Origin of the sequence: Dyadobacter alkalitolerans DSM 23607, assembly GCF_000428845.1 — a bacterium.
In the GTDB taxonomy this organism is placed as follows: domain Bacteria; phylum Bacteroidota; class Bacteroidia; order Cytophagales; family Spirosomataceae; genus Dyadobacter; species Dyadobacter alkalitolerans.
Genome location: NZ_AUAS01000009.1, coordinates 115343 through 173013, shown reverse-complemented (window position 1 = coordinate 173013; position 57671 = coordinate 115343). Strand labels below are relative to the sequence as shown.

The 57671-nt window shown below is 48.1% G+C and carries 45 protein-coding genes (2 of these 45 running past the window's edge); 17 read left to right on the top strand and 28 right to left on the bottom strand.

The genetic code is table 11. The features are described 5' to 3' along the window. From G395_RS0118750 to G395_RS32915, 3 genes are all read left to right on the top strand, one after another. Positions 1 to 368 carry the end of a tetratricopeptide repeat protein gene (locus G395_RS0118750; protein ID WP_026631466.1) on the top strand. Its footprint begins 1357 nt before the window's first position, so 368 of the gene's 1725 nt are visible here — the last part of the coding sequence; its start codon lies beyond the left edge, outside the window; its stop codon occupies positions 366 to 368. Between the two features lie 278 nt (positions 369 to 646). Beyond that, positions 647 to 826, top strand: a complete 180-nt coding sequence (locus tag G395_RS0118745) for a hypothetical protein (protein ID WP_026631465.1) — start codon at positions 647 to 649, stop codon at positions 824 to 826. Next, positions 792 to 1349, top strand: a complete 558-nt coding sequence (locus G395_RS32915) for a DUF6169 family protein (protein ID WP_026631464.1) — start codon at positions 792 to 794, stop codon at positions 1347 to 1349. The genes G395_RS0118745 and G395_RS32915 overlap by 35 nt, the downstream gene beginning before the upstream one ends. Positions 1350 to 1379: 30 nt before the next feature. On the opposite strand, the gene G395_RS0118735 is transcribed toward G395_RS32915, so the two are convergent. The 5 genes from G395_RS0118735 to nirB all read right to left on the bottom strand — a co-directional run bounded on the left by G395_RS0118735 (position 1380) and on the right by nirB (position 8617). Continuing rightward, on the bottom strand, positions 1380 to 2747 hold the full coding sequence (locus tag G395_RS0118735; protein WP_026631463.1) for a glycoside hydrolase family 140 protein: 1368 nt from the start codon (positions 2745 to 2747) through the stop codon (positions 1380 to 1382). Between the two features lie 56 nt (positions 2748 to 2803). After that, on the bottom strand, positions 2804 to 3472 hold the full coding sequence (locus G395_RS0118730; RefSeq protein WP_026631462.1) for a response regulator: 669 nt from the start codon (positions 3470 to 3472) through the stop codon (positions 2804 to 2806). A 25-nt stretch (positions 3473 to 3497) separates the two neighbouring features. Then, a complete protein-coding gene (locus tag G395_RS0118725; RefSeq protein ID WP_026631461.1) occupies positions 3498 to 4928 on the bottom strand; it encodes an ATP-binding protein in 1431 nt (476 codons plus the stop codon). Positions 4929 to 4932: 4 nt separating this feature from the next. Then, on the bottom strand, positions 4933 to 5280 hold the full coding sequence (nirD, locus tag G395_RS0118720) for a nitrite reductase small subunit NirD (protein ID WP_026631460.1): 348 nt from the start codon (positions 5278 to 5280) through the stop codon (positions 4933 to 4935). A gap of 820 nt (positions 5281 to 6100) precedes the next feature. After that, positions 6101 to 8617: a nitrite reductase large subunit NirB gene (nirB, locus tag G395_RS0118710; protein WP_026631458.1), complete on the bottom strand. Its 2517-nt coding sequence runs from the start codon at positions 8615 to 8617 to the stop codon at positions 6101 to 6103. A gap of 277 nt (positions 8618 to 8894) precedes the next feature. Between nirB and cobA the strand changes: the two genes are divergently transcribed. The 5 genes from cobA (at position 8895) to G395_RS0118685 (ending at position 17604) form a co-directional block, all read left to right on the top strand. Beyond that, the gene (cobA, locus tag G395_RS0118705; RefSeq protein WP_026631457.1) at positions 8895 to 9653 is read left to right on the top strand and encodes a uroporphyrinogen-III C-methyltransferase; all 759 of its coding nucleotides are present in this window, start codon (positions 8895 to 8897) and stop codon (positions 9651 to 9653) included. Between the two features lie 32 nt (positions 9654 to 9685). Continuing rightward, positions 9686 to 11041: an alginate export family protein gene (locus G395_RS0118700; protein WP_026631456.1), complete on the top strand. Its 1356-nt coding sequence runs from the start codon at positions 9686 to 9688 to the stop codon at positions 11039 to 11041. A 37-nt stretch (positions 11042 to 11078) separates the two neighbouring features. Next, positions 11079 to 12386 carry an MFS transporter gene (locus tag G395_RS0118695; protein WP_026631455.1) on the top strand — a complete coding sequence of 436 codons (1308 nt, stop codon included), beginning with the start codon at positions 11079 to 11081 and terminating at the stop codon, positions 12384 to 12386. Between the two features lie 215 nt (positions 12387 to 12601). Next, positions 12602 to 16123 carry a nitrate reductase gene (locus G395_RS0118690; protein ID WP_026631454.1) on the top strand — a complete coding sequence of 1174 codons (3522 nt, stop codon included), beginning with the start codon at positions 12602 to 12604 and terminating at the stop codon, positions 16121 to 16123. Positions 16124 to 16128: 5 nt separating this feature from the next. Continuing rightward, entirely contained in the window at positions 16129 to 17604 is a 1476-nt protein-coding gene (locus tag G395_RS0118685) for a rubredoxin (protein ID WP_026631453.1), read from the top strand. 36 nt (positions 17605 to 17640) lie between these two features. Here the strand turns inward: G395_RS0118685 and G395_RS29755 are convergent, their stop codons facing one another. Further along, positions 17641 to 18936, bottom strand: a complete 1296-nt coding sequence (locus G395_RS29755; RefSeq protein ID WP_051350247.1) for a voltage-gated chloride channel family protein — start codon at positions 18934 to 18936, stop codon at positions 17641 to 17643. A 59-nt stretch (positions 18937 to 18995) separates the two neighbouring features. Between G395_RS29755 and G395_RS0118675 the strand changes: the two genes are divergently transcribed. Next, positions 18996 to 19373: a nuclear transport factor 2 family protein gene (locus G395_RS0118675; RefSeq protein WP_026631452.1), complete on the top strand. Its 378-nt coding sequence runs from the start codon at positions 18996 to 18998 to the stop codon at positions 19371 to 19373. 92 nt (positions 19374 to 19465) lie between these two features. Here the strand turns inward: G395_RS0118675 and G395_RS0118670 are convergent, their stop codons facing one another. The 4 genes from G395_RS0118670 to mnmH form a co-directional block, all read right to left on the bottom strand. After that, complete coding sequence (locus G395_RS0118670) at positions 19466 to 19969, bottom strand: TlpA family protein disulfide reductase (protein WP_084439725.1); 504 nt, start codon at positions 19967 to 19969, stop codon at positions 19466 to 19468. A 23-nt stretch (positions 19970 to 19992) separates the two neighbouring features. Then, on the bottom strand, positions 19993 to 20430 hold the full coding sequence (locus G395_RS0118665) for a rhodanese-like domain-containing protein (protein WP_026631450.1): 438 nt from the start codon (positions 20428 to 20430) through the stop codon (positions 19993 to 19995). Between the two features lie 61 nt (positions 20431 to 20491). Further along, on the bottom strand, positions 20492 to 21535 hold the full coding sequence (gene selD, locus G395_RS0118660; RefSeq protein ID WP_035361732.1) for a selenide, water dikinase SelD: 1044 nt from the start codon (positions 21533 to 21535) through the stop codon (positions 20492 to 20494). Positions 21536 to 21543: 8 nt separating this feature from the next. Continuing rightward, positions 21544 to 22587: a tRNA 2-selenouridine(34) synthase MnmH gene (gene mnmH / locus G395_RS0118655; protein ID WP_026631448.1), complete on the bottom strand. Its 1044-nt coding sequence runs from the start codon at positions 22585 to 22587 to the stop codon at positions 21544 to 21546. Positions 22588 to 22642: 55 nt separating this feature from the next. Between mnmH and G395_RS0118650 the strand changes: the two genes are divergently transcribed. Continuing rightward, positions 22643 to 23443, top strand: a complete 801-nt coding sequence (locus tag G395_RS0118650) for a TspO-related membrane protein (protein ID WP_026631447.1) — start codon at positions 22643 to 22645, stop codon at positions 23441 to 23443. Here the strand turns inward: G395_RS0118650 and G395_RS0118645 are convergent. Beyond that, the gene (locus tag G395_RS0118645; protein ID WP_026631446.1) at positions 23436 to 24593 is read right to left on the bottom strand and encodes an acyltransferase family protein; all 1158 of its coding nucleotides are present in this window, start codon (positions 24591 to 24593) and stop codon (positions 23436 to 23438) included. The two genes, G395_RS0118650 and G395_RS0118645, sit on opposite strands and share 8 nt — an antisense overlap. 49 nt (positions 24594 to 24642) lie before the next feature. Then, positions 24643 to 28485: a hybrid sensor histidine kinase/response regulator gene (locus G395_RS0118640; protein WP_026631445.1), complete on the bottom strand. Its 3843-nt coding sequence runs from the start codon at positions 28483 to 28485 to the stop codon at positions 24643 to 24645. A 113-nt stretch (positions 28486 to 28598) separates the two neighbouring features. On the opposite strand from G395_RS0118640, the gene G395_RS0118635 reads away from it, so the two are divergent. Next, positions 28599 to 29171: a cysteine hydrolase family protein gene (locus tag G395_RS0118635; protein ID WP_229204222.1), complete on the top strand. Its 573-nt coding sequence runs from the start codon at positions 28599 to 28601 to the stop codon at positions 29169 to 29171. Between the two features lie 19 nt (positions 29172 to 29190). On the opposite strand, the gene fbp is transcribed toward G395_RS0118635, so the two are convergent. From fbp to G395_RS0118590, 9 genes are all read right to left on the bottom strand, one after another. Beyond that, on the bottom strand, positions 29191 to 30186 hold the full coding sequence (gene fbp, locus G395_RS0118630) for a class 1 fructose-bisphosphatase (RefSeq protein WP_026631443.1): 996 nt from the start codon (positions 30184 to 30186) through the stop codon (positions 29191 to 29193). Between the two features lie 58 nt (positions 30187 to 30244). Continuing rightward, positions 30245 to 31219, bottom strand: coding sequence for an ABC transporter permease (locus G395_RS0118625; RefSeq protein ID WP_026631442.1), 975 nt, complete (start codon positions 31217 to 31219; stop codon positions 30245 to 30247). Continuing rightward, positions 31216 to 32736: a sugar ABC transporter ATP-binding protein gene (locus G395_RS0118620; protein WP_026631441.1), complete on the bottom strand. Its 1521-nt coding sequence runs from the start codon at positions 32734 to 32736 to the stop codon at positions 31216 to 31218. Before G395_RS0118620 ends, G395_RS0118625 begins: the two co-directional genes overlap by 4 nt. Positions 32737 to 32753: 17 nt before the next feature. After that, positions 32754 to 33383, bottom strand: coding sequence for a DUF2291 domain-containing protein (locus G395_RS0118615; protein ID WP_026631440.1), 630 nt, complete (start codon positions 33381 to 33383; stop codon positions 32754 to 32756). 2 nt (positions 33384 to 33385) lie between these two features. Further along, complete coding sequence (locus tag G395_RS0118610; protein WP_026631439.1) at positions 33386 to 34333, bottom strand: D-ribose ABC transporter substrate-binding protein; 948 nt, start codon at positions 34331 to 34333, stop codon at positions 33386 to 33388. 12 nt (positions 34334 to 34345) lie between these two features. Further along, positions 34346 to 35755, bottom strand: a complete 1410-nt coding sequence (locus G395_RS0118605) for a DUF1593 domain-containing protein (RefSeq protein ID WP_026631438.1) — start codon at positions 35753 to 35755, stop codon at positions 34346 to 34348. A gap of 84 nt (positions 35756 to 35839) precedes the next feature. Then, positions 35840 to 36814 (bottom strand): transketolase family protein, encoded by a 975-nt coding sequence (locus G395_RS0118600; protein ID WP_051350246.1) that lies wholly within the window; start codon positions 36812 to 36814, stop codon positions 35840 to 35842. A 21-nt stretch (positions 36815 to 36835) separates the two neighbouring features. Continuing rightward, positions 36836 to 37669 (bottom strand): transketolase, encoded by an 834-nt coding sequence (locus G395_RS0118595; protein WP_026631436.1) that lies wholly within the window; start codon positions 37667 to 37669, stop codon positions 36836 to 36838. Between the two features lie 13 nt (positions 37670 to 37682). Then, on the bottom strand, positions 37683 to 39095 hold the full coding sequence (locus tag G395_RS0118590) for an L-fucose/L-arabinose isomerase family protein (RefSeq protein WP_026631435.1): 1413 nt from the start codon (positions 39093 to 39095) through the stop codon (positions 37683 to 37685). Positions 39096 to 39159: 64 nt separating this feature from the next. On the opposite strand from G395_RS0118590, the gene G395_RS0118585 reads away from it, so the two are divergent. Next, on the top strand, positions 39160 to 39756 hold the full coding sequence (locus G395_RS0118585; protein ID WP_026631434.1) for a hypothetical protein: 597 nt from the start codon (positions 39160 to 39162) through the stop codon (positions 39754 to 39756). Here the strand turns inward: G395_RS0118585 and G395_RS0118580 are convergent. Continuing rightward, positions 39743 to 40510, bottom strand: coding sequence for a DeoR/GlpR family DNA-binding transcription regulator (locus G395_RS0118580; RefSeq protein WP_026631433.1), 768 nt, complete (start codon positions 40508 to 40510; stop codon positions 39743 to 39745). The two genes, G395_RS0118585 and G395_RS0118580, sit on opposite strands and share 14 nt — an antisense overlap. A gap of 221 nt (positions 40511 to 40731) precedes the next feature. On the opposite strand from G395_RS0118580, the gene G395_RS0118575 reads away from it, so the two are divergent. From G395_RS0118575 to G395_RS0118565, 3 genes are read left to right on the top strand one after another with little or no spacing between them, the layout of a single operon-like run. After that, positions 40732 to 42513: a PA14 domain-containing protein gene (locus G395_RS0118575; protein WP_026631432.1), complete on the top strand. Its 1782-nt coding sequence runs from the start codon at positions 40732 to 40734 to the stop codon at positions 42511 to 42513. Further along, on the top strand, positions 42507 to 44456 hold the full coding sequence (locus G395_RS0118570; RefSeq protein ID WP_026631431.1) for a plastocyanin/azurin family copper-binding protein: 1950 nt from the start codon (positions 42507 to 42509) through the stop codon (positions 44454 to 44456). Before G395_RS0118575 ends, G395_RS0118570 begins: the two co-directional genes overlap by 7 nt. A 43-nt stretch (positions 44457 to 44499) precedes the next feature. Then, on the top strand, positions 44500 to 45252 hold the full coding sequence (locus tag G395_RS0118565) for a 3-keto-disaccharide hydrolase (RefSeq protein WP_026631430.1): 753 nt from the start codon (positions 44500 to 44502) through the stop codon (positions 45250 to 45252). Positions 45253 to 45273: 21 nt separating this feature from the next. Here the strand turns inward: G395_RS0118565 and G395_RS0118560 are convergent, their stop codons facing one another. Next, positions 45274 to 48024 carry an alpha-d-galacturonidase gene (locus tag G395_RS0118560; protein ID WP_026631429.1) on the bottom strand — a complete coding sequence of 917 codons (2751 nt, stop codon included), beginning with the start codon at positions 48022 to 48024 and terminating at the stop codon, positions 45274 to 45276. Then, positions 48021 to 49457 (bottom strand): alpha-L-fucosidase, encoded by a 1437-nt coding sequence (locus G395_RS0118555; protein WP_026631428.1) that lies wholly within the window; start codon positions 49455 to 49457, stop codon positions 48021 to 48023. Before G395_RS0118555 ends, G395_RS0118560 begins: the two co-directional genes overlap by 4 nt. A gap of 42 nt (positions 49458 to 49499) precedes the next feature. Between G395_RS0118555 and G395_RS0118550 the strand changes: the two genes are divergently transcribed. Beyond that, positions 49500 to 49817 (top strand): type II toxin-antitoxin system HigB family toxin, encoded by a 318-nt coding sequence (locus G395_RS0118550; RefSeq protein WP_229204221.1) that lies wholly within the window; start codon positions 49500 to 49502, stop codon positions 49815 to 49817. Positions 49818 to 49822: 5 nt separating this feature from the next. Further along, on the top strand, positions 49823 to 50188 hold the full coding sequence (locus tag G395_RS0118545) for a helix-turn-helix domain-containing protein (protein WP_026631426.1): 366 nt from the start codon (positions 49823 to 49825) through the stop codon (positions 50186 to 50188). A gap of 6 nt (positions 50189 to 50194) precedes the next feature. Here the strand turns inward: G395_RS0118545 and G395_RS0118540 are convergent, their stop codons facing one another. From G395_RS0118540 to G395_RS0118525, 4 genes are all read right to left on the bottom strand, one after another. Next, positions 50195 to 52222: an aceric acid hydrolase gene (locus G395_RS0118540; protein ID WP_026631425.1), complete on the bottom strand. Its 2028-nt coding sequence runs from the start codon at positions 52220 to 52222 to the stop codon at positions 50195 to 50197. A gap of 18 nt (positions 52223 to 52240) precedes the next feature. Next, positions 52241 to 54082: an exo-alpha-sialidase gene (locus G395_RS0118535; RefSeq protein ID WP_026631424.1), complete on the bottom strand. Its 1842-nt coding sequence runs from the start codon at positions 54080 to 54082 to the stop codon at positions 52241 to 52243. Beyond that, the gene (locus tag G395_RS0118530; protein WP_026631423.1) at positions 54069 to 55481 is read right to left on the bottom strand and encodes a RagB/SusD family nutrient uptake outer membrane protein; all 1413 of its coding nucleotides are present in this window, start codon (positions 55479 to 55481) and stop codon (positions 54069 to 54071) included. The genes G395_RS0118535 and G395_RS0118530 overlap by 14 nt, the downstream gene beginning before the upstream one ends. A gap of 86 nt (positions 55482 to 55567) precedes the next feature. Further along, positions 55568 to 57671, bottom strand: the 3' portion of a protein-coding gene (locus G395_RS0118525; RefSeq protein ID WP_026631422.1) for a SusC/RagA family TonB-linked outer membrane protein. 1043 nt of this gene lie beyond the right edge of the window; only the last 2104 of its 3147 coding nucleotides appear in the window; the start codon falls outside the window, past its right edge; its stop codon occupies positions 55568 to 55570.

Genomic DNA, 57671 nt, shown 5'->3' with positions numbered 1-57671 from the left:
TTGCCGGAGAAATCCTGACTGCCGCCATTGCATTTGAAAATAAAAATTATGACGAAACGATCGCCAGCCTCAACAAGGCAATCGGAATTGAAGATGGCCTCATCTACACGGAGCCCAACGATTGGCCAATTCCAGCGCGGCAGTTTTTAGGTGCTTATTTATTAAAAATGAACAAACCAGCCGTTGCCGAGAAAATTTACAGAGAAGATCTGATCTGGAATCCCGGAAACGGCTGGTCTGCCATTGGTTTATCCCAAAGCCTCGCAGCGCAAAAGAAAACGAAGGATCTGGCGAAAATCGAGAGCGGTTACAAGCGATCATTTTCCGCCGCCGAAGGACTGCCGACCGGCTCTGTGTTCCTGCGCTGATTTTCACGACGAAAGTCCAGCTGCCATGTGGTGCATATTCCGTTGAGCGCTCCCCTACCGGCTGCACCGCTGATTGCGCAATGTCCTCCGCAGCTGACCCAGTGCACCTGGCTTTCGATGTGCGGTTAAAATATTGAAAAGTGTCTGAAAGTTTCCTTTGTGCCGCTTATTCATTGAACCTCACCGTTGGGACAATGGCCTTGTTATATTTTGTTTTAAACAATTTTTTGGGTAAAATTTGTTACTAAATCATCATTACTCATCTTAAATAATATGCAATGAGACAGTCAGCTGGGAAGAAAGTGGTAGAAGTTGCTGATGGAATGCAGAAGGCGGGTAAGTCGAGCCTTTTTCAAAAAATGCTTGACGACCAACGAGCCATCTCAGACTATTTTCAGGGAAAGGTAACGATTGAAGAAATACATGCGCGAGGAATTAAATTGGTTAAACCCTTATAAGATTGTCAGACAGAGTCCGGAACGATATTCATTCGTTACCAAATGCAACATAGTTTACATTGCATACTTTACAAATTCCAAAGGATACTTCAACGCACATCCCGAATTCAACGACGATATATTAGGCTTCACATTTCAACCCACGGGTGAAAAGCGTGAAGCTTTATATTTGGGAGTCAGTGTATCCAAAATATTATCTCAAAGCCATGACAAAAGAATCATGGAAACTGTTTTAGCGATTCTAGTTGAGTTTTTTTACAAGAATCCGAACAAATCTATTGTTATCATTTGCGAGTCTGCCGACAACCTGGCTAAATGCAGAAACAGACTGTTTGATCAATGGTATCGAAAAATAAGCAGACTGTCTGGCAATCAAATCAAGAAATACAACCTGAACATTACGGAAGAAGGTTATGCTTCGCTATTAGTGCACTGCAAAAATCAATTTCATAATAACCTAAGGGACGCATTCTTTGACATTCCAAACAGGCTAGCCGAAAAAGATCCTCCTGCTAGCCACTAAAACTGATATAGTGCAGCTATTTTGGCAAACTCACGGCATTTTATAATTTTTAGAAGCATCATCTAGAACAAGAATCCAATCCTGCCCGTAACCCGAAGTCGGCGGCGTGTATTGCTTTACCGCCTTGGCGTCCACTTTTCCAATGTCTTTGGTTTTGCCGTTCCGCGGATCGAACCAGAACGCATTGAACTGACTGCCAGAGATTTTGCCGGGATTTACGGAAAATGATTTTCCTGTTGATGTATAAATGAAAATGAAGTCGGTGCCGCGCGTGGCCTGGATTCTTTCGTAGGAAGCCAAATCATTTTCAACTACAATAGATTGATCCGGAACACGATCCAGGATGGGGCGTGATTCCATGAGCTTGCGAACAAATTGCATTTCTTTCGCGCCTGGCAAGTCCATCGCCTGCTGCCAGTAAATGTGCGGGCCGTTTACTGCTTCGCGGTTCGGTGCATACATTTGCCAAATGTCGTGGCAGCCATATGTATGGCCGAAAGCGCCTGAAAAAAGATCCAGATACGCGGCTTTTCTTACGTCATAAGCATTGGAAGTGCCTAGCTCGGTGGCATTGAAACAAACGGGATGATCTTCGTAAATCGGCTCTGCGTCCAGCACGGGTTTGGAAGGCTTGCGGTCGTATGCTCTTTTTATGTTTTCATAAACGGCTGCATCCCGACAATGTCCGTTCTGGAACATATTGAAATCCAACCATTGATCATCATGAAACCATTCGCCCGATCCTTCTTTATTAGGTTGCGGATGAAAGGTCATCATCGCATTATCATTCCCTCGTACGCCCGCAACAACACCAGCCGCCATCGCCCGCCAAACGCCTACATCATCCACGTCTTTCCTAGGCGTGCGGTCGCCGCCCAGAACCCAGATGATGTTTTTGCGATTTTTATAGCGATTACCCAGCCATTTGCCATAAGCCTCAGCATTGGTTTTATTGAACACTTCCGGCCCTTTCCCCCAGGTTGATTTGAAAACTTTGTCGCCCCAGGTTGGTAAAAATGCTATGGTCAAACCCAGCTCTTCCGCTTTGTGGATGATAAAGTCAACATGCTTGAAATAGGCCTCATTGGGCTTGGTAGGATCATTATCGATCAATGGTTTATCGCCATAAGTGTTCGGCACATTCAATCCGTCGAACTCGGCCAGCGCAACCGCCTGGATGACTGTAAACCCTTGTCCGGCACGCTTTTGCAGATAATAAGTCGCATCCTCACGGTCGAGGCGGTGAAAGAGTTCCCATGCCGTATCGCCCATCCAGAAAAACGGCTTGCCGTCTTTTAATAAATAACGCTGGTTGGGGCTTACCGTAAACGACTGCGCCACAGCGCTAAAACCAGAAATAGTAAGCAAAAGGGCGTAACAAAGGCTGCGAAAGCTCATGGATAGTTGAAACATTTTACATTTATAATGATACAAATGTAAATAAAGGAAGCAAACTAATTCCCTCGCAAAGCCAGACTAATCAACTCCGCGGTGTTTTTCACATTCGCCTTCTTCATAATGCTCGCGCGCTGGTTCGCAACGGTGTTGGAACTGATGTCGAATTTTTCCGCAATGTCTTTGCTGCTCATGCCTTCGGTGAGGCATTTCAGGATCTGTTGCTCGCGGGGCGTGATCATTTTCCAGATCGACTTATCGTTGTCTGCTTCAAGCTCGACTTTGGGCTCCGGATTTCTGGCGATCTGTTTCAGTAAATTTTTGATGATCACCGACGAAGCATAGGGAGGAAAGTAGAGCTCACCTGTGGCAATGCTGCGGATCGCTTTGAGCATTTCGTCACGGCTGGTATCTTTTTGCAAATACCCCGCCGCGCCGCTGGTAGCTGCCGAGATCATGTAATCCGAATTGTTGTGCATGCTAAAAACCAGGATCCGGACATTGGAAAACGCAGGCGCGATCTGCTTAATGACTTCAATGCCTGACATTTTCGGCATGGTCAGGTCGAGCAAAATCACATCCGGGCTAACCTGTTCGATCATATCCCAAACCTCATCCCCGTCCGCCGCTTCACCCGCAATCAGCAGGTCCTCCTCGTCTTCAAGCAGGGTTATAATGCCTTGTCTTACAACTGAATGGTCGTCAACGACCAAAATCCGGATGGGCATGCAGGTGTGTTTTTGGATTAATAATTTAAAGATCCACCCGCACGATGAGCTGTGTTCCGCTGTCGACTTCGGAGACGATCTCCATTTCGCCGTTCAGCAGCTGGGTTCGGGTTCGGATATTTTCCATGCCATTTCGGGTCAGGAAAATGCCGCCTTCTGATTTCAAATTACTAATTAAAAATCCTTTTCCGTCATCCGCGATTTCCAAAATAATCCGATTCTTATTTTGTTCCAATTTAATCTTGATCTTATCCGCATTGGCATGCTTAACCGCATTATTTAACGCCTCCTGCGCGATCCGATAGAGCCCTATTTCAGTCGGACGGCCCATTTCAACACGCTTTTGCGCATCGCCATCAAACTCTATTTGGATCCCCGAGAGCTCGGCCGTTTGCTCGCAGAGCAAACGCAATGCGGCACTTAACCCAAAATCACTCAATATGGAAGGCATCAAATTGAACGAAATCTGCCGCGTGGTCTGGATAATGTCCTGGATCAATGTCACCAGCTGTTCGAAACGCGTTTGGTTTTTCTCGTCATGAAACTGGACGGATTTCAGCTTTTCGGCGTGCAGTTTCAGGCCGGTGAGCATTTGGCCGATGCCGTCGTGCAGTTCCAGCGCAAAACGCTTTCGTTCCTCCTCCTGCCCTTCGATCAAAGCGCTTGCGCGAATGCGGTCTTCGGCCAGTTGCAGCTCGTATTTTTCCTCTTCTACACGGAGCAATTCGTTCTGCGCTTCCAGGAGCTGGTGATTCGCTTCTTTCAATTTTTGGTTCGAAAGCTGCAATGCATTTTCTGACTCCGTCAGCATTCGCACGACTCGCCTGGTGGTGTTCACAACCGGCCTAAAAATCAGCAAACCTTCCGCAAACAGCACGAGAATGGTCATAATGTCCAAGATCCATTCAATGCGTTCGAGGTTTTCGAGTCTTTGAAAACTCTCTTTATCAAACTGAAAAACGATCTTATCCATTTTGGCAAGAAATAAGGGTTCCTTGTCCAGAATGAGGTTCAATGCCTCAGCTTTTGCCGGCGCGGCTACTTTTGAACCATTAACCAATGAAAAATTGGTATAAATGCTGTCAAAAACAGGCGTCAGATCCAGAAACATGGAGTCCAGCGCAGCGCTTTTCCAGGTTACCAGGCCATTTTCGACAGGCAATCTCTTATTGGCGAGATTCTCGTGACTTTCTTTCCAAATCGTTAAAAGGGAATCGAACCGAGCAGAGTCGCTGTGCTTCATCTGCCCGACATTCAAGATCGCAAGTTTGGTTAGCCGCTGGCTCAGCATCCGCTGCCTTCCGGCTACATTCACCATGCGGCTGTCATGGTTCAGGTTATTGATAGTCCTTCTGATCAAAAACAAACCGCTGATTGTCAGCATCGCCACCACGCATAATGCGACAATGTAAAACCGTGTCAGACTGCTTGCTACGCTCTTATCGAGTCTCTCCATTCGCTCATATTCCGATGTAAACGAGGTTTTCTTTCACCATCACCGGAAAGGTATTAATTTTATAGGAATCATCATTGAGGCACTGCCCGCTTTGCAACGAAAAGGTTTTTTTGTGAAAAGGGCAAGCCACTTTCGGCTCCCCCTCATGGCTTCCGATCATCCCCCGCGACACGGCCATCTGCTGGCGGTGCGGACATTGATTATCCGTTGCATACCATTCACCACGACGGGCAAAGTTAAAAATCGCGATCTGTTTCCCATCAATCAGCGCGCACCCGCCGCCATCTTCTGGAATGTCATTGACGTGGCAGGCAATGTGCCAGGTTACTTTCGTTTGTGTTGTTGTTTCCATTGGGGTTGTATGTTAGCGTTGTGATCCCCGGGCTGAAGCCCAGGTAAATTATGTGCTGCCGGTGACCCGGCTGGGCATTTCTCTTGTAATCTATCTTCCCTGGGCTGAAGCCCGGGGCTGGGGATTGACCGCCGCGATGCGGCTCACTAGCAAGATGCCAAGCCGGGTCACCGGCGATCCATACCCTCGCCAGGGATTTCAATCCCTGGAAAAGAAAGCCAGAATTAGCCAGAGCTTTGTTTCATTTTTTATTCTCTTTATTCTCTTTGGATTCCTGAGCTGAAGCCCGGGCAAAGGATTGGCCGCCGCGATGCGGCTCACTAGCCAGATGCTCAGCCGGGTCACCGGCGATCCATACCCTCGCCAGGGATTTCAATCCCTGGAAAAGAAAGTCAGAATTAGTCAGAGCTTTGTTTTATTTTTATTCTCTCTATTCTCTTTCTTTTTGGATTCCCGGGCTGAAGCCCGGGGCAAAGGATTGGCCGCCGCGATGCGGCTCACTAGCCAGATGCTCAGCCGGGTCACCGGCGATCCATACCCTCGCCAGGGATTTCAATCCCTGGAAAAGAAAGTCAGAATTAGTCAGAGCTTTATTTTATTTTTATTCTCTCTATTCTCTTTCTATTTGGATCCCCGGGCTGAAGCCCGGGGCAAGGAATTGGCCGCCGCGATGCGGCTCACTAGCCAGATGCTGAGCCGGGTCACCGGCTACCCATACCCTCGCCAGGGATTTCAATCCCTGGAAAAGAAAGCCAGAATTAGCTATTATTTTATTTTCAGCCAGCTATCTGATTTGGCCCAGCTCTCTGATCCCAGCCAGCTAAGCCCATTCTTTGGCCCGTTTCTGGTCTCTCATGGTTTCAAAAGCAATCGAAGGATCTTTCACAGGTGCATTCACAAAGTGCGAGAAGCGTTTTCTCAGCTCCGGATTTTGCACCACTTCCTTCCACTCGCATTGATACAGGTCGATGAGCTTCTGCATATCCGATTCCAGTTCCGCCGCGATGCCCAGAACATCATCCACCACCACCGCTTTGAGGTAAGACATGCCGCCTTCCATCTTGTTCAGCCAGGTTGCAGTGCGCGTGAGCGGGTCGGCGGTTTTGATGTAGAGCATTAAAAATCTGTCAATCAGCTTCAAACAAGTTTCCTTATCCACATCCGTCGCGAGCAGTTGCGCGTGCTGCGGCTTGGAGCCTCCGTTGCCGCAGACGTATAAATTCCAGCCTTTCTCAGTGGCGATGATGCCGAAATCCTTACTCTGCGCCTCCGCACATTCCCGCACACAACCCGAAACCGCCGATTTCAGCTTATGCGGCGAACGCAAACCTTTGTAACGATCCTCCACTTCAATAGCAAATGTCACCGAATCCTGCACCCCAAACCGGCACCAGGTCGATCCCACGCAGCTTTTCACCGTTCGCAACGATTTGCCATAAGCATGGCCGCTTTCAAATCCAGCTTCGATGAGCTGCTCCCAGATATCCGGCAGATCATTCAAATGCGCCCCGAACAAATCAATCCGCTGTCCGCCCGTAATTTTTGTATACAAATTATATTGCTGCGCCACCTGGCCGATAATGATCAGCTTTTCAGGCGTGATCTCTCCGCCCGGAATTCGCGGCACGACAGAGTAAGTGCCTCCTTTTTGAATGTTGGCCAAGTAACGGTCATTTGAATCCTGGATCGTAGCGCGGTCTTTTTGCAAGATATTTTCATTCCAAAGGCTGGCTAACAGAGAGGCCACAAGCGGCTTACAAACTTCACATCCATCTCCTTTTCCAAACTCATCCAGCACCGCGCCGTACGTTTTAGCCCCATTCATTTTGACCAGATCCAGCAATTCCTGCCGCGAGTAATCGAAATGCTCGCACACTACATTGCGGACGTAAATGCCATTCTGCTTCATCACGCCTGAAATGATGTCTTTTACCATCGGCACGCAGCCACCGCATCCCGTTCCGGCTTTGCAGGATTTTTTTAAAGCGTCCATCGTATGGTTGCCTTTTTCGCTCACTTCCTGGCAAATCATGCCCTTGGTAACCGCCTCGCAGGAGCAGATCAGCGCGTCGTCGGGGAAGCCCATTACGCCTGCACCTACCTCCTCGCCCCCGCGCGAGCCCAAGATCAGATCTTCGGAATCTGGTGGCAGAATGGTCTTGCTTTTACACGTTTGCAAAAGCATATTATATTGTTCGGCATCGCCGACGAGGATGCCGCCAAGCAAGGTTTTACCGTCCGGACTCACATTAATGCGCTTGTAAATGCCTTTCGCTTTGTTCTCGTAACGAATGGTTTTACAAGCCGGCTCTTCAATAAACGGGTCACCAAAACTCGCCACGTCCGTCCCGATCAGCTTCAATTTGGTAGACATATCATAGGGCAAAAACTCCTTTTCACCGCCCAAAAGCAATGTTGCCACTACTTCGGCCATTTCATAACCCGGTGCAATGAGCCCGTAAATCATATGGTGCGCCAATGCACATTCGCCTATCGCAAAAATGTTCGGATCAGAAGTTTGCAGCTGGTTGTTTACGACGATGCCGCCTCTCGGATGCGTTTCCAATCCCGCAATCTTGGCCAGCTCATCACGCGGCCGGATGCCCGCAGAAATGACCAGCATATCCACATCGAGCAGCGTGTTATCATTGAACTGCATGCCTTCTATGCAATCACCGCCCACAATTTCCTGCGTGCTTTTGGCCAAATGAATCTGTAATCCCAATGATTCAAGCTGGTTTTGCAGAATGCGCGAACCGGCGTCGTCGATCTGCCGGGGCATCAACCGCGATGCGAATTCCACCACGTGCGCTTCCTCTAGACCCAAATCCAGCAATGCTTTCGCCGCTTCCAACCCCAGCAATCCGCCGCCGAGCACCGCGCCTTTTCTTGCCTTGCGTGCATACGACTGGATAAGTTCCAGATCTTCAATGGTCCGATACACAAACACCCCGTCTTTCTCCACACCCGGAATAGAAGGAACGAATGCGCCGGAGCCTGTGGCCATGATCAGATAGTCATAGTGTACTATATGCCCATGGTGTGATCTTACCAGCTTTTCCTCTCGGTCGATGTCCACCACCGGATCGGAAAGGAAGAGCCTGATCCCGTTGTCGGCATACCAATCTGCGCTTGCCAGGGTGAGATCGTCGGCAGTTTTGCCAGCGAAATATCCACTCAAATGCACGCGGTCGTACGCCACACGCGGTTCTTCACCAAAAACAGTGAGCGTGATCTGCTGATCACTTTTTTTTCTGGCGAGCAACTTTTCACAGAATTTGTAGCCTACCATACCATTGCCTATCACAACAATATGGGTGTTTGTTATTGCATTCATAGTAAATAGTAACTATTAATTTGTGAAAACATTATTATTATGTTGTATTATTTCAATATTTGAGCTTATTTTCTTCTCATTTAACAGAACAAACATAAATCGCATTTTATGCATTTCCTAATTTTATATTCGTATTTATAGCAAAAATGAAACATATTTATTGGCAAAAGCATTGTTTTATAAAATATTGATCCTAATTTTGAACCGACAAACGATATAGTTACAAAATACTATATATAGTACATTTCTAATATTCGCTCTATTATATATATAAGAGATGGAAGCAAGACTAACACTTGTAGGCGCCGGACCGGGCAACGGAGAACTGATCACATTGAAAGGGATCAGGGCGATCAAAGAAGCCGATGTGATTCTTTACGATGAGCTGGCCAATGTGGAGATCCTCGACTTTGCTCCTGCTCATGCATTGAAAATGTATGTGGGAAAAAAAGTAGGTAGCCCTTCGTTTTCTCAGCAAGAGATCAACGGCCTGATCGTGCGCCTCGCCCGCAAACGCGGACATGTCGTGCGGTTGAAAGGAGGCGACTCATTTGTATTCGGTCGCGGGCATGAGGAAATGGAATATGCGCGGGAACATGGCGTGGCCTGTGAAGTGGTGCCCGGCGTTTCGAGCTGCATTGCGGTTCCGGCTTCGATGGAAATTCCGGTGACGCGGCGTGGCGTGAGCGAGAGTTTTTGGATAATCACCGGCACTACGCAAAATGGCGAACTATCAGAAGATCTGCGCCTTGCAGCCCAATCCAAAGCGACGGTGATCGTGCTGATGGGACTAAGCAAGGTGAATGAAATATGTGCACTATACAAACACTTCGGGCGCGGACATTTGCCGATGGCGGTGATCCAGAACGGCACGCGCCCCGACGAAAAGAGCGTGATGGGACAGGTTTGGGAAATCCCGCGCCTTGTGAAAGAAAATAACATCGGCACGCCCGCCATCATGATCCTGGGCGACGTGGTGGCCTTGCATCCGTCCTACGCGATGGAATATCTGCAAAGCATGTATTTGGTTTCCTGAAATACCGGCTTACGCAACTAACCTTTCACTCCATGAAAACAAAGTTCTACTTCCTAATGCTCTTTGCAGGTTTATGCCTGCTCGGTTCGGCTGGTGCGCACGCACAGTTCAGCCTTTCAGGCCAGTTGCGGACGCGCTCGGAACTGCTGCACGGGCAAGGCTCGCCCCTGTCCAAAACAGATAATCCCGCGTTTTTTACTTCGCAAAGAACCCGGCTGAATGCAGGTTACAAAAGTTACAGAACCCAATTTTTCGTTGCCGTTCAGGATGTGCGTGTTTGGGGTCAGGATGCTTCTACCAACAATCGCATCACCAATCCGGCGCTGAATGGGCTAATGTTGCACGAAGCCTGGGGCGAAATCAGTTTGCTGGATACGAATCAGACCAAGCTGGGGAAAGAATTTGCATTGAAGATCGGACGGCAGGAATTGCTCTATGACGACAGCCGACTGCTGGGAAATCTGGATTGGCTACAACAAGCTCGCCGCCACGATGCAGCATTAATGAAATACGGATTCAATGGATTCACTGCGCACATCGGCGTTGCGTATAATCAAAACCGTGAGCTTCGTACAGGCACATTATATGATGGTGTTCCCAGTGGTTATGCGGCTGGAACGAATGGAATCGGTACGATGTACAAATCGATGCAGTTCGCTTATTTGGGTAAAAAGCTAAAACAGGGAAATGTCTCTTTCCTTATCCTGAAAGATGATTTTCAGAAATATGCATTGGATACGGCAGGTGTGAGAACGGTCAAGAACGGCACGAACAAACGCGTAACATTCGGTCCTTACCTGCAAACAAAACTCTGCAAGGCCTGGAATCTGACGGCCAGCGCGTATTACCAGGCCGGAAAAGACAAAGATGGCAAATCGCTGAATGCTTACATGTATTCGGTGCGCGGTTCATACGCTGCGAGTTCAATCTTTTCCATCGGTCCGGGCTTCGATTACACTTCCGGAACGACGAATGGCTCACGCAAAAACAGCACATTTGATCCGCTATACGGCACGCCGCACAAGTTTTGGGGGCAAATGGATTATTTCTATGCAGCCAATGGTTTCGGCAAAGGCGGACTGGCAGATTTTTACATCAACAGTGTAATCAAAGCTTCCGAAAAGCTGTCTATCGCCGTTGATTTGCACCAATTTTCGAGCGCAGCCAACATTCGCAATGCAAAAGACGAAAAGCTTTCGGCCAATTTCGGGGAGGAACTCGACATCATTGCCACTTATAATCTTACCAAAACCATCAGCTTCCAGGGCGGTTACTGCACATTCCTGCCCACCAGCAGTTTAGCGCAGGTGAAAGTCGTAAAAGATCCGCAGAAAATGGCCAACTGGGCTTATCTGATGATCAATATCAAACCTGAATTTTTGAAATAAGCATTTCCAAAAAACAACTATCCAAACTCCTATTACTATGGAAACGACCAACAAGCCGCTTGAAAAGTTGAATATTTTCAGTTTCAAAGGCGTACAAATGCGCACTTTCCACCTCACGTGGATGGCCTTTTTCCTTTGCTTTTTCGGCTGGTTCGGCCTCGCGCCGCTGATGACCGTCGTAAAGACGGATTTAGGCTTAACAAAAGGCCAGATCGGTAACATCATCATCGCATCCGTGGCCGCAACTGTCGTAGCCCGCATTGCCATTGGAAAGTTGTGCGACACCTGGGGACCGCGCAAAACGTACGCCGCATTGATGGGCATCTGCTCTATTCCGGTCATGACAGTTGGCCTGGTGCATTCCTATGAAGGTTTTCTGCTGTTCCGGCTGGCGATCGGCGTGATTGGCGCATCGTTTGTGATCACGCAATATCATACTTCGGTTATGTTTGATAAAAAAATCGTCGGGACGGCCAATGCGGTGGCGGGCGGCTGGGGAAACCTGGGCGGCGGCATTACAAACATGGTGATGCCATTGGTTTTCGCAGGTTTTGTAAGCATGGGCTACCTGCCCGAATCGGCTTGGAGAATCGCGATGGTGATCCCGGGCGTGCTGCTGTTCGTCTTTGCTTTCGTCTATTATCGTTTTACCAAAGACACGCCTGCCGGCAACTTCGAAGATTTGGAGATAACTAATCCCAAGGCCGTTAAGACCAAAGGAACATTGAAAATGGCCATGAAAGATCCAAGAACTTGGGCGCTTTTCCTGGCTTATGGAGCTTGTTTTGGCATAGAAATCACCTTTGACAATGTAGCTGCGCTTTACTTTTTTGAAAACTTCGAAACCTCACTGGCAACCGCCGGGATCCTGGCTGGAACATTCGGCTTCATGAACATTTTTGCAAGAGCAGTCGGTGGGATTGTGGCGGATAAAGTAGGAAATAAATACGGCATGATCGGGAAAGGAAAGCTGCTGGCGCTTTTGCTGGCCTGCGAAGGAATCGGCATCGCATTGTTTGCCCAAAGCGGCAGCATTGTAGCGGCGGTGGTTACGATGCTATGTTTCGCGATGTTTTTAAAAATGGCCAATGGCGTTACTTATGCGATTGTGCCTTTTATTAATCCAAAAGCAATCGGTTCGGTGAGTGGCATCGTGGGAGCGGGCGGCAATGTGGGTGCTGTTTTAGCAGGATTTTTATTCAAATCCAGCGACATCACTTACTCGCAAGCCTTCATGTATATCGGTGTGGCAATCGCCTGCATTGCAGCCGTGGTGGCGCTCATCAATTTTGATAAAACGAGAAGCGTTGTGACAGAGGGCGCGCTTGAACCTGTCGAGGCATAAGCAAAACTTTAAGGCAAATCACAAAAGCCCTAAATCCCTAAAGGGACTTTGCATATTTCTTGTGCGCGGCATCATTACAGAAAGCCCCCTTCAGGGGGTTGGGGGCCAAATTGCGAGACGCTAAAATCCCAGCCACTGTGTATTAAGATATCAAAACAGAATTTCGCTCTTGGGTATTCTCAATCACTGTTTATTCGACTATTTGTCTTCGACCTATGAAAACATTCAAATCAACTTGCTGTTACTGCGGCGTGGGCTGCGGGGTTGTGGTTACGAAAGAGGGGAACGGGCAACTGAGCTTGGAGGGCGATAAGGAGCATCCGTCGAACAAGGGCATGCTGTGTTCTAAGGGCATGAACCTGCATTACACGGTGATGGACCAGTCGGACCGGCTGCTGTATCCACAAATGCGGCTTAACCGCTCGATGCCGATGCAGCGTGTGAGCTGGGACGATGCTTTAGAGCGGACTGCGGCGGTTTTCAAGACGTTAATTAAAAAATTCGGACCGGATTCGGTGGCGTTTTATGTGTCCGGGCAATGTCTTACGGAAGAATATTACCTGGTCAACAAGCTGATTAAGGGCTTCATAGGCTCGAATAACATTGACACCAACTCACGGCTTTGCATGAGCTCAGCCGTGGTGGGTTACAAGCTGGCACTGGGCGAGGACAGCGTGCCGGTTTGCTATGACGACATCGAGGCGGCCGATGTCATCTTTGTGACCGGCGCCAATCCAGCCTGGTGCCATCCCATTATCTGGCGCCGCGTAGAGGCGCATAAGGCGGCCAATCCTGATGTAAAAATCATCTGCGTCGATCCCCGCAAAACCGACACTTCCCGCTCCTCAGACCTGCACTTGCAGATCGCGCCGGGAACCGACATTGTACTTAACAATGCTATTGGAAGGATATTCATCGAGCAAAATTACATTGACGAGGCCTTCATAAACGAACATACGGACGGGTTTTCAGACTTCCGGGAAAAGGTCATGAAGCGCACCGTCGCCGAAGCCGCTGAACTTTGCGGAATTAATGCAGATGACATTTACACAGCTGCGGGATGGATTGGCCGGTCGAAAGGATTTTTGTCGTTCTGGACAATGGGGCTGAACCAGTCGGTGATTGGGGTAAATAAAAATCTGTCGCTCATTAACCTGCATCTGATCACTGGCAGAATTGGCAAACCCGGAAATGGTCCTTTTTCACTTACCGGTCAACCTAACGCGATGGGCGGACGCGAAACGGGCGGACTGGCCAACATTCTTCCGGGACACCGCGAAATTTTGAACGCCGAACATCGTGCCGAGATGGAGCAATTCTGGAATTCGCCGGTAAAAATCGCGAACAAGCCCGGCCTGACCGCCACAGAAATGTTCGAGGCGCTGGCGGACGATAAATTGAAGGCCATCTGGATCATTAACACGAACCCGCTGGTAAGCATGCCGGATATGAATGCTGCCGAAGCCGCGCTGAACAAGTCGCGGTTTGTGGTGGTGCAGGATGTCTCGAATCGCGCGGATACGGTGAAATTTGCGGATGTGGTGCTTCCCGCCGCTGCCTGGTTGGAAAAAGAGGGCACGATGACGAATGCAGAAAGGCGCATCACGCATTTACCCAAAGCCATCGACGCACCCGGCGAAGCCTTGCCGGATGCAGAAATCATCTGGCGTTTTGCCGCCAAAATGGGCTTCGGCGATGCATTTAATTACAAAAACACTTCGGAAGTCTACGACGAATACACAGCCTGCACCGCAGGAACGAACATTGACGTGACCGGCGTAAACTACCAGCTTATCAAAACCAACAGAAGCATTCAATGGCCACAAACAAAATCCCAAAACAACAACACTAACACACCAACAATCGGCACCAAAAGACTCTTCACCGACCACCAATTCCACACCAAAAACAAAAAAGCCCAAATCCACGCCGTCCCCGACGAAAACACCAGCGAACCCACCACGCCCAATTACCCGTTGGTTTTAACCAACGGCAGAATACGCGACCAATGGCATACTATGACCAAAACCGGCCGCGTAGCAAAACTAAATCAACACACCCCCCAACCCTTCCTGCAACTCCATCCCGAAGACGCAAAAAACCGAAACATTAAAGAAGGTCAATTAGCGGTAATTCAAAGCCGCCGAGGCGAAGTTCGGGTGAAAGTGAACATTACTGAAGACGTGCGGCCGGGACTTTGTTTTTTGCCAATGCATTGGGGCAAAATCCTGGGCAGCAACCTGGCTCGCGCGAATAACCTGACCAACAATCTGGTCGATCCAAAATCCAAAGAACCGGATTTCAAGTTTTCTGCCGTGCAGGTTTCTTTGTATAAAAAAGCTTTTGAAAAGATTATTATAATTGGCGCTGGCTCGGCAGGACTAGGTTTTATTAACTCCTATCGTGCCTTAAATCAGGAAGATGAGATCCACGTTTTTTCCAAAGAAATTTATCCATTCTACAACCGCGTGATGCTGCCCGATTACATAAGCGGTGTGCAGCATTGGGAACAGTTAGTGAAATTGCGCGAGGATCAGTTTGAGGAAAACAACATTATCGTCCACAAAGGCACTTCCATCGTTCACATTGACCGGAACAACAAAACCGTGGTCGATTCCAACGGCCACGAACACACTTACGACAAGCTGATCCTGGGCATGGGCAGCAAGGCTTTTATGCCCAAAGGCGTCCCCGACCTGCCGGGCATTTTCAATATGCGTTCGCGTCTGGATGCAGATTCATTGCTGCCATTTTTAAAACAACCTGAGCCGCACGCGGTGATCGTCGGAGGTGGGATTCTGGGCCTTGAACTTGCTGCGTCTTTTCGGGAAATGAATGTAAAAGTGAGCGTGATCCAGCGCAGCGGTCGTTTTATGGAACGCCAGCTCGATCCGCTGGCGAGCGAATTGCTGTATCAGGAATTAGCCGAGCGCGGCATTGACATTTACTTCAATGACGAGGTTGCCACATTCAGCGGGCAGGAAAAAGTGGATGGCATCCGCCTGAAATCGGGCCGCAAAATTGCTTGCGATGTGGTCGTTCTGGCGATCGGAACGGTGCCGGTGATCGCACTTGCGCAACAGGCCGGACTGGATTGCAAGCGCGGCGTGGTGGTGAATGATTATCTGCAAACTTCCGATCCGGACATTTACGCGGCGGGCGAAATCGCCGAATGGAACGGGCAAATGTGGGGCATTACGCTGGCGGCCGAGCAGCAGGCCGAGGTCATTGCCAAATACATGGCGGGCGACATTTCGCAGCCATACAAAGGCAGCACATCCATGAACATCCTGAAAATGGAAGGGCTACAGCTTTGCAGTATAGGCCTTACCGACGTCCCGAACAACGATCCGGCTTACGAACAGATCGTTTTTATAGACAAATCAAAGCGCTATTATAAGAAATGCATCGTCCACCGGGACAAGCTGGTAGGAGCCATTTTGATTGGGGATAAAAATGAGTTTTTGGAATACAGGGATCTTATATCCAATTCGATAGAACTTTCGGATAAGCGTCTGCAACTATTGCGGGCGAGCCAGAAAGTGGAGCCTTTGGAAGGAAAGCTGGTGTGCTCCTGCAACAATGTGGGCCAGGGAAATCTGGAACGCGCGATTGCGGGCGGATGCACTGATTTTCAGTCACTATGCCAGCGCACGGGCGCTGGAACGGGCTGCGGCTCATGCCGGCCGGAAGTAAGGAGTATTTTGGAAAAAGCAGCGGAAGCAACATTGGTTTAAGCTTTATGAGAGACTATTATAATGTAAAAATCAACTTGCCGGGCGGGATTGCGTCGCCGGGTTATCTCAAAGATATCCTGACGGCAGCATGGAATGCGAATGTGCGCAAAGTGCGCTTCGGTTCCCGGCAACAGTTGCTGATGTCGGTGTTTTATGAGGACATGCGTTTTTTGGAAAAAGACCTGAAAAAGAGTGGCATTTTCTACGAAATGAACACCGACCGGCAACCCAACCTTGTAAGCTCCTATTGCGGCGAAGAGGTTTTCCGGACAGGCCAGTGGCTCAATGCGAACGAGTATCATTCTGTGCTGGACACATTCGATTACGATCCTGCATTGAAGATAAATATTTCGGATTCCAACCAGAGTTTCACGCCGTTTTTTACGGGTAACCTCAACTTTATTTCCTCTCCCGAGCCACATTTTTGGTATCTGTATGTACGTAACAAACAGACGAATACGGTTTACAAATGGAACGAGCTGGTTTACACCAACGAAATCGGCAGGCTGGCGAAAGTGATTGAAGATTGCATGCTTTCGGGCGATTGCTGCGGGGAGGAAAGCTTGTATGAATCTGTGCAGAAAAAGATCCGTTATGTGTCGCAACCCGCGTCCCAGGATCTCGAATTGCCTTCATTCACGCTTCCCTACTATGAAGGTTTTAACCGTTACGAATCGCGCACCTGGCTGGGTTTGTATCGCCGGGATGAACAGTTCCCGATCGAATTCTTGCTGGATGCCTGTGCATTGTGTCTTAAAACCCGCATTGGCGAAATCTGCATTACACCCTGGAAGTCACTGGTTATCAAAGGAATCGAAGACCAGTATCGGAGCGATTGGAGCAACATTTTGGGAAAACACAATATTAATGTCCGTCACGCAGCCAATGAACTGGCTTGGCAAACCGAAGACCATAATGAAGATGGCGCAAGCCTGAAAAATGACCTGATCCATTATTTCGACAAGCACGATATGCGGACTTTCGGGCTTTGTTTTGGCATTCAGACCAAGGCGAAATCGGAAGTTTTTGGAAGTGTTTTGATCAAAAAACGGCCTTTGTTACAGATCGGGCAGTTGGCGATGTTTCATGTGTACGACATTTATTACACCGAAAACTTCAACCCCAACAGCCGGACACAGCTGCTTTTTGAAAAAGGTTTATACAAAATTCACCTAGCCGCCCAACTCGAAAAACTCTGCCGTCGTTTCAATAACCAGCGTTCACGAGAGAACTTCAAAGTAACCACACCCGAAGCAGATGAGGCAAAAATGACCCTCAAAATCGTCGAGCTCATCTACCAATGCCCCGACTGCCTGACTGTTTACGACCCGGAATACGGGGACGCAACCCAAAATATCGCCCCAGGCACCCCCTTCGAAGAACTCCCCGAAACCTACTGCTGTGCCACCTGCGACGCCAGTAAGAGCGAAATGATTGTTACTGAAATGAATAAAATTGCATTACCTGATCAAGCGGTCTGATAAGAACACGCGATATCAAGACCCTATATTCGTATCCTATTGAAGGCGCTTTTTAATCTCGGCGCGCAGGTCCGAAAAGCTTTGTCTAGAAAGCCGTTCATAGCGTAGCGGTTTCGAGCGGCCAATGCGTTGTGCAGTGTAAATGCCGCGATGTCCGGAGAAAAAATACGCGGTAATACAGGCGAGCGCAACGTAAATCCCGCACGAACTGCCAAACAGCTCAATCGCCATGATGGTGCAGGCAAGTGGCGTGTTGGCTGCACCTGCAAAGACCGCCACGAAGCCCATTCCGGCGAGTAATGCAGTTGGTAAAGGAATAAAACTGGAAAGAAAGCTTCCCAATGTCGCCCCGATAAAGAACAGCGGCGTCACCTCTCCGCCTTTGAATGCAGCGCCTAGTGTCACCGCCGTAAACAAGATTTTCAACGCAAAATCATAAGCGGGCAACTGCTCCGAAAACGACTGCAATATCACTGGAATCCCCAATCCAATGTAACGCGTGGTGTCCATTCCAAAAACAGCCAGCGCCACAAGTGAGCCACCGATCAGTGGCCGCAGTGGTGCGAAATGCACTTTCGATTTGAAAATAGATCCGATATAATGTGTTAGTGAAGAAAAGGCAACGGAGCAAATGCCAAAAATACAGCCCGCCAGCGCTGCATAAAGCACATGAACCAGGGAAATTTCCGGAACAAAAGGAATTTGATAGTGCGTATGCCCCACCTGCCAGGCCCGCGTCGTCATGTCTGCAACGACAGAGGCGATCAATGCGGGAACCAACGCATCGTAACGCAACCTGCCAATGACCAAAACCTCAATCCCAAAAATGGCTCCTGCAAGCGGTGTCCCGAAAACTGACCCGAAACCTGCGGCAATGCCCGCAATGATAACCAGCTTCCGATCGCTGGACTTTAGTTTAAAAATCCGAGTAAATTGGTCTGCAATTGAGCCGCCCATTTGCAGAGCCGTGCCTTCCCTACCCGCCGAGCCGCCAAACAAATGCGTCGCAACCGTGCCAATCAGCACGAAGGGAGCCATTTTCAACGGGATAATCGTTGCAGGCTGGTGAATGTTTTCTAGCAGCAGATTATTTCCTGCCTCCACCTCTTTACCCAGATAATGATACATACATCCGATCACGAAACCCGCAACCGGAAGCAATGCAATGATCCAGTGGTGGCCTTCCCGAAATTGCGTGGCCCAATCCAGCGAAACCAGAAACAAAGCCGAAGCCGAGCCGGCAAAAACGCCGATCAGACAAGCCAGCAAGACCCATTTAATTGAAACAAAAAGGGTGGGAAAATTTTTGAAAAGCTTTGCGTTCCCGCTCATTAAGGCCTAATTATTTTATATTTAGCGCAGCAATAACGCCACGCAGAAAAAACAAAGCTATGAAAGACCGGGAAATAATAATTACGAATTACGTAACTGCCTACAACAACTTCGATGTAGACGGAATGGTCGCCGACTTCGACGAAAACATTGTTTTTGAAAATATGGTCAACGATGAAGTGACCATGGAGCTGAACGGCATCGAAGAATTCCGGAACCAGGCCGTCCAAGCCACCGATCTTTTCGCCTCCCGCCAGCAGACCATCAACAAGTTCATCCACAACGAAGACTGGTCAGAAATCGAAATCGAATACTACGCCGTACTGGCCATGGACCTCCCAAACGGTCTGAAAAAAGGCGACGAACTCGACATGACCGGCAAGTCCATCTTTGAATTTTCGGAAAATAAGATCGTGCGGTTGACGGATATTAGTTGAGATGACAAGAGAAACGCAGCTGCAAAACAGCACACGGATCATTAGGTAATCGTGAAACCGTTTGCTTTATTGCCTTGTCGTCTTCTTAGGGATCACTTCGCTAGTTCCGCCTCAATGGCATTCTCTAACTCCTTACCATGCAGATTCACCCCTACGATCGTTCCTGCTTTGTCCAATAACACATTAAAAGGCAGCGCCTCAATTTCATAGGTTTTCGCCACAGGCGAAGTCCAGAATTTTAGGTCACTCACCTGGATCCAGGTGATTTTGTATTTTCGGACGGTTTTTTCCCAGGCGGGTTTCTTGCTGTCAAGGGAGACCCCGAAGATTTCGAAGTTTTTGGCGTTATTGCCTGACTTGTTGAATCGGTTGTAGAGCTTGCGGAGTTCGGGTTGCTCTTCGACGCAGGGCGCGCACCAGCTTGCCCAGAAGTCGACCAGGACAACTTTTCCCTTTTGTCCCGAGAGTGAAATGGTGTCTCCGGTTAAAGATGGAAGCGCGATTTCTGGCGCTTTTTTACCTACTTTAATTTCGTTTTTTTGCGCATAGACATTTGCGGTAATAAACAATGCAAAAAATACAATTAATCTCCTCAAAACCAACGTCATTTACTTAAATACTAATTAACAGGATAACCCGGATCGATCCAGTTTGTCTTGATATTTTTGGGCACATTCAATAATTTTGCTTTTGTAAAACCCTTTTCCTTGATCAGACTGAATGCAGGGCGAATGTTAGGGCATTTGTCGAAGGGGCAGCAGCCGCAGTAGAGGACTACTTCGCGATTTTTGTCTTCCTTGGAAAGCATTTTTTCCAGTTTCTTAATGTTGTCCTTTTCCTTTCCCGGGCCTACGTCCACGGAACCTTTGATAACCGCTTGCGGCCCAATGTTGATGATCAGCGGTTTCTTAGCAGCCGGATCGTTGATGAGTGCGGCCAGCTCGCTGGTCGGCATGAGTTGTGACGCTGTCCAGGGCTCGGCTTTTTCCTGCGCTCGAAGGCCTGCCGAAAGCAGGATGAGGGAAAACAGCAGCAGATATTGTTTGATTTTTTTCATTTGTATTTACAATTATTTGTTTAAAACTTGCTCTCAGAAGCATTAATTGTCAGGTTGCGACTCATCGCACTTCAATCAGCGGCCCATCGCGTTTTTCTTCCAGCCAGCCGAAAGATATCAAGTTATTACCCAAAACAGCCATGGACATCTCGAAATCAGCTGCATGTTCTTCACTTACTGCAACGAGCAAACCTCCGCTGGTCTGCGGATCGGCGAGGATATATTTTTGAAGATCGGTCAGTGGGCCGACTTTGTGGCCGTAACTCGCCAGATTTCGTTTCGTGCCTCCCGGGAAACATTGCTGTTCCAGATAGAAAGATAATGAGTCTATGACAGGCACTTTCTCAAACTCAATAACCGCCGACAAGCCGCTTCCCTCGCACATTTCGGAGAGGTGACCAAGCAATCCAAAACCTGTAACATCCGTCATGGCTTCAACGCCGTCCATTCGGGAGAAAGTTTCGCCGAGCATGTTGAGTTTTACCATGCTTTGCAATGCAATCTCGGCATCTTCGGCGGCCAGAATGCCCTTTTTCTGTGCGGTGGAAAGGATTCCTACGCCTAGCGCCTTAGTCAAATACAAGCGGCAGCCTGCCTTTGCGGTGGAGTTTTGTTTAAGATGCTCAATACTGACCAACCCGCTGACAGCCAGCCCAAAAACAGGTTCGGGGCAATCGATGCTGTGGCCGCCTGCTAATGTGATGCCAGCTTCTGCACAGATCGCACGTGAACCTTCGAGCACGCGTTGCGCTACTTCGGGCGCAAGCTTGTCAATGGGCCAGCCAAGGATCGCGATGGCGAGCACGGGGTTTCCGCCCATGGCATAAACGTCGCTGATGGCATTGGCGGAGGCGATGCGGCCAAAGTCATAGGCGTCGTCCACTATGGGCATGAAGAAGTCGGTTGTGGAAATTAATGCTGTTCCGTTTCCCAGGTCGAGCACGGCAGCATCATCACGTTTGTCGTTTCCTACCAGCAGGCGCGGATCGGCTTGTGCGATAACCGGACTATGCAGAATCTTGTCCAGAATGGCCGGGCTGATCTTACAGCCGCAGCCTGCTCCGTGAGAATATTGGGTTAATTTGACAGTGGTTGTTGTGTCCATTTGATTGCTTATGCCAATGTTCTGGCGGAAATATTTTTGATGAAAATTAAAATCTGCTTTGCAGTTTCTGAGATTTCAGTGCTGGTTATGTCCATGCTAAACACGTTTTCAGCGTTTCTTTTTCCCAGGTCTTTGTGGTATGTCTTATCGTAATAAACGAGCACGATACGAATAAATTCTTCCATATCCCCCGCATTGATGGCTGCTATGGCCTGTTTTGTTTGCACCGGCCCAAGCCTTTTGTGAATGCGGCTGGTGCAGGTTATCAGGAATTCTTTGTCCAGCAGGCCGTATTCCAATGTTAATGCGTGCACGCGTTGATCCAGATCTACATGGATGTCGATTAACATGGCGTGGCTCATTTGATTAAAAACAGGCGTAGGAATGGTAAGTCTGCCGATGTTCCTGCTCTCGTCCTCTACCCATAACCGCTTTGTCCGGTCTATGCCTTTTAACTGGAAAGCCAGATTATTTTCAAACTGCTCCTGCGTGGGCTGGATCATTTTGTTCATGGTTCCATAAGACGATCCCTGATGCTGCGCAAGATCTTCCAGATCGATTACCTGCTCACCAAGCAATGCCAGTTCTTGCAAAATCTTGGTCTTGCCCGAGCCCGTTCTCCCTCCCAAAACCACCACATTCGCCGGCTGCTGAAACTGATCGAGTGCCCACCTTCTGAAATTTTTATAACCGCCCTGAATTAAATAAACCTCGAAACCATACAGATCCAACGCCCAGGCCATGGCGCCGCTTCGCATGCCCCCGCGCCAGCAATGCACGGCAATTTTCATATCCGGAGCCACTTCCAGCGCTTGCTTAATGAAGCCCGACCACTTAGGGCCGGTCAGATCGAATCCCAACAGGATCGCCTCTTCCCTACCCACCTGCTTATATGTCGTCCCCACCACGACCCGTTCCTCATTACTAAATAACGGCAAATTAAAGGCGCCCGGAATGTGCCCGTGCGCAAATTCGGCCGGGGTCCGGACATCGGCCAGCGGAGTAGCGGCGGGTAGGAGAAAAAATTCGTTGATCGTGATTGTTCTGATCATGTTGGCACAGGCTTTGCTTGGTTCAGTTCATATTATTCAAATTACCATCTCCATCATGACAAAGACATTGCAAATAGCGAATATACTGGCACTAATCGTGACAGTGATAATGAATTATCTTTCCAATACAGGCATTTTCAATGATAACACAATGGCCACAGTTTCGGCCGAATACCAGAATTTTTTCACGCCGGCAGGTTACGCTTTTTCCATTTGGGGTGTGATCTACATTGGCCTTGCGGCTTTTGTGATCTATCAAAGCAGCGGATTGTTCAATGATAAAAAAGCTCCCGAAATCATTGATAGGATCGGTTGGCTGTTTGTCATTTCCTGCATTGCCAACTGCCTCTGGATCGTTGCCTGGCTTTATGATTACACTGGCGCTTCGGTGCTGATTATGATCGTGTTACTGATTTCATTGCTTAGCATTATGCTTCGGACCCGCATGGAACTGGATTTGATAACCATGAAAAAAATCGCTCTGGAATGGTGGCCTTTTGCACTATATCTGGGATGGATCACGGTTGCATTAATTGCAAATATGGCGGCTTATCTGACCAAAATCGGCTGGGACGGTTTTGGTATTTCTCCTGATACATGGACGATCATTATGATTTGTGTAGCCGGTTTCGTACAGCTATTCCTGACCTGGAACCGGAATTTACGGGAAGCTGCAATGGTTGGCGCATGGGGACTGGCAGCAGTTGCCGTTGCGAATTGGAATGAAAATCAAGCCATTGCTTACACAGCAGTGGCCGTAGTTGCCGTTATCCTCATCAGCAACGGCGCGCATGCCTATGTGAACAGAGGCAAACATTATCTGATGAATAAAAATGGCGCAACGGTGGCTAAATAACTTTGTTCACGCCTGGGATTTTCACAACAATGTAACCCAGAAGGAAACTCAAAACGATGCCAAGCGGAGTTACAATGAGCAATTTAACGGCCGGATCAACGCCCCAGTTGCGAAGCAGAAGCGAAATGGAGATCAAGACGAAAGGGTGCAGAATGTAAACGGCAAAAGCACAACGTGACATTTTGCTAAGAAATACGGAAGGCGTATTTAAACTTTTTCGGCCATATACAAGTACGGAGACCATAATGCAGGCACCTGTGATCTGCTCCCAAAAAGCATAAAGAGCCGCTTCACCGTGCAATCCGCCGCTGAACCATTCCAGCGGATTGTCGAAGACAATTTTAACGACATATATAAGTGGAAAACCGATAAAGATCATGCACAATGCTATGATCTTTATTGTTTTATAGCGCTCCGAATCCAGCTTGTGGAGCCAGTTGCTTTCTGCGGCAGCAATGCCGACCATGAAAACGGCAATGTATTGGGGAAAATGACCAAGCTGAAAGCCGACTGGATCCAAGGTCCATCCAACCGGAAAACCGAGTCGCACAATGAAACTGACCACACCAAGGGCAATCCCAAGACGTAAAACATTTTTCACGGCGGGCATAGGCCAGACATCAGGCTCCGACTTTGAAAAGCTCTTCCAGGCCGCATAAGCCAGACTAAAAAGCAGCAAGGCAACAACAAACCATAAAACGCCGACGCTGATCCAGGAGTCATAGCCGGAAAGAAATTGCAGGAATGTAATGTGATGCTCACCAGCGTGATAGTAAACCATATAATTCATCACCGGCGCCAGAAGAAAGGAATAAAAGAGCAGCGGGATCCCAAGCCGAATGAACCGGTCTTTTATAAAAACGGCCGCACCTTTCTTTTTAAACGATGAAGGGATGAATAGGGCCGAAAGGAAAAAGAAAAAACCCATAAAAAAGGACTGGTTCACCGCCACAAACATGGTCATTGCCATTGTTGCGCCCAACAAAGTCGTTTTTTCCGAATAATACCAACCGCCCGGAGCGCCGTAAGTAACAAACGCATGGTGCGCAACCACAAGTGCTGTGAACAGCACTTTCAGGTAATCAATGTAAACGATCTTGCCTTTCGGATGGTCGGGAATGAGGGCAGAAGAGGTAGTTTGCGGCGACATTTTTCATGGTTATGGCTAAAAGTTTAAATTAATAAAAGCTTGTGATCTTTCAGACATCCAAACTCACCGGCAGCTGATAAATCTTTTGATAGGCCTTTTTGAGCACTTCTTTGATCACATCCAGCTTCATAGGCTTAGCCATGTAATCGTCCATGCCATTATTCAGGCAGTTGTTGCGGTCTTCGTTCATGGCATTGGCAGTCAACGCAACAATGTAAGGAACCGTGCTGTGGTCTTTCCGGATAATCCTGGTGGCTTCCAAACCATCCATAACCGGCATTTGCAGGTCCATTAAGATCACCTCGTAAGGGGTTAATGCCAACTTTTCAATAGCCTGCAAGCCATTTTCCGCCATGGCTATCTCATATCCCAGCTTTTTCAGCACATAATCGATAAACTTCTGATTCACCAGATTATCCTCGACAACCAGTATTTTCAGCGGAAAATCGGATGAAAACTCGGTTTCCAACATTCGTTTTTCGGTTCCTGATTCCGAAGGAAAGCTCTTTTGATGCGCTGATTTTGCAGTCCTTCCGGTATATCCCGTAGTAATATGGAAATGAAAAGCCGATCCTTTGCCATATTCACTTTCCACACGGATGCCGCCATTCATTAACCGGACCAGCCGCTCGCAGATCACCAGCCCCAACCCGGTGCCGCCATACATGCGGTTTACCGACGAATCCACTTGTGAAAACGGTTTGAAAAGATTATTCAGATTCTCTTCCTTAATGCCAATTCCTGTGTCACGGACTGTGAAGCCCACTTCGATTTCACCATATGCCGCCGGTGCATATGGATAAACTTGCAGGAAAACTTCTCCTCTGCTCGTAAATTTGAGCGCATTATTGATCAGGTTGGTCAGGATTTGTTTTAACCTCGAACTGTCGCCGACAAGGAAATCCGGCACGCCTTGTTCAATAAGATAACGGAGCGCGATTTGCTTTTTTGAGGCTTGCAATGAAAACAGGTCCATAATCTCCTCTATCGAGTTCCGCAGCTCGAATTCGTGCGCTTCAAGGTCTATTTTACCAGATTCTATTTTTGAAAAATCCAGAATGTCATTGATCACATTCACCAACGTTTCACCGCAGGCCGCAATGGTTTTGGTATAATCCTGTTGTTCCTCAGTCAGTTCCGTCTCCGCAAGTAATTCGGTCATGCCGATGACACCATTCATTGGCGTCCTGATCTCGTGGCTCATTGTGGCCAGGAAAATGCTCTTGGCCTGATTCGCCCGTTCGGCCTCTTCGCGTGCAAGCTGCGCCTGCTCATGCTGCTCGTACAATTCTTCCGTCTGCACACGCAACTCCTCCGACTGCGATTGCAATTCCTCATTCAAAGCTTGCAAATGGTCCGACTGCGCGTGCAATTCCTCCGCCTGCTTCTGCACCGTCGCAGTGCGCTCTTCCACCAGATTTTCGAGGGTTGCTTTTTGCCTGATTATGGTGTTGACGCGGTAACGATAAAGTGCGTAGATAGTGCCTGCTACGGCAATTAATGCCAATGCCCTGAACCACCAGGTTGCCCAGAACGGCGGCGTGACGATGATAGTCAGGTTGTTCTTTGCTGAAATCCATGCCCCTGAAATGTTCTGTGCTTTGAGCTTGAACGTATAATTTCCGGGAGGCAAATTGGTGTAAATGGCTGTATTAGCGTCACCTACATAATTCCAGCCCTGATCAAATCCTTCCAGACAATAAGCGTAACTTTTTTGAGCAGAAGTGAAATCAAGCGCGGCGTAATCGAGCGAAATAAACGATTGGTCATATGCCAGAGTGATCGTTCTGGCCTCGGAAATTTCTTTTGGTAAAACAAGCGTATAACCATCCGGCTCGGCAGCTGCTTCATCCCGGTTGAACACTTTAAAATTGGTTACAATAATAGGGTAAGAAACGTTCTGGCGGGTAATCTGCCTGGGGTCAAATTGATTAAAACCATTCACCCCTCCAAAATATAATGTGCTGTCCGCATCCTTATAGGCCGACTTTTGTTTGAATTCTCTAGCTTGAAGTCCGTATTCCAAAGTGTAATTCTCGAATTGCTCAGATTTCGGGTTAAACCTGGAAAGTCCGTTTGCCGTGCTGATCCATAACATACCCATATCATCCTCAATCAGCGCTTGAGTTACATTGTTTACCAGCCCGTTCGTCGTCGTATATTTTTTTGTCGTGCCTGTCCGCGGATCGAAGCGGATGAGCCCACGTAAGGTTGCCAGCCATAAAATGCCGTTTTTGTCCTCCACCATGCAATTGATCGCGCTGTTGAATACGCGCTCGCTGTCACTAACTTTGAAACGTGTAAATGTATCGGACGCTTTATCATAGCGGTTCAGCTGCCCCTCATCCGTTCCCAGCCAAAGGTTGCCGCTGCGATCGGTCAGAAAGCAGTTGACGGTGTTGTCGGAAAGCGTTTTGGGATTGTCCGGGTCGCTCAGATAGTGCCTGAAAACTTTGGTTTCCGGGTCATAAGCGTCCAGTCCTTCGCCATATGTGCTGAGCCACATCATGTTGTCACGCGTCCTGGCTATGGCATATACATTATTGGAATACAAAGAGTTAATATTGTTTTCCTGATGTTTCAATACGGTAAAGCGTTTGGTCCCGGGCTCAAAAATATTCAGACCGCTCCCCCAGGTCCCTATCCACATTTTACCTGCCTCATCCGGCACAATCGCCAGGACATAATCACCGGAAATGCCCGAATTCTGATGTGTAAATGCACTGAACTGGTGCGTGTTACGGTTCATTAAATTCAACCCGCCGCCATCCGTGCCCACCCAGATACCCCGATTGCTATCCTCATAGAAACAGAGCACAAAGTTATTAGAAAGGCTGCTTTTGGATGAATTGTGCTGGTAATGTGCAAACCTGTTGTCACTTTTGTAAATGCTCAACCCTGCGCTGTAAACGCCCAGCCATAAATTACTCTGCCGGTCCTTATAAATGCAATCCACCGAATTTCCGCCTACACTGCTCCTGTCCACCTCATCATGCACATAAGACCTGAATGTCCAGTTTTGTGTATTCAAAATATTCAGCCCGCCGTTTTCGGTGCCGATCCAGATCTCACCCTGGTTTTCATTAATGCTGGTAATGTTGTTGTTTGAAAGCGAGGCGGGATCTAGCGGATTATTTTTAAAACGCTGGAATGTCCCCTCACCAGGCTGATAAAGATTAAGGCCCGCACCATAAGTGCCCACCCAAACCCTGGCTTTGCTATCCTGAAAAACATAACGGATATCATTGCCCGACAAGCTGTTCACATTTTTGTCCGAAAGAAACCTTTGGATCAAGCCCGACTTTCTATCCAGTAAGCTAAGTCCGTTACCGGTTCCGGCCCAAATGTTGTTTTGCGCATCACAATAAACCGTATTCACATTGTTATCCGCCAGGCTCCGGACATTCGTTGTGTCGGATTTATAGTGTTTTACAATGCTTCTGCTGACCGGATCAAACACGTCCAGACCGCCCGTGGTCGCGATCCATAGTTTATCATTTTTATCAAAAACAATCTTATTAACGTAAGCCCCGGAAATGGTTTTGGGGTCGTGATCAACGGCTGTATATTTTGCAAATACACCTTTATTCTTATCGAAAACATTCACACCGCCGCCACTGGTCGCGATCCAGATATTGCCTGATTTGTCTTCCGCCAGCGCCGTTACGAAATCATTGCTGATGCTGTTTTTATCCTGCTCATTATTTTTGTAAATTTTGAATTCATGGCCATCATAGCGATGCAATCCCCCGTTCGTGCCGATCCAGATGAAACCGGTTTTGTCCTGTAAAACACAATTGACATTATTGTTCGCGAGGCCGTTTTCGGCGGAGATGTGTCGGAAGTGTAGTGGTTTGCTTTGAGGGAAGGCGGTTAATGCAATAAATTGCATTATTAAAATATAGATGCAATAGTAAAAGTTTAACTTCATTATGCCGACGGCGTAAAACTAATTTGTGATTTTTTGTAGAAATATACATTAAAATATCACTATCTGAAAAATTTGTGGGAAGAAAAACAGAAACCTTGAAACCGCAGAAAGGCCTGTTAATCATTGACATGCAGAATGGTTCATTTACCGCTGATTCCAGACGTTACGATCCCGAAGGCGTTGTGGCGCGTATCAATGCACTTGCTGCCGCATTTCGTAAAAACGGCCTGCCGGTGATCTTTATCCAGCACGACGGCACCAAGCTGGACGAGTACATTCCCAACACACACGATTGGCAATTACTAGCCGATCTGAACGTAGAAAAGCAGGATCTGATCTTGGCAAAAGAAGCGCACGACGCCTTTTACAACACCGAACTGGAAACGAAACTGAACGAGATGAATGTCGGCGAACTGGTCATTACCGGCAGTGCAACCGATTTTTGTGTAGAATCGACGGTGCAGGTGGCCTTGTCGAAAGATTATGATATTACCGTCGTTGAAGATGGCCATACGACAGGCGACAAGCCGCATTTGTCTGCGGAGCAGATCATTACGCACTATAATTTTATATGGGGCAATATGATCCCGACAGAAGGCAGGATCGAGCTTAAAAAAAGCGAAGCAGTGATCGCTTCGCTAGTCTAATAGCTCATAATCAAGCTTTTTAAAATTTCATGACTTTGTCTACCATGCTCGGTGATCCGAGGTAAATGGGTGAACGCTGGTGAAATGACGTAGGCACGATGTCGAGTATTGGGCCGAAACCATCGATAGCTTTTCCTCCCGACTTTTCGGCGATAAATGCGAGCGGATAACATTCATATAATAGCCTGAGCTTGCCCTCGGGCGTTTTTCTGGTGGATGGATACAGGTAAACGCCGCCCCGGAGCAGGTTACGATGGAAATCCGCTACCAGTGAGCCGATGTATCTGGCTGTGCAGGATTGTGCCTTGCATTTGGTCAGATAATCCTGAACGAAAGCCGGGTAATCGTTGATATAACCATCATTCACGGAGTAAATGGTGCCATTTTCCGGTGAGCGGATGTTTTTGTGAGATAAAATAAATTCTCCCAATGAATGATCGTAAGTGAAGCCGTTCACGCCGTCGCCGGTGGAATAAACGAGCATGGTGGACGAACCATATAAAATGTATCCGGCTGCGACCTGCTTCCGGCCGCCTTGCAAAAAGTCCTCCTGCGTGGCTGGCCCATCAATGGGTGAAATGCGTCTGTAAATCGAGAAAATAGTGCCTATTGAAACATTGACATCAATGTTGGAAGAGCCGTCCAGCGGGTCCATGGCAACCACGTATTTGCCGTGATCGTTACCCGTGTGAATGATATCCTCGTCCTCTTCCGAAAGGATCGCGCACACTTCTCCCCCGTTTTTCAATGCCCTGATGAACCGGATGTTGGCGATAATGTCGAGTTTTTGCTGATTTTCTCCCTGTACATTGTCCGTTCCGTTTCCGCCGGCAATGTCCACAAGGCCCGCGCGGTTGATTTCACGGTTAATGATCTTTCCGGCCAGCGCAATATCCCGGAGCAATTGGGACAGCTCACCCGTTGCGTACGGAAAAGCAGTTTGACTTAACATGATAAACCTGTCGAGCGTTACGCCTACGGGCAACGCCAGTTCCTGGGCAGTTTTCGGACTCATAATCTGATAAATTAGTAGATGGACTAATGTTGAGAACTTATGCGGCAGGATTTAAAATTCAATCATTTTTAGAGCCTGACTTATCGATAATGACAGCGATCAGGATCACCAGGCCTTTGACAATTTGTTGCCAGAAAGGCGACACATTCAGCAATACGAGACCATTATTAAGTACACCAATGATGATGGCACCCTGAACCGTCCCCAGAATGCTGCCCCGGCCACCCGACAGCGAAGTGCCGCCAATCACCACCGCAGCAATGGAGTCCAGCTCATAGCTGATGCCCGCATTAGGCTGTGCAGAATCAAGACGAGAAGTTACCATGATGCCCCCAACAGCAGCCAGGGCCCCTGCAATGGTGTAAACGATAATTTTGACCTTATTAACCTGGATACCAGACAGTCGCGAAGCGCTTTCATTGCCGCCAATGGCATAAATGTAACGTCCGAGCCGGGTTTTATTTGTGACAAAAACCGCGATAGCCACAATGATCGCTGATATCCAGACCGGCACAGGGATGCCTAATAACCAGCCAGTTCCGAAATACAAAAATGTATCCCCCAGCCCGCTGATCGGAAACCCTTGTGTCCAGAGCATAGTAAGTCCGCGCGCGACAGTGAGCATGGCCAATGTTGCAACGAATGGCGGCACATTGAATTTGGTGATCGTCCAGCCGCTGAATGCGCCCAATGCCGAGCCGGTAAGCATCCCGGCAAGGATGGCACCCAGAATTGTGAAGCCAATGTACAGATTGCTATTGGGCAATTCGATGCCGTTTTTCAGCAAACCGGCCGTGATGGCCCCACAAAGCGCTAATACAGAACCTACTGACAAATCAATTCCAGCCGTCAGCACAATCAGCGTCATGCCCGTTGAGATACAAATATTCACCGAGATCTGCCGCATGACGTTCCAGAGGTTGGAAACGCTGAGGAACTTGTCCGACAAAATACTCAGGCCCAGACAAAGCAGAAAGAGTGCAATAAGGGACTGGAAACGCAGTAATTTGGATCGGTCTAATGCTATGTTCATGCTTGTTTTTCAAAATTGGCTTGCGGGATTGCGGCCCGCAAAATGGAATCTTCGGTGGCTTCTGCAATGGAGAAACCAGCTGTTAATGCACCTTCCGCCATCACAAGCACGCGGTCGGAAACGGCCAGGATTTCGGGCAGTTCGGAGGAAACGACTATGATGCCTAGGCCTTCTTCAGCGAGTTTGATGATTAGTTTGTAAATTTCATTTTTGGCATTGATATCGATCCCGCGCGTTGGTTCATCGAGCAGGAGCAGCTTGGGTTTTGTGGCCAGCCATTTGGCGAGGACAATCTTTTGCTGGTTACCGCCGCTCAGGTTATTTGCTTTTTGTTTTTGGGAAGATGTTTTTATTTTGAGCTCGCTGATGTATTTATCCGCCAGCGCAGCTTCTTTCGCGTCGCTTAATGTGCCCAGTTTTTCAAGGTCTGCAAGCGTGGTGAGGCTGATGTTCGTTTTTACGTCCAGACCGAGCACTAACCCGTCCTTTTTGCGATCCTCTGGCACCAGGGCGAGTCCGGCTGCGATGGCTTCCGAGGGCGACGCGCATTTCAGTTCTGTTCCTTCCATCAGGATATGGCCGCTGATGCCGCCGGCGTGCAAACCAAAAATCGTTTCCAGCAACTCTGTCCTTCCCGCACCCATCAAACCAAAAATGCCCACGATCTCGCCTTTGCAGATTTCAAATGAAATGTTCTTCAACAAATCCTCTTTCGGCCGGATGGGATGTTTCAATGTCAGGTTTCGGACTTCCAACAATGTCTCACATTTCGCCTCGCCCGTGCTTTTGCGCATGATTTCGATCTTCCGGCCCACCATTTTCGCAATGAGCTGATCCTGTGTGATGCCGGCCATAGACCCGGATTCGATGGATTTCCCGTCCCTTAACACCACATAATTATCTGCAATCCGAAACAGTTCGTCCAGCTTGTGGGAAACATAAATGATCGCTTTGCCTTCTGCGCGGAGGTTTTCAATGATATCAAAAAGCAGATCCACTTCGCTGCCTGTTATAGCGGAAGTTGGCTCATCCATAATGATTAGTTCCGCGTCTGTGAGCAGGGATTTGGCGATTTCTACGATTTGTTGTTGTCCCACTTTCAGTTTCACCACCTGCGTTTCGGGCTTTACTTTGAGTTTCAGCCTGTCGAGCAGTTCCTGCGTTTTTTTGCGCATCCGCGTTTTATCAATCGTCCCGAACTGCGTGAGCATTTCCCTTCCGAGAAAAATGTTCTCCGTAATGGTCAGATACGGGATCAGGTTGAGTTCCTGGTGGATGATAGCAATGCCTTTTTGCTGTGCGTCTTTCGGGCCTGAGAATTTTGCAGGCGCGCCTTTGAAACGGATTTCCCCTTCAAAATCATGGTAAACGCCGGAAAGGATTTTCATCAACGTAGATTTTCCGGCCCCATTCTCACCGATCAATGCGGTAACCTTGCCAGCTTCAATAGAAAGGCACACGTTTTCGAGCGCGATGACGCCGGGGAATCTCTTCGTTATGTTGTTGACTTCCAGCATAGGAAGATTGGATTGGTTTACAATTCCTTTATTGTCAAGCTGATGGGAATAATTTCAATGTTATTTAGCTTCAAATGTTCCTGATTCAGCTCGATAGCCCCGGCAAACTCGACGACATCGCCTTTCCTGACTTTGGATTTAAATGGCGGGATTACTTTTTCCCGGATAATCTTATTTATCTCCGCCGAAACATTATTGAAATCCATGGAGTTTGAGAATTCATTGATATCGATCGTCCCGGAAGCATCGCGCACGGCATTACCAAACACATATTCAGTGGCAAGCCGCATTTCAGGCTTTTCGTTTTCAGATTCCAGCCTGATAAGCACCTGGTTTTCCTGCACTTCCGTCACTTTTCCGGAGCCTTTAATAAGGAAATATTTGATGTTACCGATGCCCAAGGCATGCGCATGATCTTTGAAAGCCTTGTTCTTATCGGTCCGTAAAAGCGACAAAAGCTGGCCAGCTTCCACCGAGTTCGTCAGTGCGGGCGTCAGTTTTTTTGACCAGAATTCTTCCGCATAACTGGCAGCATTGAATGTGGCCGTTCCCGCTTTTACGTCATCCAGCTTTTTGAAATACACAGAATGATAAGCCAGGAAAGCCACAACCAGCAGGAACACACCATATCGGACCATTTTATTCATTGCTATTCCTTTTTGCCGTAGGCGGCGTAATTTTCAATGTTATCCTTCACCACCAGCTCCACAGCCACAGGCATTTTCCTTGGAAAATCGCGCTTACCTTTGAAATATTCGTCAGCAAAATTGGCGGCCGTCTGGGCCATTACCTCGGGAAACTGCATGCCCGTCGCCAGGATTTTTCCATCCTTGATAGAATTGACAACATCTTCGGCACCATCAAACCCGAAAACTTTCACCTTATCCGATTTTCCGGCAGCGACGAGGGCCTGATAAGCGCCCATAGCCATGGCATCGTTGCCACAAAAGACCGCATCAATGTCGGGATGAGCCTGTAAAATCGATTCGAGGACTTCCATCGCTTTGTTTCTGTCGAAATCGGCGCTTTGCTGGGCCACCATTTTCAAATCGGGATAATGGTCCACCACGCTGTGAAAGCCCTTGGAGCGGTTCCAGGTGTTGTTATCGCCCACCATGCCAAGAATCTCGACGTATTTTCCTTTTTTATTCAATGTTTCCACAAAATAACGGGCAATCGCCACGCATCCCGAATAGCTGTCGGATAAAATCTGAGAGGTCGCAGCCTCGTTGGAATTCACTTCCCTGTCCATGCAAAAAACAGGAACGCCCGCTGCTGTGGCATTTTTTACATTCACAATGGAGCCGTCCGCGTCTGTGGGATTGAATAAAATCGCGTCATAACCGCTCGCCATTGCATTTTCGAAATGATCCGTTTCGAGCGATGTATTGTTTTGGGAATCAAAGACCTTTGATTCGTAACCCAATTCCTTCGCTTTCGCCTGCGCCCTTTCCGCCAGAAACACAAACCACGGGTTATTCAATGTAGAAACGACGATCGCCATTTTCTTGGGCTCGTCGGCACCGTTTTTGGATTGGCAGCCCGCCAGCGCAATGATGGCGTAAAATAGAATGCTGAATGTTTTGATCAAACTCATAAACGGCTCCGGTTACTCAGGATAAACTGTTACGATCACACGCTGATAACGCGTCAGCGCCGGAACGCCTTTGTCCGTTACGGCCAGGATAATGTGGATCGTCTCCGGTTTTTCAACCTTAGGAGCCGTAAAAAATGTGTTTTTAGCTTGCCAATTGTTGATTCCCAGCGGGTCTTTCTGATTATAAGAGCCGGGCTCTGGATAGTAGATCCATTGGTAAGTAAGCTCGTTTCCATCCGGATCCTCGGAACCCTCGGCGCTTAATGTTACTTTCTCGCCGGTTTTGGCTTTGATGGCGTTTGCATGCTTCAATGTTGCTTTGGGTGGATGATTTGCTTCTTTGTAAGGTTTGATTGTCCAATCCATCCGCGCTGCAAAATCGTGCTGAAAAGCTTCCCGCCATCTCCATAATGTTGCCTTATTGCTGGTGTGAAACAAGCTGTCAACGCCCTTCACTTCGTCCATGGCATCGGTGTAGATGGGGCGGGTTTCGGGCTCATAAAAATATTTCAGCGTATGCGGCGTGTAGAGTTCATACCGGCCACCCCATCCTCCGTATTCAGGATGTTCGGGATCATTTAAACCGTTGTTAATCAGCCCTAAAAATGAGGGAGTGTCGCCTTCCATCAGGAACTTTGTGAACGGATATTCTGCGCCCAGCGGCCCGTGGTTCCGCACGTTTTCGTCGAGCCAGGGATTGTCCACAATGGTAAAATTGGCGCCTGCGAACCGGCCGTGAAACTTATCACCGCTAATGCCCGACCAGGTTGCATAATGGTAAGCGCCAGCGGCATGGTAGCCAGGACTGCCGACGTAGAACAGATCAGGAAAATTCTTCCGGATCCATGGCCCGGTATCGTCCTGGTCCGAAATGGTGTACATCCGGATTTTGGAGACAAACTTTTTAAGATCTTCAGGCGAGCGCGTCATCTTTACTTTCCAAAGCGCCTGTGCAAGACAATTGGCCCCGCCCCAAACGGGAATCCAGACCGGCCGGTCATCTTTTTTATCAACCACTTTAATGATCCACTCGGAGCCCTCAGAGTCTTTCCCTTTGCCCACCGCATTCAGGCCAAATTCGGGAAAACTGCTTTTGGTAATGCTGAGGAGATATGCTGTTTCGGGAAAACCTTTCTCGTGCAGCAACAGGTTGTTCCTGACTTTGCCATAAGCGTTTATCAACTGTTTGATTTTTTCAGGAGCGATCCGTTTTTGCTGATGTATGGAAGTCGTCGCGATCAATCCTTCCACATCCCAGTGATTGGAATAAGTAAGAAAACGCACCATGGATTGTGTGTCATCAGGTTCATTTTCAATGTCTGTCAAAATCAAAACCCTGTGCTTTTGAGCAGCGGGCTGGGCTTTGGCTAACGAAAACCCGAACATTAAGGCAGATATGGCAATGTATCTTGACAACTTCATAAAAAATTCGCGATTTAGCATATTTGAAAGAAGCGGCTTATTTCCTGACTTATCACGGAAAACTTTACCCCTACCTGATTTTATTTATTCCTCCAAAAGGGTAAGTGCAGCCTGCGTGATACCCTCTTTCGAAATCCCATAATGATTAAAGATCTCCTGCTGGGAGCCTGTAACCGTATATTCATCGGGTATACCCATAATTTTGAAAGGGTTACGGAAGTTATTCTGGAATAAAAATGAAGCGCAAGCCTCTCCTAACCCGCCATACACACTGTGCTCTTCCACAGTAATGATGGGTTTTCCCGAAGCAGCAGTTTCAGCTAACAGATTGTAATCCAAAGGCTTGATCGTGTGCATACTTACAATGGTCGCAGTAAGGTTAAATTCCTGTTCGAGGTTTTGTGCTGCGGCGCAGGCATGTTCTACGGTTTCACCCGTGGCAACGATCGTGAGGTCGCTTCCCACACGGATTATGCGGCCTTTTCCAAATTCAAATGATTTTTCGGCAGACAGTAAAGGCATTGATTTTTTGCCAAAACGGATGTAAACCGGCAGGTCGGTTTCTGCTGCGAGTTTGACGGCCTGTTCCGCTTCAAAATTGTCCGCCGGGGCCACGATCATGAGGTTATGAATGGTCCTTAACACGGCAAAATCGTGCAAACTGTGGTGCGTAGAGCCTAATGCCCCATAACTCACACCGGCACTGATGCCCACGAGCGTTACGGGATTATTGGAATAAGCAACGTCATTTTTGATCTGTTCCAAAGCGCGGGCTGTGAGAAAACAAGCTGGCGAAACTGCAAACACCTTTTTTCCAGTCGAGGCAATGCCGGCCGCGACTCCTACAAGATTTTGCTCCGCAATGCCAACCTCAATGATCTGCTCCGGGAATTTCTGGCCAAAAGGAACAAGTTTCCCCGACCCGCGCGAGTCGCTGGTTACGACGATAATGTCCTTGTCCGTCTCTGCCAGCAGCTGCAAAACACCGGAAAAAACTTCCAGGTTGGTCTGTTGCGCAACCGCAATGTTGTCAATAGTCGCATCCACCGTGCTATCCATTTTGATTATCAATCTCTTATTTTAAGCCGAAGCCAGCGTTTCTCCATACAAATCGAGTTCCTGCACGGCATCCGCGTACTGCTTGGGGTCTGGAACGCCATGGTGCCATTTGAGCTGATTTTCCATGAAACTGATGCCCTTACCCTTTACCGTATGTGCAATGATGAGGCTTGGCTTGCCCTTTACAAAAGGCAGCGCATCAAATGCCTCTGTCAATTGTTTGATATCATGCCCATCCACATGCCGCACTTCCCAGCCAAAAGCCTCAAATTTTTTATCGACCGGGTCGGTATTCAGCACATCGGCCGTCGGCCCCGAGATTTGCAATGTATTTTTATCCAAAATCGCGCACAGGTTATCGAGCTTATAGTGCGCTGCCGACAATGCTGCCTCCCAGTTCGAACCTTCGGGCAGTTCGCCGTCGCCCAAAACCGTGAAAACGCGGTAATCTTTTTTATCCAGTTTCCCGGCAATCGCAGTGCCTACGCTCAGCGAAAGTCCATGGCCCAACGCACCCGTATTTTGCTCAACGCCATGCACTTTGCGCGTGGGATGTCCGATGTAATGCGATTGATATTGGCAAAGTGTTTCCAGATCGGATTCCGGAAAAAAGCCCCGGGAAGCCAGCACAACATATAATGCTTCCACGGTATGCCCTTTGCTTTGAATGTAACGGTCGCGGTCGGGAGAAGTGAAATTGGTTGCGTCCACCTGCATCGTGTGGTTGTAAAGCACATTCAGGATATCAATACACGACAGGCTGCCGCCGGTGTGCCCGGCTTTGGCCTGGTAAATGTATTTGAGGATTTTCTTCCGGTACTCCACCGATTTCTGCGCTAACTCCTTTTCCGACATGGTTCCTTGACTACTAATTATCAAAAAGCTGCACTTCCCAGCCCATATAATTGCCTAATGCTTCTTTGAGAATGCCTGCTGTTTTGGATGCGTTCATCACCACATGGTGTTCAAAACCATTGCGGCAGATGTATTGCATTAAATTTTGCAGGTTCGGGATTTCGGCTACGGCCCGGTTACCAAATGTTTTTAATGTATCATCTGTTAGCCGGCCCTCACCAATATATGCCTTCATCACGCCGCGCGGATCGTCCGTACTGATGCGCCCGAATGTAAGTGGCATAGCAGGCGTGCGCCCCGACAATGCGCCATATGTATTTTCCTCTCCCACAGACGTTCCTAAAATCGGCGCGGTGCTGATCTCAATATCCGGCAGGAAGGATTTGGCCCAGTTTCCGCAGTGGAAAAGCACGCACTTATTATCGTCATCTGCGTAATTGTTATTCCAATCTACGAGTGCGCTCGGCGAGCCGGATGCAAGTTGCAGCGCGTACATGCTCAATGTTCCGGTTACATCCACTTCACAGCCGCTCGGGAGCATATTTTCGCTCATAATGCTCATGCTCGTACACACGTTGCAGCCATAATTTTTCTGCACCGAAGTCCAGCACTGGATGGCCGTTGCGTCCAGCGCATTTTCCTGCATAAAATCCGACAGCACCACATCGAGCTTTGCCATCTGGATCAATGCTTCATTGGGCGTCAGGCCCGTAGAAGCATAGTCCCGGATTCGCTGCAAACGCTGCTGCACGCTTGCATCCTGAGCAGTGAGCTTGTTGGCATTACCCAAAATCTCCGAGAGGTCGACCGTCACAACGGAAATACCGTTTCTTTGCAGTATTTTCTCGCTGTAACGGACGGTGTTGAATCCTCCGGGACGTGCTCCGATAGCGCCGATACGAACATTGCGCAAACCCTTGGTAACACGGCAAACGGCCGTAAAATCCAAAAGGTCTTTCACAAAAGTGGGATCCGACGGATGCACCACATGCTTGGTGGTCAGCGTATATTTGATGCCAAATTGATATAAATTATTACAAGCAGAAATCTTCCCGCACCAGGAATCCCGGCGCCGGGCCACGTCGAGCTTATCCAGGTCGTCGGGATAGCCTTGCACCAGCACCGGCACATTGAGTTCGGCCAGTTTTAATGTTTCTGCAATGCCTCTTTCGTCACCGAAATTGGGCAGAACGACGAGTACGCCGATGATTTCGTCCCGGTGTCTTCTGAACAATGCTGCACACTTTTGCGCATCCTGGAATGTCTCGACGCCCCCAAGTTTGGTATCCTCGGTATCGAGCATAATGCTGTTGATCTTCAATTTCGCCAACAGATCAATAATCTCCACACGTGCCTCCGCGACCAGCCTGTCCGGGAAAAAATCCCTGTTCCCTATGATGACCCCTATACTTCCTTTTTCGCTCATTTTGATTTTTTTGCTATTTCCTTCCACAGGTTGAAACCTGGGGCCAGGAAATTTTTTGCCCCTGATGGGGCTTTCCTTTTTTCTTTATCTCTCGATCCCCGGGTTAAAACCCGGGGCCATTTTATTGATCAGCCCGATGGGCTTTTTTATTTACAACTGGCAACCAGAGCCCATCGGGCTGAATCATATATTGGCCCCAGCTTTCAACCTGGGGATCATAGGGGCCAGGATATCTTTTGCCCCTGATGGGGCTTTTCTTTTTCATTTATCTTTTTGGCCCCGGGTTGAAACCCGTGGCAATTTTATTGATCAGCCCGATGGGCTTTTTTATTTCCAACTGGCAACCAAAGCCCATCGGGCTGAATCATATATTGGCCCCAGCTTTCAACCTGGGGATCATAGGGGCAGGATATTTTTTGCCCCTGACAGAGCTTTTCTTTTTCCTTTAACTTTTGGCCCCGGGTTGAAACCCGGGGCCATTTTATTGGTCAGCCCGATGGGCTTTCTTACCTATAACTGGCAACCAAAGCCCATCGGGCTGAATCATATATTGGCCCCAGGTTTCAACCTGGGGATAATAGGGGCCAGGAAATTTTTTGCCTCTGTTGGGGCTTTTCTTTTTCTGTATCTGGGAGCCAGAATGTTCTTTATCCAGCTATGATTAATTCAATTTCGTTGTCGTGAAAAAGCTGTTTGTGTTTTTCTTCGATTCCTGCGTCGGTGATTACATAGTCTATCAGGGACAGGGCTCCTAAACTTGCGAAAGCGCTTTTGCCTACTTTGGTGGAATCTGCTACCAGGTAAGTTGTGTCAGCCGCGTCAATCATGGCCTTTTTTACTACTAAATCACTGATACTAGGGTAAGTAAGCCCTGATTTTAGTGATAAACCGGCAGTGGCCAAAAACAACTTCTGCACATTGAGCCCTTTGAAAAAATCTGCGGCCTTCTGCCCTGTAAGCGACAATGTTGGCGGCTTGAACTCGCCTCCTGTCATGATCACTTCTATCCCCGTCTCTGCGCCGAGCAGCAATGCAATGTTCAATGCATTGGTAATCACGGTCAGATGCCGGTTGCTGCCTCTCAGCTTTTTGGCTATTTCCGTCGTTGTTGAGCCGGAATCCAGGATAATGGTGTCGCCATTAGCAATGTACTCCATGCACTTCGCCGCGATCACTTCTTTTTTATCCAGATGTTCCTGGTTAGCCAGTGAAAAGTTGCGGACCTGGTCTTCTACATTCTTCAAAAAAGCCCCGCCGTGTTCTTTGGTAACCAGCCCATCCTTTTCCAGCTTGTCCAGATCCTGCCGGATCGTCACTTCGGTCACCTTGAAAAGTTTGGCCAAGTCAATCACTTTCGCCGAGCCGTCCTCTTTAAGCAATTCCAGTATTTTGTCCCTTCTCTGATTTGCGAGCATTATGTTATAGTTTGTAGTCCTTATGGTTTTTACCTAAAAATAGAAGGAAAACAATTAAGTAATCATATCGGAACAGAAAATAAACATAAAGACTGCACAAATAGATAGGTTTTACATATCAAAAGCAAATTTGCGAAAATAAAAGAAAATAAAAAATAATAACAGAAAATAAAATACTATAATTGTAATACTATTTCATGGTAAGTGAATACAAGACCTCAATGATGCCTATCCCAATATTCGCCAAAAAGCTCCTGTCAGCGTTTTTGATTTTATACGCACCGCTCGCCTTCGCGCAATCCGACATGCAAAGCCTTCCATTCGATACAGTAAGGCTGGATAATCTGGAACAATTCGGTAGTCCGGGCAACCAAACCTGGCATATCGCGGGCAATGTGTCCGCCGACCGGAAGCAAACAGGAAACCTTGCTGAGACGAAGGGAAGGGGAATTTTGGTTTATAAACCTTTGAAACAGAATCGTCCACTCACCAGCAAAGCAAAGTTTGGTAATGCGGATATTGAGCTGGATTTCCTTTTGTCTAAGGGCGCATCTTTCCAAATTCTGCTGCATGATCGCTATGGCATTAAAATCACAAATGACTGGATGACGGAAGTCAATCCCGGAGCCAAAGCGCCTGGCCTATGGCAACATTTAACGATTCATTTCCAAGCACCGGTTTTGGATAAAAATGGAAGAGAAACGCAACTGGCAGGCTTCAAGAAGATCTTGCTGAATGGCCAGAAATTTGTTAATGAAACTGAAAAACAGCACATTAACACGCCTAAGCAAAGCTTAAATCAATCCTTAACATTCATAGGAAATGAGCTGCCCTTCGCGATCAGGAACATTCGATATAAAACCTATGACGAGGATCTGATCCGTATATCAGATACGAAATTCAAAGTCTATCAAGGCCTGCACAAAAATCCTGACACGCTGGCATCGCTGCAACACAAACGCACCGGTACGACGGACACCCTTTCACATTTGGTTGGCGACCGCAAATCACAGCTGGCAATGGAAGGCATAATGGACATTCCGCGCGACGGAGATTATCTGTTCAAAATGATCGCTGGCGGCGGCGCATGGTTTTACCTGGATGGAAAACGGATCATTGATAATAAAGGAACGCGGGATTTTGAGCGTGCTTTTTATGCCAAATATCCGCTGAAAAAGGGAAAATACCCATTCAAAATCATTTACTCCAATTCGGACGAATGCCTCGTGCTGCATTATGAAGGCCCGCAAATTCCCTGGCAATCGCTTACCACACCGGCTTCCATGCGTGTGAGCGAACGCTTTGAACCGCTGGAATATGAAGTCAGAAACAAGCCTGCGATCCAACGCGGATTTATGATGTATCGCAATGAAATCAATCCTTACACGGCCTCCGTCGGCATTCCGGCCTCGACTTCCGCAAAGGAAAAGAGCGGGAACAATTATGCGTACGATATGAAGCGTTATAATGTGCTGGCGGCGTGGCACGGACGGTTTATTGATGTTTCCAATATGTGGACGGAACGCGGTGAAAAGCAACTCGAAATCCCGCTCGGCGCCAAACTCGAACTGGCCCAAAAACCCCTCCTAGCCTCATTAATCTCTTCGGAAGCGCCCTGGCCAGATTCAGCACAAACAGCGGAAGGCGTTTTCACAAATCGCGGCTATAAGCTGACTAACAATGGATTACCAATTTATTTTTATACACTAAATGGGACCACTGTTGAAGATCTTATCCATATAGGCAATGATAATGCAGGATTAACGAGAGAAATAAAAACAGCTTCAAAACCCGGAACGACTGCCTATATCTTGCTGGCCGAAGGAAGTGTGATCGAGCAGACAAATGGCGGCGGATATGCCGTGGATGATAAAAGTTATTACATAGAAAATCTCGAAACGGGAGGCGTGAAGCCGATTCTCCGGCGCGATGATGGCCGCCAGCAAGTCATTCTGCCGGTTCAAAAAGATACACTTACGATTAAGTATGATATAATATGGTAAGGTGCGCAATCATTGCATTCTTGTTCATCTGCGCGGTGAATGCTTTTGCTCAGAATGTTTCGGAAAATGAAAGTAAATTTTACAAAATATCGACAGTGCCTGTGCCCGACAGCATTATGCTGGAAGTAGGCGGACTGGCATTCACGGATGATGACAAACTCGGAGTGGCCACAAGGCGCGGCGAGATCTGGGTGATTGACGACCCTTATCAGAAAAGAAGCCGGACACCCCGTTATTCGCTCTTCGCCAGCGGTTTGCACGAGCCGCTTTGGCTTGCCTACAAGAAGGGCGCTTTTTACACTACGCAGCGCTCCGAGCTCACCAAAATGTCGGACAGCAACGGTGATGGCCTGGCGGATCTTTATCAAACCGTTTACTCCTGGCCGATCTCGGGAAACTATCATGAATATTCGTACGGCCCGTTGATCCTGCCGAACGGCGAAATGTTGGTGACGCTTAATCTAAGTTGGGTTGGCCGCGGCGAAAGCCTTACCAAATGGCGCGGATGGATGCTCAAAATTACAGAAGATGGCAAAATGACGCCCTTTGCCACGGGTATGCGCTCGCCAGCAGCGTTCGGGCTGAATGCTTCCGGGGATATTTTCGTGGCGGAAAACCAGGGCGACTGGATCGGCTCAGGCCGCATCACGCACCTGAACGCAGGCGATTTCGCTGGGCATCCGGCAGGCCTGAAATGGGCATCGGAACCAGGTTCACCCATTGATTTGGAACGCTCCTCTTTTACCGATTCCATTGGCATTATGTACGATTATGCGCAGGGGAAACCGCATTTCAAAGTGCCGAGCATTTGGTTTCCGCACACGGTGATGGGCATTTCCACTTCCGCGATCGTGTCCATGGATTCGGAAGAAGCCGGGCCTTTCAGAGGACAGTTGCTAATTGGTGACCAAGGGCATAGCAGAATTATGCGTGCCTTTTTGGAAAAAGTGAATGGTGAATATCAGGGAGCCTGCTTTCCGTTTCGCGAGGGTTTTGCTTCTGGTATTTTGCGCATGGCCTGGGGGAGCGATCATTCCTTGTTTGTTGGCATGACAAGCCGCGGATGGGCGTCCACCGGGAAAGAGCTGTTTGGTTTACAAAGATTAATTTTTCCAAAACAATTCCCATTGGAAATCAAGGCAATGCGCATTACTACAACCGGTTTTGAACTTGAATTTACCAAACCGGTAGACAAAGCGATTGCTGGTGCCACAGAGCATTATAAAATGACCGGTTTTACTTACAGTTATGATAAAAAATACGGCAGCCCGGTTATCAATTCAGGAAGTTGCCATGTAAAAAAAGCGGAAGTTTCAGAAGATGGGACAAAGGTAAAACTGACCGTTAACGGGCTGCGTGCAGGCTATATTCATGAGTTAAAAATTGCAAACCTGGCGACACAGGAAGGCGAAAAGTTGCTGCATCCCGAGGCCTATTACACCATTAATGCATTCCCTGAAGGCACGAGCCACACGCATCATGCCGTGGCACATACACAAGCACACGCATCAGCGACCGGCTGCGGAACCGACCCCACCAAATCCATTCACGGGCAGCCCGCAGAATGGAAAACGGGAGCTGATGTGACGATCAATATGGCCACCAAGCCGGGGTTGAAGTTTGACAAAGAAATCCTGGAAGTGAAGGCAGGCAGTAAGGTAAAGCTGGTGTTCAACAACAATGATGATATGCTTCATAATCTGGTAGTTACCGCACCTGGGAAAGGCGAAGAAGTGGGTCAGCTTGCCATGGATATGGGCCTCAACGGCACCAATGCCGGCTACATCCCGGACACCAAATCCGTCCTCTTCCACACCTGCCTCATCCAACCCGAAACCTCCCAAACCATCTACTTCACCGCCCCAAAACCAGGCGACTACCCATTCATATGCAGCTTCCCCGGGCATTCGTTCGTGATGAAAGGGGTTATGAAGGTGCGATGAAATGCATTTCTCATCAAGTCTTGCCCCTTTTTGTAACACTAATATGAAACATCAACAAATTTCTGCAATCCTACTTCTAAATCTGCTGCTGACCGTGGTAGCGTATGCCCAAACCCTCCCACCCGCTTCCGCCACGGAAGACTGGTCCGCGAAACCGCCGGTTGTGGTGCCTGGGGCCGGGGATTTGCCGCCTTCGGATGCAGTTGTGTTATTTGGTGGGAAGCAGGATTTGGACCAGTGGGTGCATCTGGATGGGTTGGCGGTAAAATGGGAGGTTAATGCTGAGGGAATGACGATCGTTCCTAAGACAACAGACATTCAGACGAAGCGGAAATTTGGGAATGGGCAGGTCCATGTTGAATGGAAGACGCCAGATCCCAAAGAAGATAAAGGCATGAACCGGGGCAATAGCGGTGTGTTTCTGATGGGACTTTACGAATTACAGATCTACGAATCCTACAATTACGAAACACGGATCTATTACAACGGACAGGCCGGAAGCGTTTACAAACAGCACATTCCGCTGGCAAACGCGGCACGTAAACCGCAGGCCTGGCAAAGCTTTGACATTATTTTCACTGCGCCGGTTTTCAATGCAGACAAGACATTGAAAACACCGGCATATATGACAGTTCTGCACAACAATGTGCTGATCCTCAATCATGTGGAATTGAAAGGCCCGATGGTTTACCAGGGCTATCCCAAATACGAATACCACGAATCGAAGCTGCCATTGCGGTTGCAGGAACATGGCAGCCGCGTGAGTTTCCGGAACATTTGGATCCGGGAATTTTAAGCAGCTAACTTGTCGATAATCTTATTCAAACAGCCAGTCCAATTTGGTTGAAGCGTTCGCTTTTGCGTCGTTCTGCACTGCTTTTAGATCCTGATTAGCCTCAATAAATCCAAGTATCAGAACCCTTCCCGGGCCTAAAATAAGTGTATTTTCTCCTGCCGGAAACTGGTAACTGTGCACATTCACTTCCGGCAGGTCCGATAGCTTTACAGCATTGGCAATGCGGACCTCAGCTTCACCGCGATCATTCGCGCTGGCGTCGGTTTCCAGGTTAGGCGCTGCCAAAAACCTTTTGTCCTTATCCTGGAAATATCCTACAAGCACGTCAACCGGCTTGTCATTCGTAAACGCAATCCGCGTCTGCTTACTTTCCTGGTCCTGCGCTGAAAACTGAATTCCCTGCAATGGCTGCAAAGCTTGCGCTATTTCGGAAATTGTGGTAGCGCGATCCGAGAATACTTTCTGTCCGATTTCCCAGCTGATCCGTTTCAGACTTGTGTCTTTCAATGTGACGTCGGCGACTTGGAGCATTGCTTGTGCTGCCGCTGAGACATTTGTGCCAGCGCGTAACTTCGAAACGTTGCTCTTGAAATGTTCCAATTCCTGTTGGTAATAGGGCAGCAATTCCACCCACGTTTTATTTTTGCCATCGTCCCCGCCAACTGGCACGCGTCGCTGGGCAGTTTGCATGCTGTTAGCATACAAATATGTATTTTTAGTAAGATCGGCGAGACGTTGGAAATGTGCTACACTTTTTTCCAGGTATGGAATCGCGTTTTTAAGATCAGTAACATCATTGGAATTTTGATATCTCAAAACTAACGCTGCGGCTTTCACTTTTTCAGCAAAAAAATCGGCTAGCGCCTGATTACAATACATATCATTTTGCACGCGTGCGAACTCTTCCTTGTTTTTACTCACATGCGCCGCTGCTTTTTCAACGGCCGCAACGGCTAACTTTCCGTGCTCCGCTACTTCGTCAATGATCTGCACCGGCGTTTCCCCCACATGCTTTTCTCCACGCGATTCCTTCTGAACATATTCTGTAAGCGTTTCACCCTCAGGACCATCGGAATTATAAAGCTCTGGCCATACCCTGTATTTTTTCGGGTTTACGAGCTGACTCATGGTCATGCCCAATGTAAGCGTCTGGCGGTTCCCGTTTGTGATCCCGAACCTCCGCAGCAACTTGGGCGCGATTTCGCCTGCCTGCTCATAGGCTTCCAACACCTCTTTTCCGTGATTATTTATCCCAAAATCATCCCCTAATTGTTTGGTCCAATAGGCAATTTCTTCATTCCGGTCGCGGCGGCAATTCCATGCGTAACGCGCCCAGGCTTTGTACCAAACCCAATCGCGGTCCATTTGAAGCTGGCGCGGTGTAACATTGTCCGCTGAAAAAGGCCAGTCCCAATAGGATGCTTCGGGATACAAATGCAGTCCGTTGGCACCGTGAACGTCGTGCATCGCCTGGACACTTTTTTGAATAAAATCAGCAGAACCATACCGAAAAGGCTCTAAATTGGCCAGAATGTGCACATTATCAATGTGTGTGGAACCGAGCTCGCTCATTTCCCGGTGCATTTTCGCCCATGGCCCGCGGGGCTGGTAAGTCGTTAAAGCCTCGCCGTTGTATTTATTCATAGTGTACAAATTCTTGTAAAGCGGCAGTGCGGCTCTCATCACGAGCTGCGGGTTCGTATCATGCCCGCGGAGGACAATCGGCGGCTGTACTGCGTGCTGTGACAAACCATCCTTTACACCTGGAATGATGGTTTTTGTGAACCATTCCACATCCGTATCATCCCCGTCCATGGCCTCGCCAAGCGTGATGAGTAAGCCAACATTCGGATACTTTTCAACAAAAGCGGCGATGGATTTTCGGGTGTAATCGGCGATTAGTGGTGTAATAGGACGCTTTCTGTCCTGCGTTTTGATCCCGTGCTTGTCGGCAAATGGTTTTGAGACAATGATATTATAAAACATCTGGATCACCCAAATCCCACGCTTGTCGGCTTCCTGGGTGAGGAAACTGAAAATCTCTTCATTTTTGCGAAATGTCTCATCGTCCACCTCAACCGCGTAGGGATAGTCTTTCAGCTTGACCAATGAAGCAAAAGGATGTCCATTCCAAAGATAAAGTGAGTTCATCCGGTTCTCGACAAGCATATCCAGATACTTGATCCATAGCGCCTTATCGTAAAACCAAGGGAAATTCTCAGGCGTGTAAGGATATTCATACACCGTGCGACCAGTAAGATAAACGGGCTTTTGAATGCCGATGCAAGTCCCGCGCAACACCATTTCAGGCTGGTCAGAAATCGCCAGGTTTTCCGGAATATTGCCTTCATTTTTTATCCGCTCAGCCAGTTCCAGACAAGCATACAAAGCACCCGAGGCGTCGGAACCGGAAAGGATTACTTTGCTGCCGGACGATAAAATTTGAAAGCCTTCCTTACCCGGACTTTTCGGCGGAGTCTTAGGCAAATCTTTCATGATCATTTCCAACAATCCATCGCTGGAAATGCCAATGAAAATAGTTTTCACTTTGCCCGAAGGCGGCATTTTGGAAGATTTTGGCAACATGGTCACTGCAAAGCCATTCTGTCTGAGCGCTTCGGATAGTTTCATAGCACCAAACGCTATGCGGTTGCTGACCGGACCAGCCAGATAAATGTTGATCTTTTTACTGCCTGCATCACCGGATTTGACTTGCGCCAGCGATGCAAATGCGAGTAAAAATAACCCGAGCATTAAACTATACTTTTTCATTCCGATTCAATTTTGAAGACATAGGCTAGGTCAGAGGGAACCCTGGTTTTTGCAGGAACTGTGAGTGTCAATCCGCTGGCAGATAGTGTACTTTCGCATTTCACCAGATTTTTCAGACCCAGCAGATGTACGCTTTTCAGCTTCCCGTTAACGCTTTGTGAGGTGAGGTTTTTCAGTTTAACAGCCACATTATCACCCGGCCAGTCCAGGAAAATGGCATAAAGGGTCTTTCCTTTTTTGGTATAATAAACTTTTTGGTTTGCGGCCGTGGTTTCGCCAAAAACACTGAATGGGCGGGTGTTATAAATGGCCTCGCCAAACGACCACATCCAGCGTCCTACTTTATAAACCACTTCTTTCTGGTCGTCCGGAAATGTGCCGTCAGCTTTTGGTGAGAGGTTCAAAAGCATTTGCCCATTCTTGCTGACCACTTCAATCAATGTATGAATGATCTCTTTGGGCTGGCGGATCTCCATGCCCTCGGTGTAGCCCCAGGAGTAAGAAAGGCCCGTTCCAATGGAATAATCGCAGAGCCAGGGCTTTGCTATAATGTTTTTGGGATTTGAATTTTCATGGTCTTCCATACCAACACCGGCGGGAATATCCTCGCCCTTATACGTCACAATGACGTCCTGCTTGCGCTTTTCCGCTTCGTTGAAATAATGTGCAAGATACGTTTGCAGGTTTTTTTGAGGCACTTGTTCGAGCCAGGCGTCATGGTAAATCACGTCGGGATGATATTTGTCGATCAGCTCGTTGCATTTGTCCATCCACATCTGGTCCCATTCTTCCTTCTTCATGGTCGAGCCGTAAAGCTTGGCATATTTCGGATCCGAACCTGCCCAGCCGGGTTTCATTTTTACATTGGTGTAATTCAGTTCGTGGTGCAGGGAGGTGAAAAACTTCATCCCCCGCTGTCGGATCGCCTTTTCCAGCTCACCCACAACATCCCTTTTCGGCCCCATATCTTTTGCGTTGAAAGGCGTAAGGTCGCTGTCCCACATGGCAAATCCATCGTGATGCTCAGCAACGGGGCCGGCAAAACGCGCACCGCCTTTCACAAACAGGTCCGCCCACTCATTCGCATTGAAATGCTCGCCCTTGAACATCGGGATAAAGTCGTGATAATCGAATTTTTCCAAAGGCCCGTAAAGCGCAAGATGCCGCTTATAAGTCCCCAGTTTCGAATAATCCGGGCTGTCGTTATGCATATGCTGAATGTAATGCTCATTATTATAAGCTGGCACTGCATACACACCCCAATGACAATAGATCCCAAACTTCGCATCCCGCATCCACTCCGGTACTTCATTGTGATTTTCAAGCGACTGCCAGTTGGGTTCATAAACTTGCTGCGCCTGAACCTGCTGGCATAGCAAAACGATTAATAAGGAGCAAAAGGCAAGCTTAATATCTGAATTTAGGAATTTCATATTATGAAACAATGTTTTTATTTTCAAAACAATATTATAATTTTGAATATATTTAAATTTGGCATTTTGGTTATCGTTTCGCACAAGGCTATCAGAGAATTTTGCATCAAGAATCCGGCTTGGCAGCAGGCTCTGGAAAAGTGGTATAAAGAAACGACCGCCTGCGATTGGTCAAATTTTAGCGATATTAAAAAGACATTTAACTCGGTTGATTCAGTTGGGAATGGGCTTTTTGTATTCAATATTGCTGGTAACCATTGCCGGTTGGTAGCAAGGATATTTTTTAGAAAACGGACATTATTTATCCGGTTTATTGGCACACACAAACAATATGATCACTTAGATATCTCAACATTATAAGCGTTATGAAAAAGTTGAAAAACGAGCTGGAATATCAGCATGCTTTGCATGATCTTGATGTTCTGATGAAAAAAGGCGAAGACCATATCACTGATCAGGAAGCCGAAATAATTGAGTCGCTTGCGCTGGCTATTCAAGCATTCGAAAAAACTTATTACCCTTTCCCTATTCCCAAAACCATCCCCGAAATGGTTGAATTAAAGCGCTTTCAGCTGAAATTGACACAGGCGGCGCTGGCGGATATGCTGGGGCTGGGGAAGCCTAAGCTTTCCCAGATCCTGAATGGCAAGCGCGAGCCGGATGTTCCTTTTTTGAAGGCCGTATACCAAAAACTGGGCGTTGATCCCGGCTTTCTGCTGGATAATGCCTAACTGCGTTTACCGCGCCAGCGGCAGCCAGACCGACATATCATTGTGCCCGCGGTTGCCCCAGGCGTAATATGGGACCAGGCGGACGGGGATTGTTTTTGGCGTTTCCGTGGAAACTTCCCGGTACAGTTTTTTGGTCCAATCCGTGTTATCCACCAGCATGGCATCGCCTTGCAGGCTCATAACCGGGCTGTTTTCAATGGTTAATGGTGTTGGTTTCAAATTATTTTTTACACCGATGGCCACGTCAAAAATGGTTCTTCCTTTGGGCAAATCCACCGATTCCAGACAATAAACAACCGGCCCGCGCTTCACGGCGATCTGGTTGCGTGTTTCCTCCACCAATGGGTTCGATTCGATCAGTTTTACGGGCATAGGAAGCATTATTTCGATCTTGTCGCCTGCTTTCCAGTTGCCTTTGATTTCTGCATAAGTTCCTGAAACCAGCTTGCTGTTATGCGCTTTTCCGTTCACCCATATCTTCGCACCGCTGCACCAGCCGGGAATGCGGAAAAACATGGAGAACGGGTCTTTGGGTGCTGCTTGCAAAGTTATATTCACCTTTCCGTCCCAGGGATAATCCGTGGTCTGGGTCAGTTTTAATGCACCCGATTTGAGTTTTGTATCCAAATTATTGCCTCCATACAGATTGAAAAACACGCCTGCATCCGAGAGGCTGTAAGCATACTGGCTCACTTCTGAAACCGTACGCACGACGTTGGGCGGGCAGCAATTGGATTTTGAAATATAACTAACCCTATCTTTCGACCAGCGCTGCGCAAATGGAAGCGAATCGGAATAGCTCAATGGATTGGTATACAAAAACTTATCCCCTTTCAAATTAATGCCTGACAACACACTGTTGTATAAGGCAAGCTCTACAATGTCTGCGTATTTTGCATCGCCCGTGATTTGCAGCATCCGCCAGTTCCAGAGCACATTGCCGATGTTGGCACAGGTTTCGTTGTGGGCAGTGTAGTTGGGAAGCTGGTAATCCCGGCCGTAAGCCTGATGCACTTTTTGCACCTCATCGGGCTTATAGGAAGTTCCGTCCGGGGAGACGCCGTCGTAGAGCGAGCCACATGCTCCGGTAACGTACATTTTATGCTGGGTAACATCGTCCCACATGACGTGAAGCTGGTTGAGCAGCGCGGCGTCACCTGTTTCCGCATATACATCTGCTACGCCTGCATACAGATAATTGGCGCGCACGGCGTGACCCATGACTTTGGTTTGTTTCAAAAACGGGATCCGGTCCTGGTTATCGTCGGTGCCTTCGGTTGCCCCTTTGATGGAGATCAGATGTTTGACCAATGTCAGGTATTTTTCATCTCGTGTAGTGCGGTAAAGCTCCGATAAACCCATGTAATGTGATGGGCAAATGGCGTTTCTGGATTGCTCGGGCGTGGCTGTGTTGTAAAAACCAATTAAAAAATCGGCTGCTTTTTTAGCGACATTCAGCAACGAAGTTTTTCCGGTTGCGCGGTAATGTACACATGCGGCGGTCATCAGGTGGCCAAAATTGTATGCCTCAAAACTGAGCCTGTCAGCGAACATTTGTGCTTCGCCGCTCTTCTTTTGATCTATAATCGCTTTGGTATAAATATAGCCATCCTCACGTTGGGCTTTGGCCATAACGGCGATGGCCTTGTCCATCATTTCATCCAGCTTTTTGTCCTTTGTAGCCGCATACATGCTCGCGACGGCTTCAAATGTTTTGTAAAAATCGCCATCATGGAAAGAAGGCCCTTTGAAGTTCCCTTTTTCCAAGCCTGCCGCAATTTCGAAGTTGCGGAAAGAATGGCTGATAGTCGGATCGGTGTAGGTTTTCCAAAGTTCGGGGACCATGGTTTCGCGGCAAACTTTGAAGCGATCGGCCCAGAATCCTTGTGTCCATTGCACGGCGTTCAGGTCGGTCCCGTGGAGTTTGGCGAAGGAGCTTTTTGACGTGTTAACCAATGCATTGTCCTGTGCGTAAAGCATTTGCGAGAGGAAAAATGCGAAGATTGTAGTGATTATTCTCTTATTTAAATTCATATCTGTTTCGTTGAGAAGTTATTCTGACTTGCTCGTTACATATCGGATGTTATAAGCCGCTTCCCGGTCTTTCCCGCCTGCATTGGGAAGGTCGTACATTTGATCTGTGGGCGTGTCGGCGTTAGGGAATCGTCTGGTGTTTCCGGTCCGGAATGTGATGCGGCTCACGGATTCCAGCGGGGCAAAAAGAATGTTATTACCTAGATTTTTGCCATTGACCGTCACGCTGTAAAGCCGCGTTTCCGTGTTGATCCTCACCGTGATCTCGTATTTTTCACCCGGCTTATAGGTCATCAGATTTTTGTTCCTATAACCTGCTTTCGCCCTGAAATTACCCGTCGAATCAAAGGAAAGTCTGATCCCGGGTGTGCCTTTTGCATCCTGGAACTCGATATCCAGCAAACCGTGGTCATTTTGTATTGGCTCAACAGCAATTTCAGCAACCAACTGCTTGGTAGCGGGGATTGCGCGTTCTGCTTTGGCATAATCAAACGGATCTGAGTCTTTTAAGGACAGCAATTTCGTGTTATCTGCGCCTTTCTCAATGCCGACAGCGGCCCAAAGCGGACTGTAAATGTTCCATTCCGAAAGCTCCTTTCCATTTGGCAGCTCATTAAAGCGGTCCGTTACGTGTTTCCCGGCCACGGATCTTACAGGCACAGGAACGGATGAGACCCAGATATCCTCTTTGTTCATGCTGTAGCTAACCCAAAGCTTGCCATCTGGAGGCACTCCGTCCCCCTCACTGATGCCACGCGGATACTGCGGGCCATAAGATTTGTAATTGCCGCCATAGCGCATGGACGTGATCTCGCCATTTACCAGGAGCAGATTTTTATAATTCAGTCCATCATCACTTACCGAAATGGCGAGCGGCCAGCGGAATTCGGATGGATTGTAAACCGTTGCATACTTGCCGTCGGAAGTTTTTTGTCCCCATATTTTGGCATTACTATTGACGAATCCGGGCGCACGCTTGGGCTTGTACAGCCAGGTCGCGCCATTGTCTTTGCTCATGCTGGTCAAGGCATTTTTCCAAAGGCCCACCACCCTGCCATCCGGCAAATGATACGCACTGAGCGCTTTATATTCTCCTTTCAATGAAATTAACGGATCATCCCTGTCGGCTTCTTCCACCCATTGCTGCGTTACCAGCTTATTGGCCAGCAGCTCTTCGCAGGCTTTGACAAATTCCTTATCCTTGCTTTCAGTAAACAGTGGATAACCCGATTTTTGCTTCCATGAAACATTTGGCCTGATGAAATAAATAGGCCCGAAACTGCCATCCTGCCTGATTTCCCGCACCACGCGGCCAATTCCGTTTCCATCGTTTGGATCGTCTTTGGCATCCAATGCGATGCCGTAATAGGCCAGCGTCAGCAATTTTTTGCTTTTGGAAACAAAAAAACCCATGCGCTGGTGCATGACTGCGTAAAGGTCTTTCGCCGTTCCGGGATACGTCTTTTTGGTTGTCCCGTCGGGAATTTTATAGGGCGGGAAGAGCGTAACCGGTTTCGTCCATATGCGGCCATCTTTTGAAGTCTGAAGTAATGTTTGCCCCGGCGGAATGTGCTCACCCACAGGATTGCTCAGGTAATTGAGATAAAATGTATTGTTCCAATAAGCGAGATTGGGTGCATGATTATAAGTCCAGGTTATAGCCGTATCCTTGCCCGGATCCTCGCGGTTAACCCGCAATGTCTGGTAGGAATGGACGCCGATCGCCGGCGTAAGCGCGCCATGGTGATAATCCACATTCACCAAAATTTTACCCGTATAACGGACCGTGTCCTGCGCGTGCGAAAGCTGCACGCACAGGACTGCCACCAATGTTGTTATTTTCAGTTTAATATCCGGCATTCTGTGTTATTCTAGAGTTCTGATCGCGGACAATGTTCGGGATCGGCAATAGTAATTTGGGTTCGGAAACATTCTTTCCTTTGGCGGTCAGGACCGGAATCGCACGGTTTGTTCTTTTTAAATCAAACCATCTGTGAAATTCGAAAGCGAGCTCCATTCTGCGCTCATGCTCCAGTGCCAGCGCCACGGTGTTGTATTTGACAGGATAACCCGCTGTTCCGTAAAGCGGTAATGCTGCCCTTTTGCGAACTTCATTGAGATAGGAAACTTCCCCGGTTGCTTCTGTCAGCATCAACAGGACATCCGCATAACGCAGCACGATAAAATTGTTGTTGGCTGCAATGTTCTGGTTGATGAGCGGGGCTGTTTTGTCCGTCCATTTTTTGGGAAATTTCGCGGCCGTAAAAGCACCTTTGGCATCCACAAAACCCGTATCAATGCTGGCTTCCCTGCGGGAATCGCCTTTTTCATATTCGTTCCAGATGTCGTCAACGACCTGGTTCATGCCCGCTCCGTAAAAGCCCAGTGCGATCGAATTAGGAAAGAATTCGAGATAGTAATTGCTGTAAGGGTTCGTCGCGCTGCCTCCCAGGAACTGGATTTCGAAGATGGATTCTTTGGTATTCTTATTTTTCACGTCCCAAAGCGAAGCATAGGAAGGCAACAGCTCATATTGTTTGCTGTCGTAAACCTCTTTCAGCTCCTTTGCCGCATTCGCCTTATCGCCGGCTGTGAGGTATATTTTGCCTAAAAGCGTTTGTGCAGCCCCTTTGGTTGCCCTGCCCACAATGCTGGAAGTGGCGGGTAATTTTGCTTTGGCTTCGTTCAGGTCTTTGATGATCTGCGCATAAATTTCCGTCGACGGAGAACGCAAAATGTCGTAAGCTTCCGCAGCGGTCACCGGCTTGGTTACCAGCGGCACATCACCCCAGATCCGCACCATATTGAAATAGTAAAGCGACCGCAGGAACAGCATTTCACCTTGTACCTGAGATTTGTAAGCAGCATCGATATCGGCCGCGGCTATCTTGTCCAGGATAATGTTAATGTTGTAAAGCGACTTGTAGAAATCCTGCCAGAACTGATAAACCATCGTATTGGCAGGAGCCAGTGAATAATCCCGGAACTGCCATTTATCGGCCTGGTTGCCCGAAATGTTAAAGATCGTAACATTGTCGCCCATCAATTCACCGGCATACGAAACCGGACCCTGCGGATGATAAACGGTTACCAAAGTGTTGTAAGCCGCATTGGTGGCGAGGTCGAAATCGGTTTTGGTTTTATAGAAGATCTCGGCGTTCGGGTTTGAGATCGGGGCAAGTTCCAGGAAGGAGTCTTTGCAGCCCCACGTGGTGGCCAGGATGCTGGCGGCCAGCGCTATTTTTAATATATTTTTCATTTTTGTTTCTAATGTTTTGGGTTTGCTTCGAACACTCCGCAGCGGCAGCCGCAAATTGAATTGTTAGTTTCTGACGCTATGCCGCATTAGAGATCAGCTTTGATGCCTACGGTAATGGTTCTTGGCAATGGATAAGATCCGTAATCTACGCCCTGGAATGCGCCCGGCACAGGCGCGTTTCCGCTGCTGTAAGACCCTGCTGTTTCCATGCTGCTGCTATATGACGTTGTTCCGTAAGTTGTATTTTCTGGGTCGTAACCTGTGTATTTGCTGAATAAATGCACGTTTTCGGCATTCACGTAAACCCTGGCACTGCCGATTTTGAGCTTGTTGGTCCATTTCGCAGGCAATGAATAGGAAACCCGCACATTCCGCAACCGCACGAAAGATGCATCTTCCACCCAGTAGGATGAGAATTGCTTTTGAAGGCCCAGATAATTTACCGACGGCTTGAAATGTTTGCCATCGCCAGGCTGGGCTTCCGAACGCCAGTAATTGTACATGCTTTCAAAGAAATTACGGCCATTATCCCAGGTGCCCAGATAGCGCACATTGTTGTTGGCAATCTCTCCGCCGAACGATCCCTGAAACAAAAACGAAAGCTCAAAACCCTTATAACCAAGCGTATTGGTGATCCCGGCAGTGAAATCGGGCTGATAGTTGCCCAATATCGTCCGGTCCGCATCTGAGATTTTTCCATCCCCGTTCACATCGCGCACCCTTGGGTCGCCGGGCGTGGTGCTGGCGTGATGCGGGTAAGCATCAATTTCGCCCTGGTTGTTGAAAACACCATCAAAAACATATCCGTAAAAATTCGAAACAGGCTGCCCTACTTCCGTGCGGACGGTTACCACATTATCCACATACTGGATCGGCGCATTGCCCGGGCCCAGTTGCAGCACTTTATTGCGGTTTCTAGACACGTTGAAATCGGTTGTCCAGGTAACGGCACCTGCCAGGTTTTTGGTGGAAATGTTTAGTTCAACACCCCGGTTACGCATCTTGCCAATGTTCGTGAGCTGGGAAGAAAAGCCCGTGATGTCCGGGACAGGCACGAAAAGGAGCATATCGCGGGTGATCGAATTGTAATATTCTGCCGATAGGTTTACCCGGTTATTGAATATGGCCAGGTCAACACCCACATTAAACTGGTTTGTCTTTTCCCAGCGCAGTCCGGAGTTGGCCAGGTTACTCACTTTCAAGCCATTCGCAATCGTTGTGCCGTTCACATAAGGAGCCGATGCCAGCAAGCTGATCGATCCGTAATTAGGGATCTGGTTGTTGCCGGTCACGCCGTAGCTGGCGCGGAGTTTCAGACTGTTGATCGCATTCACGCCTGATAAAAAGCGCTCGTCAGAAATGAGCCAACCTGCTGATACAGAAGGAAAGTAACCCCATTTATTGTCTTCTCCAAAACGCGACATACCATCGCGACGGATCGCACCTGTAAGGAAATATTTGTTCTTAAAATTGTATTGCACCCGTGCGAGATACGAAAGCAACGACCATTCGCTCGCCGTGGTGTTCCCGGCTGTGACCGTTCCCGCATTGAGCGTATGAACCAGGTCATTAGGAAAATTATTGGCAGCCACATACATGGTCTCGTCACGCTGTTTCTGGCTTGTATAACCCAAAAGTCCCGTTAATGCATGCTCTCCGATCTTTTTCTCATAGGTTAATGTGTTTTCGCTCAGCCAGTTGAACATATAAGCGTCTCCTGCATTGCCTTGCGCTGCCAGCACCGCCGAGTAACCGTATTTTTGTTTATCATTCCAATAAAATGCATTTCGCGAGTTGTAAAGGTTACCACTAAGGCTCGTCCTGAATCTCAGATTATCGACGATCTCATATTCCAGAAAGCCTGTTGCCAGCGTATTGAACGACTTTCTGGACTTATCCACTTCCCTTGTAAGCGAATATGGATGCCATAAATTCATGTCGCCGAATGAGGTGAACCGGAACCAGGCTGAATTGGGATCACGGAACCCTAGGTTGCCATTTTCATTGTAAACCGGAAAATGCGGGTTGCTTTGCAATCCCAGACTGATGACGTCGCTTTTCCCTTGCGTGCCTTCCGTGCGGTCAAAAATTGAGGTGATGCCCAGATTGAGTCCGACACTTAACCGCTTGTTGATCTGCGTTTTAACATTAGATCTTACCGACAAGCGTTTGTAATAGTTTGCATCCAAA

What these genes read in the sequence shown, in the direction of transcription:
- fbp (WP_026631443.1), bottom strand. Translation starts at nt 30,186, where the DNA reads ATGAGTCCGAAAACTGCCCAGGAACTGGCGTTGCCCGTAGGCGTAACG.
- G395_RS0118730 (WP_026631462.1), bottom strand. Translation starts at nt 3,472, where the DNA reads ATGCCCATCCGGATTTTGGTCGTTGACGACCATTCAGTTGTAAGACAA.
- G395_RS0118565 (WP_026631430.1), top strand. Translation starts at nt 44,500, where the DNA reads ATGAAACATCAACAAATTTCTGCAATCCTACTTCTAAATCTGCTGCTG.
- G395_RS0118685 (WP_026631453.1), top strand. Translation starts at nt 16,129, where the DNA reads ATGAGAGACTATTATAATGTAAAAATCAACTTGCCGGGCGGGATTGCG.
- G395_RS0118650 (WP_026631447.1), top strand. Translation starts at nt 22,643, where the DNA reads ATGACAAAGACATTGCAAATAGCGAATATACTGGCACTAATCGTGACA.
- G395_RS0118700 (WP_026631456.1), top strand. Translation starts at nt 9,686, where the DNA reads ATGAAAACAAAGTTCTACTTCCTAATGCTCTTTGCAGGTTTATGCCTG.
- G395_RS0118675 (WP_026631452.1), top strand. Translation starts at nt 18,996, where the DNA reads ATGAAAGACCGGGAAATAATAATTACGAATTACGTAACTGCCTACAAC.
- nirB (WP_026631458.1), bottom strand. Translation starts at nt 8,617, where the DNA reads ATGAATGCAATAACAAACACCCATATTGTTGTGATAGGCAATGGTATG.
- G395_RS0118570 (WP_026631431.1), top strand. Translation starts at nt 42,507, where the DNA reads ATGGTAAGGTGCGCAATCATTGCATTCTTGTTCATCTGCGCGGTGAAT.
- G395_RS0118645 (WP_026631446.1), bottom strand. Translation starts at nt 24,593, where the DNA reads ATGTCGCCGCAAACTACCTCTTCTGCCCTCATTCCCGACCATCCGAAA.
- G395_RS0118690 (WP_026631454.1), top strand. Translation starts at nt 12,602, where the DNA reads ATGAAAACATTCAAATCAACTTGCTGTTACTGCGGCGTGGGCTGCGGG.
- G395_RS0118590 (WP_026631435.1), bottom strand. Translation starts at nt 39,095, where the DNA reads ATGAGCGAAAAAGGAAGTATAGGGGTCATCATAGGGAACAGGGATTTT.
- mnmH (WP_026631448.1), bottom strand. Translation starts at nt 22,587, where the DNA reads ATGATCAGAACAATCACGATCAACGAATTTTTTCTCCTACCCGCCGCT.
- G395_RS0118695 (WP_026631455.1), top strand. Translation starts at nt 11,079, where the DNA reads ATGGAAACGACCAACAAGCCGCTTGAAAAGTTGAATATTTTCAGTTTC.
- G395_RS29755 (WP_051350247.1), bottom strand. Translation starts at nt 18,936, where the DNA reads ATGAGCGGGAACGCAAAGCTTTTCAAAAATTTTCCCACCCTTTTTGTT.
- G395_RS0118745 (WP_026631465.1), top strand. Translation starts at nt 647, where the DNA reads ATGAGACAGTCAGCTGGGAAGAAAGTGGTAGAAGTTGCTGATGGAATG.
- G395_RS0118595 (WP_026631436.1), bottom strand. Translation starts at nt 37,669, where the DNA reads ATGTCGGAAAAGGAGTTAGCGCAGAAATCGGTGGAGTACCGGAAGAAA.
- G395_RS0118665 (WP_026631450.1), bottom strand. Translation starts at nt 20,430, where the DNA reads ATGAAAAAAATCAAACAATATCTGCTGCTGTTTTCCCTCATCCTGCTT.
- G395_RS0118575 (WP_026631432.1), top strand. Translation starts at nt 40,732, where the DNA reads ATGATGCCTATCCCAATATTCGCCAAAAAGCTCCTGTCAGCGTTTTTG.
- G395_RS0118620 (WP_026631441.1), bottom strand. Translation starts at nt 32,736, where the DNA reads ATGCTGGAAGTCAACAACATAACGAAGAGATTCCCCGGCGTCATCGCG.
- G395_RS0118560 (WP_026631429.1), bottom strand. Translation starts at nt 48,024, where the DNA reads ATGAAAAAGTATAGTTTAATGCTCGGGTTATTTTTACTCGCATTTGCA.
- G395_RS0118555 (WP_026631428.1), bottom strand. Translation starts at nt 49,457, where the DNA reads ATGAAATTCCTAAATTCAGATATTAAGCTTGCCTTTTGCTCCTTATTA.
- G395_RS0118735 (WP_026631463.1), bottom strand. Translation starts at nt 2,747, where the DNA reads ATGAGCTTTCGCAGCCTTTGTTACGCCCTTTTGCTTACTATTTCTGGT.
- G395_RS32915 (WP_026631464.1), top strand. Translation starts at nt 792, where the DNA reads ATGCGCGAGGAATTAAATTGGTTAAACCCTTATAAGATTGTCAGACAG.
- nirD (WP_026631460.1), bottom strand. Translation starts at nt 5,280, where the DNA reads ATGGAAACAACAACACAAACGAAAGTAACCTGGCACATTGCCTGCCAC.
- G395_RS0118615 (WP_026631440.1), bottom strand. Translation starts at nt 33,383, where the DNA reads ATGAATAAAATGGTCCGATATGGTGTGTTCCTGCTGGTTGTGGCTTTC.
- G395_RS0118545 (WP_026631426.1), top strand. Translation starts at nt 49,823, where the DNA reads ATGAAAAAGTTGAAAAACGAGCTGGAATATCAGCATGCTTTGCATGAT.
- G395_RS0118530 (WP_026631423.1), bottom strand. Translation starts at nt 55,481, where the DNA reads ATGAAAAATATATTAAAAATAGCGCTGGCCGCCAGCATCCTGGCCACC.
- G395_RS0118725 (WP_026631461.1), bottom strand. Translation starts at nt 4,928, where the DNA reads ATGGAGAGACTCGATAAGAGCGTAGCAAGCAGTCTGACACGGTTTTAC.
- G395_RS0118610 (WP_026631439.1), bottom strand. Translation starts at nt 34,333, where the DNA reads ATGAGTTTGATCAAAACATTCAGCATTCTATTTTACGCCATCATTGCG.
- G395_RS0118640 (WP_026631445.1), bottom strand. Translation starts at nt 28,485, where the DNA reads ATGCAATTTATTGCATTAACCGCCTTCCCTCAAAGCAAACCACTACAC.
- G395_RS0118585 (WP_026631434.1), top strand. Translation starts at nt 39,160, where the DNA reads ATGGGGCTTTCCTTTTTTCTTTATCTCTCGATCCCCGGGTTAAAACCC.
- selD (WP_035361732.1), bottom strand. Translation starts at nt 21,535, where the DNA reads ATGGACACAACAACCACTGTCAAATTAACCCAATATTCTCACGGAGCA.
- G395_RS0118580 (WP_026631433.1), bottom strand. Translation starts at nt 40,510, where the DNA reads ATGCTCGCAAATCAGAGAAGGGACAAAATACTGGAATTGCTTAAAGAG.
- G395_RS0118605 (WP_026631438.1), bottom strand. Translation starts at nt 35,755, where the DNA reads ATGAAGTTGTCAAGATACATTGCCATATCTGCCTTAATGTTCGGGTTT.
- G395_RS0118600 (WP_051350246.1), bottom strand. Translation starts at nt 36,814, where the DNA reads ATGGATAGCACGGTGGATGCGACTATTGACAACATTGCGGTTGCGCAA.
- cobA (WP_026631457.1), top strand. Translation starts at nt 8,895, where the DNA reads ATGGAAGCAAGACTAACACTTGTAGGCGCCGGACCGGGCAACGGAGAA.
- G395_RS0118535 (WP_026631424.1), bottom strand. Translation starts at nt 54,082, where the DNA reads ATGCCGGATATTAAACTGAAAATAACAACATTGGTGGCAGTCCTGTGC.
- G395_RS0118625 (WP_026631442.1), bottom strand. Translation starts at nt 31,219, where the DNA reads ATGAACATAGCATTAGACCGATCCAAATTACTGCGTTTCCAGTCCCTT.
- G395_RS0118540 (WP_026631425.1), bottom strand. Translation starts at nt 52,222, where the DNA reads ATGAATTTAAATAAGAGAATAATCACTACAATCTTCGCATTTTTCCTC.